Below are 57671 nucleotides of genomic sequence, written 5' to 3'. Positions count from 1 at the left end.
GGCCCATCTGCGCCACCTCAACCCCTTCCCCCGCAACCGTACAAACGCGACCCCCACACCCTCGCCCGCCCCTGGGCCCTGCCGGGCACACCGGGCCTCGAACACCGCATCGGCGGCATCGAAAAGCAGGACGGCACCGGCAACATCTCCTACGACCCCGCCAACCACGAACTCATGGTCCGCACCCGCCAGGCCAAGATCGACGGCATCGAGGTCCCCGACCTGGCCGTCGACGACCCGGACCAGGCCCGCACCCTCGTCATCGGCTGGGGCTCCACCTACGGACCCATCACCGCCGCCGTCCGCCGCCTGCGCGCCGAGGGCCTGCCCATCGCGCAGGCCCATCTGCGCCACCTCAACCCCTTCCCCCGCAACCTCGGCGAGGTGCTGAGGCATTACGACACCGTCGTCGTCCCCGAGATGAACCTCGGCCAGCTCGCCACCCTCATCCGCGCGAAGTACGTGGTCGACGCGCAGTCATACACCCAGGTCAACGGAATGCCGTTCAAAGCCGCGCAGCTCGCGGAGGCCCTCAAGGAGGCCATCAATGTCTGAGACGACGGCACGTACCCTGCTCTCCCTGGTGCCCAAGGCCGAGGCCAAGCAGTCCATGAAGGACTTCAAGTCCGACCAGGAAGTGCGCTGGTGCCCCGGCTGCGGCGACTACGCCGTCCTCGCCGCCGTCCAGGGCTTCATGCCCGAACTCGGCCTCGCCAAAGAGAACATCGTCTTCGTCTCCGGCATCGGCTGCTCCAGCCGCTTCCCCTACTACATGAACACCTACGGGATGCACTCCATCCACGGCCGCGCCCCCGCCATCGCCACCGGCCTCGCCACCTCGCGGCGCGATCTGAGCGTGTGGGTGGTCACCGGAGACGGCGACGCCCTCTCCATCGGCGGCAACCACCTCATCCACGCCCTGCGCCGCAACGTCAACCTCAAGATCCTCCTCTTCAACAACCGGATCTACGGACTCACCAAGGGCCAGTACTCACCCACCTCCGAGGTCGGCAAGATCACCAAGTCGACGCCGATGGGCTCCCTCGACGCACCCTTCAACCCCGTCTCCCTCGCACTCGGAGCCGAGGCCTCCTTCGTGGCCCGCACCATCGACTCCGACCGCAAGCACCTCACCGAGACCCTGCGCCAGGCCGCCGCGACCGCCCCGTCTACGACACACAGATGGCCGACCAGCTCGACACCGCGATCCACCAGCACGGCAAGGGCGACCTCAGCACCCTCCTCACCGGCAACGACACCTGGGCCGTCACCGGTTAGGGCCCGCGCGAGGGCAACCTGAATCAGTACGGGTGCCCGGCCGGGGAGTCTGCGCGGACCCCCGGCCGGGCACCCGTACTGATATGCCCATGGACCGTCTCGCGTACCGCGTCAAACGGCGGCTGCTCGGCAAACCGCTCACCACCGAGCGCATCGGCGAAGAGAAGCTCGACAACCGCACCGCGCTCGGGGTGCTGGCATCGGACTGCATCAGCTCCTCGGCGTACGGCTCCGAGGAGATGCTGCGGGTCCTGGTGCCCGTGGTCGGGGCGGCGGCGTTCAGTCTGCTGATGCCCGTGACCGGCGCGATCCTCTTCGTTCTGGTGCTTCTGACGCTCTGTTACAGCGATGTCGTCACCCTCTACACCCGGGCCGGCGGCTCGTACGTCGTGGCGCGCGAGAACTTCGGGCCGGACGTCGCGCAGATCGCGGCCGTGGCGCTGCTCGTCGACTACATCGTGACCGTCGCCGTCCAGGTGTCGGCCGGGACCAACGCGATCATCTCGCTGGCGCATCTGCTGGGCGGCGGCTGGACCGGGATGGACCACCTCCAACTGCCCGTCTCCGTCGGGGTGGTCCTCTTCCTCGCGTACGGGAACCTGCGCGGGGTGCGGGAGGCCGGGCGGCTGTTCGCGCTGCCCGCCTATCTGTTCATGGCGGCCGTCGGGCTGCTGCTCGCCGTCTCGGCCGTGCGCGGGCTCACCTCCGGGCTGCCGCGCGCCGATCTGCACGCGGCGGGCGCCATCCCGGTGGGCAGCGCGGGCAGCGGCTGGCTGTACGGGGCGTCGCTGTTCATGGTGCTGCGGGCGTTCGCCAACGGCGGCTCCTCGCTCACCGGTCTGGAAGCGATCTCGAACGGCATCTCGGCGTTCCGCGAGCCGCAGGGCCGCAACGCCCGCCGCACACTGATCGCGATGAGCTGCGTCCTCGGGGTGCTGGTGCTGGGCGTCTCGACGCTCGCGCACTTCACGCACGCCGTGCCGTACAGCGACGGGACCCCGACCGTCATCGCCCAGGAGGCCCACTTCGCGTTCGGCGGCGGGGCGCTGGGCACGGCCGGGCTCGTCTTCGTCCAGCTCGCGACCGCGTTGATCCTCTACACCGGCGCCAACACACCGTTCACCGGCTTTCCCTACCTGGCCAGCTTCGTGGCCGAGGACCGGTTCCTGCCACGGCAGTTGACCCGGCGCGGGCACCGGCTGGCGTTCTCCAACGGGATCCTCGCGCTGACCGTCGTCTCGCTGGCGCTGCTGCTCGTCACCCGCGCCAACGTCGACAAGCTGGTGGCGCTGTACGCGATCGGGGTGTTCACCGCCTTCACCATGGCCGGGGCCGGGCTCACCGCGTACCACCTGCGGCGGCGCGAGCGGCACCGGCGGCCGAAGGTCGCCGTCAACGGGCTCGCGGCCGTGGTGTCGGCGGCGGTGGTGCTGGTCTTCGCGGTCACCAAGTTCACCGAGGGCGCCTGGCTGGTGGTCGTGGTGTTCCCGCTGGGAGTGTGGGCGCTGACGCGGATCAACCGCGAGTACCGGCGCGAGGCCACGGCCCTCGGCACCCTCCAGGCACCGGGCGCCGATCTGCCGCACGGACGCCGCCATCGGGTGTTCGTGCTGGTGGAGACGCTGGACCTGGCGGCACTCAAGGCGCTGCGGTACGCGCACGAGCTGCGGCCCGACGAGATCCGGGCGGTCCACTTCGCGATCGACGAGGCGCACGCCCGCCGGCTCTCGGCGCAGTGGGAGGCGACGGCGGCGACCTCGGTGCCGCTGGAGCTGGTGGAGTGCCCGGACCGGCGGCTGCGGCACGCGATGAAGGAGCTCGCGGCCCGGACGACCGAGGACGGCCGGACCTGGCTGACGGTCCTGGTCCCCCACCGCACGTACACCGGTTTCCTCGGCAGGCTGCTGCACCGGGGCACCGGCGAGGCGATGGCCAAGGCGCTGGAGCAGCTGCCGTCGGTGGCGGTGACGGTGCTGCCGTTCGACGTGTCGCGGGCCCTGCGGTCGCTGGACGCGGGGCGCGAGCCGCAGCCGGACTAGGGGTTACGCCGACCTGGCGGCCTCGCGGGCCTCGTCGTAGGCGGCGCGGGCCTGCTCGACCTGCTCCATCCGTACGCCGGTCCACTCGGCGAGGGCCCGGACCCGCTCGGCGGCCTCGCGGCCGATCGGGGTGAGCGAATAGTCGACGCGCGGCGGGATGACCGGCTTGGCGTCGCGGAGCACGAAGCCGTCGCGCTCCAGCGTCTGGAGGGTCTGGGCCAGCATCTTCTCGCTGACCCGCCCGACGTGCCGGCGCAGCTCGCTGAACCGGTACGACCGCTCGCTCAGCGCGAGCAGGACGAGGACGCCCCAGCGGCTGGTCACATGCTCCAGGACGAGCCGGTGCGGACACATCGCCTCACGGAGGTCCTCGGTGGGCCGGGCACTGTGCTGGGTACTTACTACCATACCAGTACCTTACTTCAAAGTGGGTACTTACGAAAGGTTAGCGCCGACCGTACGGTGAGTGGCACAGGGTTCCGCACGGGAACCCGGATCCAAGGAGTCAGCAGCCATGAGCATCGTCGTCACCGGAGCCACCGGAGCCCTCGGCCGTCTCGTCGTCGACGAGCTGCTCGCCTCGGGGGTGCCCGCGAACGGGATAGCCGCCGTCGTACGGAACAAGGAGAAGGCCGCCGCTCTCGCCGAGCGCGGTGTGGAGCTGCGGGTGGCCGACTACAGCGCGCCCGAGACCCTGGCCGGGGCCTTCCGCGCCGGTGACCGCGTCCTGCTGATCTCCGGCAGCGAGGTCGGGCAGCGGGTGGCACAGCACGCCGCCGTGGTCGCGGCCGCGAAGGACGCCGGGGTGGCGCAGCTCGCGTACACCGGCATCCTCGGCGGGCCCGAGGCCGACTTCCGCCTCGCGGACGAGCACAAGGCCACCGAGCGGCTGATCCTCGAATCGGGGCTGCCGTACACCTTCCTGCGCAACGGCTGGTACACCGAGAACTACACCGCCCACCTGGAGCCGGTGCTCGCACACGGGGCGGTCGTGTCCAACGCGGGCGAGGGCCGGGTGGCCTCGGCCGCCCGCGCGGACTACGCGGCTGCCGCGGCGGCGGTGCTGACCGGCGAGGGCCACCTGGGCCGGACGTACGAGCTGAGCGGCGACGTGGCGTGGTCGTTCGCGGAGTACGCGGCGGAGGTCGCGCGGGCGACCGGCAAGGAGATCGCGTACCAGGCCGTCGCGCCCGAGGTGCACCTCGGCATCCTCACGGGCGCGGGGATCCCGGTGCCGTTCGCCGAGATCCTCGTCGACGTGGACCTGGCGATCGGGCGGGGCAGGCTCGCGGCCACGTCCGGCGAGCTGTCGCGGCTGATCGGGCGGCCGACGACGCCGATCGCGCAGACGATCGCCGCGGCCGTCGCCTGACGCGAGCGGAATGGACCACCCCGCCGTCAGTACCGTTTTCGGATATCGGGCATGACAGGGGTGGTTGCCTGGCGCTACCTTCGACTCGTCGACGCGCGCGCAGGGAGGGCCAGTGGCCGAGGAACCGAGAACCACTGCCGGTACCGGGACCGGGACCGGTGAGCAGCGGACAGGGCTGCTCTACGGTGTCGGTGCCTACGGGATGTGGGGTCTTGTCCCCCTCTTCTGGCCGCTCCTGAAGCCGGCCGGTGCGATCGAGATCCTGGCCCACCGGATGGTGTGGTCCCTCGTCTTCGTCGGCGCCGCGCTGCTCGTACTGCGCCGCTGGGCATGGATCGGCGAGCTCCTGCGCCAGCCGCGCCGGCTCGCGCTCATAGGCCTCGCCGCCGCCGTGATCACGGTCAACTGGGGCGTCTACATCTGGTCGGTGAACTCCGGCCACGTCGTCGAGGCGTCGCTCGGCTACTTCATCAATCCGCTGGTCACCATCGCGATGGGCGTGCTGCTGCTCAAGGAGCGGCTGCGGCCGGTGCAGTGGGCGGCGGTGGCGATCGGCGCGCTGGCGGTCGTCGTCCTGGCGGTCGGGGCCGGCCGGCCCCCGTGGATCTCGCTCACCCTCGCCCTGACGTTCGCCACGTACGGGCTGGTGAAGAAGAAGGTGAACCTCGGCGGGCTGGAGTCGCTGGCCGCCGAGACGGCGATGCAGTTCCTGCCGGCGCTGGGGTATCTGGTGTGGCTGGGGTCGAGCGGGGAGGCGACGTTCGGGTCCCACGGCGCCGGGCACGGGGCGCTGCTCGCGGCGACCGGGATCGTCACGGCGGCGCCGCTGGTCTGCTTCGGGGCGGCCGCGATCCGCGTTCCGCTGTCGACGCTGGGGCTGCTGCAGTACCTGGCGCCGGTGTTCCAGTTCGGCCTGGGCATCGTGTACTTCCACGAGGCGATGCCGGCGGAGCGGTGGGCGGGCTTCTCGCTGGTGTGGCTGGCGCTGACGCTGCTGACGTGGGACGCGTTGCGGGCGGCTCGGCGGGGGAGGGTGGCGCTGGCGGCGGCGTCCCGTGCGATGGAGCGGGAACTGCGCGGCCAGCCCCCACCGGAGCCGCAGATCAAGACCACCCCCGGAGGGTTCAGGGAAGGGGCGGGGTGGGGGGAGCCCACTTCCGGCCAATGTCCGCTCACCGAACACCCGTGACCGGAATACGTTCTTGACGGTGAGTGAAACTCTCCCTGAACATCAGGCTCGCGTTTCCGTCCCATCCCCCAGCGGAACACGGAGCCCCCACATGCGCACCAGAACCACCCTCGCCACAGGCGCCGCAGCCACCGCCGTGGCCCTCGGCCTCGCCCTCGGCGCACCCGCCGTCCAGGCCGCCGACCAGGCAACCGCACAGGCCGCCGCCCCGGCAACCGCCGCCGCCCCCGACATACCCGTCGCCAACGTCAAGGCCCACCTCGCCCAGCTCCAGCAGATAGCCAACGCCAACGGCGGCAACCGCGCCCACGGCCGGGCCGGCTACAAGGCCTCGCTGGACTACGTGAAGGGCAAGCTGGACGCGGCCGGGTACACCACCTCCGTCCAGCAGTTCACCTCCTCCGGCGCCACCGGCTACAACCTGATCGCCGACTGGCCCGGCGGCGACACCTCGCAGACCGTGATGACCGGCGCGCACCTCGACTCGGTCACCTCGGGCCCCGGCATCAACGACAACGGCTCCGGCACGGCCGGTGTCCTGGAGACCGCGCTCGCCGTCTCCCGCGCCCAGCTCAAGCCCGACAAGCACCTGCGGTTCGGCTGGTTCGGCGCCGAGGAGCTGGGCCTGGTCGGCTCGAAGGCCTACGTCAACAGCCTGTCGACGGCCGACCGCGGCAAGATCTCCGCGTATCTGAACTTCGACATGATCGGCTCGCCCAACCCGGGCTACTTCGTCTACGACGACGATCCGGCCCTGGAGAAGGTCTTCAAGGACTACTTCGCGACCCTCTCCATACCCACCGAGATCGAGACGGAGGGCGACGGCCGCTCCGACCACGCGCCGTTCAAGAACGCCGGCATACGCGTCGGCGGTCTCTTCTCCGGCGCCGACTACACCAAGACCTCGGCCCAGGCCCAGAAGTGGGGCGGCACGGCGGGCCGCGCGTTCGACGCCTGCTACCACTCCTCCTGCGACACCAGCACGAACATCGACGACACCGCGCTCGACCACAACAGCGACGCCATCGCGTACGCGCTGTGGCAGCTGTCCGCCGGGACCACCACCCCGCCCACCGGTGACGCCTTCGAGAACACCACCGACGTCACCATCCCGGACTCCCCCGGCGCGGCCGTGACCTCGTCGGTCTCGGTGACCGGGCGGACGGGCAACGCGCCCTCCGCGCTCAAGGTCGGCGTGAACATCGTCCACACCTACAGCGGTGACCTCGTGGTCGATCTGATCGGCCCGAGCGGCAAGGCGTACCGGCTGCACAACTCCTCGTCGGACTCCACCCCGAACATCAACACCACGTACACCGTCAACGCCTCCACCGAGACCGCGAACGGGACGTGGAAGCTGAAGGTGCAGGACAAGGGGCCGCAGGACACCGGGTACATCAACAGTTGGAAGCTGACCTTCTGACGACCCCCGCAATGAGCATGCGCGTGCATATACTGCACGCGCATGCTTTTTTCCGGAGGGGATCACGGTCATGGCCCGCAACTTCCTATTCCTGCTCGGCAGTACGCGCCCCGGCGGCAACACCGAGGAACTGGCGAGACTGGCCGCCGAGCAGCTGCCGAGCGACACCTCGCAGCGCTGGCTGGACCTCTCGCGGCTGCGGCTGCCCGAGTTCGCCGACCGGCGCCACGACGGCGAGGGCCTGTACGCCGACCCGACCGGAGACGCGGCGACCCTGCTGGGGGCGACCCTGGAGGCCACCGACCTCGTCATCGCCTCGCCGCTCTACTGGTACAGCGTCTCGACCTCGGTCAAGCACTACCTCGACCACTGGTCGGGGTGGATGCGGGTGCCGGGCCTGGACTTCCGGCCGCGGATGGCCGGGCGCACCCTGTGGGGCGTGACGGCGCTCGCCGGCACCGACCAGACCGTGGCCGATCCGCTGGTGGGGACCCTGCGCCACACCGCCGCGTACATGGACATGCGGTGGGGCGGCGTCCTGCTCGGCTCGGCCAACCGGCCCGGCACGATCGGTCAGGACACCCGGGCGACGGTCCGCGCCAAGACCTTCTTCAGCTCGCAGCCGGTGCCCGCAACGCACGCATGACGTGCGCCACCAGGACGGCGATCCTGTCCGGGGCGTGGAACGGCCGCTTCAGCGCGTGCCGGTAGTACAGCGGCCCGTACAGCAGCTCCACGGCCAGCTCCAGATCGGCGTCCGGCGGCAGCTGGCCCTGCCGCTGCCCGGCGCGCAGCCGCTCGTGCACCAGCGCGACGCGCGGGCCGACCAGCTCCTCGTTGACGGCCTCGGCCAGCGCCTCGTCGTGGAGCAGCTCGGAGAGGATCCCGGTGTACGCGGGGCCGATCACCGGTGAGGTGAAGACCCGCATCACGCTGGTGACATGCGTCACCATGTCCGTGTCGACGTCCCCGGTGTCGGGCAGCGGCGAGGTGCTCACCACGGCCTCGATCACGGCCTCCAGGAGCACCGCGCCCTTCGTCGCCCACCAGCGGTAGATCGTCTTCTTGCTGACCCCCGCACGAGCGGCGATGCCCTCGATCGTGACGCGTCCATAGCCGTTTTCCGCGCAGAGGGCGAGCGCCGCGGAGAGGATCGCGCGGCGCGATCTCTCGCTCCGGCGCCGGGGGTTGGGGGCAGGACGTGGCGGCTCGGTCACGGGGCGAGTCTACGAGGACGGTCCGTAGCGTATTGACAGCGGAATGGTCTGCTCCAAGAATGTGCAGAGGAAACGGTACGTGTCGTGTCGAGCCGCCACGGGGGTCGGCTCGCACGACCGTTCCGTCCCTCTTCGCCGGACGCGGCCATGACCCCGGTCCGGGCCCCGGTCCGCCCGCCTCCCCGCACCCTCAGGCCGTGATGTCCTTCGCCGTGAAGCGCGCCCAGGCCGCCGAACCGAACACCGCCACGTACAGCGCCTGCAGCTCCAGGTTCTTCACCAGCTGGTCCCAGTAGACCGGCACCCGCAGCAGGTCCGCGAAGGACAGCCAGTAGTGCGGGAAGAGATACGGCTGTATCGCGTGCAGCTGGGGGATCTGGTCCAGGATCTGCACGGTGATCAGCAGGCCGACCGTCGCCGCCATCGCCGCGACACCGCTGCCGGTGAGGGTGGAGATGAACAGGCCGAGCGCGGCCACCCCGGTCAGCGACAGGGCCACCACCCCGGCGATCGCGAACGCGCGCAGCAGCCCGTCCGCGAACGATATCTGCGTACCGGAGATGGTCGTGACGTCGCCGAGCGGGAAGAGCAGCGCGCCCACGGCGAGCGCGGACGCCGCCACGACCAGGGTCGCGAGCAGGCAGAACGCGAGCGTCGACGCGTACTTGGCGAGCAGCAGCCTGGTCCGGCCCGCCGGGGCGACCAGGAGGTAGCGCAGGGTGCCGCTGTTGGCCTCGCCCGCTATCGCGTCGCCCGCGACCACGCCGATCGCCATCGGCAGGAAGACGGGCAGGGTCGCGGCGAGCCCCGCGAAGACGAGGAAGAGCCCGTTGTTGGTGATCTGCGAGATGAAGGCCGGGCCGTCACCGCCGCTGGGACCGGCCGTACCGCCGCCGCGCGTCTCGATCTTCACGGCGATGCCGATCAGGACCGGGACGGCCGCCAGCACCCCGAGCAGCGCGAGGGTGCGCCACCGCCGCACGACGGTGACCAGCTCGGACCGGAAGAGCCCGAACGCCCAGAGGGGGCTGGGCCGCCGGGACGCGGGGCCCGCGATGTCCGGGACGGCCCGGACGTCAGGAGCGTGGCCGTCAGGGACGTGGACGTCTGCGGCCCGGGCCGGCTCGGCCTCAGCCGCGGCCGACCCGGCCTCCGTTGCGTTCGCCTCAGCCCGCGACATCGAACCCCTCCCCCGTCAGCGCCACGAACGCGTCCTCCAGCGAGGCCCGTTCGACCCCGAAGGCCCTCACCCGTACGCCGCCGTGCACCAGCGCGGCGTTGAGCTCCGCCAGTTCCACGTCGTCCGGCGGGACCTCGCCCGTCACCCGGTCCCCGTCCACGGTCACGTCCGCCACCCCGCGCTCCTTGAGCAGCCGGGCCGCGTCGGCCGGGTCCGGGGTGGTGACGGCGAGCCGGCCCCGGTTGCCCGCCAGGAGCTCGGCCACCTCGCCCTGGACGACCAGCCGGCCCTGGGTCATCACCGCCGCGTGCGTACAGACCTGCTCGATCTCGTCCAGGAGGTGCGAGGAGAGGAAGACCGTGGTGCCGTCGGCGGCGAGCTCCCGCACCAGGGCGCGGATCTCCCGCATGCCCTGCGGGTCGAGGCCGTTGGTGGGCTCGTCCAGGACCAGCAGCTTGCGGGGCTGGAGCAGCGCGGACGCGAGGCCGAGCCGCTGCTTCATGCCCAGGGAGTACGCCCGCGCCTTCTTGCCGGACGCGGCGGCGAGCCCCACCCGGTCCAGGGCGTGGGCGACCCGGCTCGCCCGGGTGCGGGGGTCGGCGGTCGGGTCGGCCGAGTCGTACCGGACGAGGTTGTCGCGGCCGGACAGGAATCCGTACAGCGCGGGGCCCTCGATCAGGGCGCCCACCTGCGGCAGGACCGTGCGCCCAGCGCGGGGCATGGGGCTGCCGAGGACCCGGGCCGTGCCGGAGGTCGGCTCGATCAGGCCCATCAGCATGCGGATGGTGGTCGTCTTGCCCGAGCCGTTGGGGCCGAGGAAGCCGAAGATGCTGCCGCCGGGGACGGTGAGGTCCAGGCCGTCCACGGCCAGTTGGCCGCCTCGGTAGCGCTTGCTGAGACCGTGGGTCTCGATGACCGATGGAGAGTTCCCCACCCCGCCCCTTCCCTTGCCTGGCGCTTCGCCCCAGACCTCCGTTCGTCTGCGGACCGTGCTCCCGTATGCCCACACGGGTGGGGGAGCGAAGGGGGACCCTGGTCCCCGGGGCCCAACTCCCCGGAACCCGAGTCCCCCCTCACGCCCGCCGCTTCGGCTACTTCGCCGCGTTCGCCGCGTTCACCAGCGCGTCCTTGGTCACCGCGCCCACGAACACCTTGCCGTCGTCCGTCACCAGCGCGTTGACCAGGCGGGTCTTGTAGACCGTGCCCGAGCCGAACTTGCCCGTGACCTTGTCGCCCAGCGAGTTGAGGAACTTCTGGGCCTCCGGCGGGACATCGCCCTTGCCGCCCTTGCCGGAGTGCGCGGACGGGATGCCCTTACCTCCTGGAACGTCGAGGCGGGCGATGGAGTTCCAGCCCTTCCCGATGACGTCGAGGCCCTTGAACTCGCTGCCGGCGGAGCCCTTGAACCGCTTGTCGCCCCGGCCCTCGTGCGCCTTGCCGTCGTCCTGGGTGACCTTCGCCCCCTTGGGCGGGGTGAAGTCGAAGGTCGAGGCGGACGGCTTGCCGAAGTCGACCTTGGTGAAGCCCGCGTCGATCACGGCCTTGCCCCCGCCGGACGGCGCGAGGGTGAACTTCAGCGGCACCCCGTTCTTCGCGTCCACCGCGATCCGGATCGCACCGATGGTCGAACCGGACTGCTTCGGCTTGATCACCAGCTGGTAGGCGTCCCGGCCCGCCACATGGGACGTGCCGTCGACGGTCACCGAGGTGGTCGGGTCGACCGACTTCAGGGCCTGCTCGGCCAGCGCCTTGGGCGTGGTCGGCAGGGACTCCGGGGCCTTGCCCGAGGGGCCGTGGCCCTTGGCCGCGCCACCCCCGAGCTCCTTCTTGCCGTCGCCGGCCCGCTTCGAGTGGTACACCTCGTTCGAGGCGCTGTCGTACGCCCACACGTCGTCCCCGCTGTGGACGACGCTGTACTCCGACGCCTTGTCGAGCACCGACAGCTTCTGCTTGTCCGGGCCGTCGGCCGCGACCCGCAGGGTGTGCGAGCCGGAGGCGAGCTCCATCAGCTTGCTGTCGGGCGAGGCCGACGAGCCGCCCTTGCCCCCGCCGCCCTTGGGGGCGAAGGAGCCGAGGCCGCCGAAGGACGGAAGGCCCAGGTCCGTCTTGATCTTCACCGTGCCGGAGAGCTGCTGGGCGTCCGACGCGGCGATCTTCTCGATGAGCTGCTGTGCGCTGATCTTCGGCAGATCGGGGTCACCGGAAGCCGCGAGCGCCGGGACCAGCCCGATCGTCGCGGCCGCCACCCCCGCCACCCCGACCGGAACCAGATACCGCGCGGCCTTGCGGCGGCCCGCGACGAGGTCCCTGGCCTCCTCGGTGGTGTGTGCGCTGTCGTTCGGTGCCATGTGTGCCTTACCTCCGTGGTCGGCGGCGTCCGTCCGTAGTGCTGCGCTCTGTCCACCCCGCGCCGCCATTCTCACCCGAATTGGTCAGGAGTGGTGTTCTCAATCTGACCAAATCAGCCGCCGCCGGGCGTCACCCCTCGGGAGCAACCTCGTGTACCTCTCTGGGATGACTCGGGCCCTCGACACCTCCCCCGACCAGTAGGGGTTGTACGTCGCGTACCTGTCAGAATCATCAACTCCGTCGAGGCCAGGCGGGGTTGCCCCCGCGCCACGACCAACAGATCCGGCCGCCCGCGGGGTTGAGCGGCCTTCAGGCGCGGCCGGCGCGCCGACCGCGCACCGGCACGTACGCCGGGCAGCACCCCCACCGCCCGGCCACCCCGGCGGCGACGCCGGCACAGCACCCCACTGATTCCGGTTCGCCATTGTTTCGTCAGGTATGCGACTGTCTCCACAGCGTGACCAGACACTCAATAGTGTGACCTGGGTCACACTATTGACAGATCGGGTGTTCGAGTCGCTTTGGGCCGGAATCCGTACACCTGAGTGAGAGCAACCGGCACCACCAAAGGGGATCGCCATGCTCACCGTCCACCGCATCGCCGTCGGCGCGGCCGCCGGGACCGCCGTCCTCGCGCTGGCTGCCACGGGGTGCGGAAGCAGCAACAACAGCAGCAGCAAGACCGAGAAGCCGTCGACCGGCACGACGGCCCCCGCGACCCCGGACCCGGCCGCCCCCCACCCTCAGCGCCACCCAGGTCGACAAGGTCGGCACCGTCGTCACGGACAGCAAGGGGTACGTCCTGTACCGCTTCGACAAGGACACCGCGAAGCCGTCCCACTCGAACTGCCTGGCCGCCTGTGCCGCGATCTGGCCCCCGGCCCCCGCCACCGACGCGCTGACCGTCAAGGGCGTCGACAAGGCCCTGGTCGGCACGGTCGCCCGCCCGGACGGCACCACCCAGCTGACCCTCGCGGGCTGGCCGCTCTACCGGTACGCCAAGGACGACGAGCCCCGCGAGGCGTACGGACAGGGCGCCGGCGGCACCTGGTTCGCGATCACCCCGACCGGGGCGAAGGCCACCGCCGACACGGGCGGCGGCACAACCTCCGGCGGCACCACCACCCCGCCGAGCGGCTCCGGGTACTGATTCCGGGCACTACGGATTCGGGTACTGAAGAGGCGGGCGCCTAGCCCGCGCGGTGCACCACCGCGTCGCACAGCTCCTCCAGAGCCGCCTTCGCGTAGCACTCCGGCAGCGGGGCCAGCGTGGCGCGGGCCTCCTCCGCGTACCGCACGGTGTCCCTGCGGGCCTGTTCGAGCGCCGGGTGGACCCGCAGCCGGCGCAGCGCCTCGGCGTGCCGGGCGTCGTCCGTCAGGTCGCCGTCGAGCAGCGCGACGAGCTCCAGGTCGTCCGGGCGGCCGTACTGCGCCGCCTGCGCCCGCAGGTGCAGGACCGGCAGCGTGGGGATGCCCTCGCGCAGGTCGGTGCCGGGGGTCTTGCCGGACTCGTGCGAGTCGCTGGCGATGTCCAGCACGTCGTCGGCCAGCTGGAACGCGGTGCCGAGCCGCTCGCCGTACTGCGTGAGGATGTCCACGACCGACTCGTCGGCGCCGGACATCATCGCGCCGAACCGGCCGGAGACAGCCACCAGCGAGCCGGTCTTGCCCGCGAGCACGTCGAGGTAGTGGTCCACCGGGTCGCGGCCGTCGCGCGGGCCCGCGGTCTCCAGGATCTGGCCGGTGACCAGCCGTTCGAACGCCTCGGCCTGGATCCGTACGGCCTCCGGGCCCAGGTCGGCCAGTATGTGCGAGGCCCGGGCGAACAGGAAGTCGCCGGTGAGGACCGCGACCGAGTTGCCCCAGCGGACGTTGGCGCTGGGCACCCCGCGCCGCACCTCGGCCTCGTCCATGACGTCGTCGTGGTAGAGCGTCGCCAGATGCGTGAGCTCGACGACCACGGCCGAGGGCACGACACCCGGCGCGTAGGGGTCGCCGAACTGCGCGGCGAGCATCACGAGCAGCGGCCGGAAGCGTTTGCCGCCCGCGCGCACGAGGTGCTGCGCGGCCTCCGTGATGAAGGGGACCTCGCTCTTGGTGGCGTCGAGCAGGCCCGCCTCGACTGCCGCCAATCCGGTCTGGACATCGGCTTCAAGAGCCTGGTCCCGCACGCTCAGCCCGAACGGCCCGACGACGGTCACGAGGGGTACTCCTGTCTGCTGACGATCACACGGATTGTCGATGTGTCGCTGCCTTCACTCAAGTCAGCGTATCCGGTCGTTGTTCGATCACCGCTGGCGCCTTCCCGTCACCCCTCGCGCACAGCCCGATACACCCCGGTATGTTCGTGATCAGCTCATACCATCAGGAATGGACCTTTTGTCGGAGACAATCACCGACACCGTGACCGGCCCCGGCGCCGAGGGGTGGCTGACCATGCGGATCCGCACCGACTTCCCGTACGAGACCACGCGCGCGGACGTTCAGATTCCGCTCCCGGACGGGACGCGGTTGTACGCCCGGATCTGGCGCCCGGTGACCGAGGAGCCGGTACCGGCGCTGCTTGAGTATCTGCCGCACCGGCTCACCGACTCGACCGCACCGCGCGATGGGCAGCGCCATCCCTGGTACGCGGGGCACGGCTACGCCTCCGTACGCGTCGATGTGCGCGGGCACGGCAACAGCGAGGGCCTGCCGGGCGACACGTACGACGAGCGGCGGCTCGCGGACGGGGTCGCGGTCCTCGACTGGCTCGCCGCGCGGCCCTGGTGCGACGGCGGGGTCGGCATGTTCGGGATCTCCTGGGGCGGCCTCACCTCACTCAGGATCGCGGCCCTCGCGCCCGGGCCGCTCAAGGCGGTCGTCGCGGTCTGCTCGTCGGACGACCGCTATGACAACGACGGGCACTACCTGGGAGGTTCCGTCCTCGCCGCGGGCATGCACGCCCGGGCGGCGACGACGCCGGCGTTCGCGGCCCGCCCGCCGGACCCCGCGTACGTGGGCGAGCGGTGGCGGGAGATGTGGCTGGCCCGGCTGGAGTCCATGGAGCCGTCCGTCCACACCTGGCTGGCGCACCAGATCCGCGACGACCACTGGGAGCGCGGCAGTGTCCGAGAGGACTACGGGGCGATCGGCGCCGCCGTGCTCGCGGTGGGCGGCTGGCACGACCCGCACCGGGACACCGTGCTGCGTCTGGTGGAGCGGCTGCCCGCCGACCGGGTGCGCGGGCTGATCGGGCCGTGGCCGCACCAGTACCCGGACCGGGGGCGCCCGCCCGGCCCGGCCGTCGGCTTCCTCCAGGAGACGCTGCGCTGGTGGGACCACTGGCTCAGGGGCCAGGACAGCGGGGTCATGGACGAGCCGCTGCTGCGCTCCTGGATCAGCGACTCGCACCGGCCCGCCACGGTGTACGAGGAGTTGCCCGGCCGCTGGGTCGGCGACCCGGCCTGGCCCTCACCCCATGTCACCCCGGTCCCGTACGCGCTGGGCGGCGACCCGGTCCGGGTCGACTCGCCGCAGCACACCGGCCTGGACGCGGGCCGCTTCCTGCCGTGCGGCGACGACGGCGACCTGCCGCCGGACCAGCGCGCCGAGGACGCGCACTCGGCGGCGTTCGACTTCGCGGTGCCGGACGAGGGGCCGCCGCTGGAGGTCCTGGGGCGCCCGGAGGTGACGCTGCGGCTGCGGATGGACGTGCCGTTCGGGCAGGCGGTCGCGCGGCTCTGCGACGTGGCGCCGGACGGCTCGTCCACGCTGGTCACCCGGGGCGTACTCAATCTGTCCGCGCGCGAGGGACAGGAGCGCGTGGACGCCTGGCCGCTGGGCGCCACCCAGGACGTGACGTTTCCCCTCAACGGCGCCGGCCACAGCTTCCCGCCGGGCCACCGGGTCCGCCTGGCGGTCTCCTCGGCGTACTGGCCGTGGATCTGGCCGCAGGCGGACTCGGTGGGCTTCACGCTCGTCCCCCAGGGCAGCTCGCTGAGCCTGCCGGTACGGGAGCGGACGGCCGACGCGATCGCCTTCGAGGAGCCGGAGCAGTCGGCGCCGCTGGGCGTGGTTCATCCCGAGCCGCTGGACGAGCCCCGGCCCCGGCGGCTGGTCGTCCGCGATGTCGCCAAGGGCGAGTGGCGCCTCGAAGTGGTCCCGCGCCACGGCGGTACACGGGTCTACCCCGACGGTCTGGAACTCACCGAGGACGCCCTGGAGACGTACACGATCGACGAGGCGGACCCGCAGTCCGCGCGCACCCGCGCGGACCGGACGATCCGGCTGCACCGGCCGGAGCTCGCCTGGGACGTCACCATCACCACCCGGTCCGAGATCGCCTGCGACGCGGCGGACTTCCTCACCTCGGACGAGGTGGTGTGCCGGGACGGCGGCGAGATCGTCTTCCACCGGACGTGGGAGAAGCGCATCCCCCGGACGGCGGGCTGACCCCGTCCCCGCCCCCTTCAGCCGCCCGCCGCCACCGACGCCGCGAGCCGGGGCGAGGCGTACTCCGTCCCGCACACGAACCGCATCACCGGCCCGAACGAGGAGGCGGCCGGCAGGCCCGTGAAGTACAGGCCGGGCACCGTCGAGCGGTACCCGGCGTCGAGCACCGGCGCGCCCCGCGAGGTGGCGAGCTGGGTGCGCAGACCCGGGCCGAGGTAGCCGAGGGCGGCCACGTCCATGCGGTAGCCGGTCGCCGCCATCACATGGTCGGCGGCCAGTTCGCGCTGGGCGCCGGTGCCGCCGCTGAGTGTCAGGACGGGGCGGCCCGACTCGACGCGCGCGCGGACCACCCGGCGGCCGTCGGTCACCGCGACCCGTCCGGTGAACCGGTCGCGCAGCCACCACGCGCCCAGCGGGCCGAGCACCCGGCGCACCAGGTGGTGCCGGGCGGGCGCGGGCAGATGGCGGAAGTGGGTGGCGTGGTACGAGAAGGCGTACAGCGACCAGGCGCGGCCGAACGGCGAGCCGGGGCTGAGCCGGGGCTGCCGGTCGGGGGCGGCACCGAAGCGGACGGCCCCGGTCCGGCGCGCCACGATCCGTACGCTCGCGCCCGCCTCCGCCATCAGCACCGCGCTCTCGACGGCCGACTGGCCCGCGCCCACGACCAGCACCTCGCGCCCGGCGAAGCGGGTCAGGTCGGTGTGCTGCGAGGCGTGCGAGACGGGGCCGGTGGCGGACGGGCCGTCGGGGACGGCGGCCGCCAGCTCGCGCGGCATCCGGGCCAGCCCGGCGAGCCCGGTCGCGACCACCACCGCGCGCGCCTCGAACGTCTCGCCGGAGTCCAGCTTCAGCGCGAAGTGGCCCGCCCCGGTGCGGTCCACCGAGACCACCCGTACGTCCTCCAGGTCCGGCAGCAGCTTCCGCGCGAACCACTGCCCGTACGCCGCGAAGTCCTCGACCGGGATGAGGTCCCAGTCCGACTCGTAGCGCCGGGTCCCGGTGTCGGCGCAGAAGTCGACCAGGGTGTGGCCGGGTTGGGGCGCGTCGAGGCTGGACGCGGCAGGGGTCGACTTGAGGACCATGCCCGCGGGCATGTGCGCGCGCCAGCTCACCATGGGCGAGCCGAAGACGCGGACCGGGAGGCCGCGTCCGCGCAGATGCGCGGCGGTGGACAGACCGTAGGGCCCCGCCCCGATGACAGCTACCGGACGAATCACGTGAAGGTCCCCTCCCCAGGGTGGTGCGCACGGGCGCGGGTCGCGCCCGCTCCGCTCTCGCCGCTCGGCTACTCGGCGATCGCGCGGCGGGAGCTCCGCCACAGCTGGTACAGGTGCTCGGCCCCCGGCCGTACGAAGCGGGCGAGCATGGTGAAGAACGGCCTCGGGTCGTCCCGGGCGAGCCACGCCAGCTCGGTGCCACGGGGGCGCGCGGGCGCGTGCGGGGTGGTGTAGCCGCTGCGCCGGTAGGCCAGCAGCGCGGGCAGGTCGATGTTCTCGACGACATAGCGCCGCCCGGCCCGCTGCTCGCCCTCGGGGACCGCCCGCCCGGTGAGGTGCAGATGCTGGGCGCGGACCACGTCGATGCCCGCCGCGCTCTCGAAGAGGCGGAACTGGGCGCCCATCCTCGGGTTGAAGTCGAGCATCTTGTACCGGCCGTCGCGCCGGTCGAAGCGCAGATCGAGGTCGGCGATCCCGCTGAACCCGATCCGCTTGACGAACTGCTCGACCAGCAGCGCCAGTTCCGGGTTGTCGACGACGTACGCGGTGGCGGTCATCCCCGCGTGCGGCGGCCAGGAGCGGACCTTGACCCCGGTGAACATCGCCAGCGGCGCCGCGTTCTCGTCGAAGTAGGCGTGGACGATCCAGTCCTCGGCCTCCTCGCGCGGAAGGTACTCCTGGAGGATCACGCCCGGCCGCTCACCCCACCCGCGGGCGAGGGCGAGCAGGTGCGCGGCGCTCCGCACCCGGGTGGTGCCGTGCACCGCGGGCCGCTCGCGCCGCACGAACGCCTCGCGGTTCTTGGCGACCAGCGGGAAGCGGGCGTGTCGCGCGAAGTCCTCGACGTCCTCATAGGTGTCGGGGAAGGCGGACGCGGGCGAGGGCACGCCGTGCTCGACGCACAGCTCGTGCAGCCCGCGCTTGCTGGCGAGCCTGCGGGGTAACTCCGGCTCCACTGACGGGAAGAGGAACGGCCCGTCGAGCTCCTTGCGGTGCTCGGCGATCAGCACCGCCGCCTCGTCGTCGGTCGGCACCAGCACGGCCGGGCGGCCGATCCGCCGCCCGATCCGCAGCAGCCCCTCGACCAGGGCGTCCGGGTCCTCGCGGCCGGTGGTGGGCCAGGCGAAGGCGCGGCGCAGATAGCGCGAGTGCGCGGCGGGCGTCCAGCGGTCCTCGGTGATCGCGTACATCGGCACTCCGAGCCTGCCGAGGCTGCGGATGGCGCCGACGCCGCCGTGGTGCAGCGGATAGCTCCCGATCTTCACGATCAGTGCGGGCACGGTCCGGTCGGCCGTGAACAGCGTGTTCCTGCTCGACACCAGTCCCCCCTCAGGACGCACGGCCCCCTCGCCGTGTTCGTGTCCCGGCAAGGACGGTAAGGGCGGAATCACCCCTTCCGGAGGCGGAGTTTCCGGACATTGCGAACTCTTTAGACACTGCCTACGCAACCATCGCCGACGTAACGTGTCCTCCACACCCGTGGAAAGCGAGGCAGGCACAGATGTCCGAGCAGAGCCCGCTCGACCTGGCCGAGGGCGACCCCTTCGGCCCGCACAACCTTCCGTACGGCGTCTTCTCCACGCCCGACGCGCCCGATCACCGCCGCGTCGGCGTCCGCATCGGCGACCACGTCCTGGACGCGGGGGCCGCCGCGCACGCGCTCGGCTCCCCGTACGCGGCGCTGCTCGCACGGCCCACGCTGAACCCGCTGCTCGCGGCCGGGCGCACGGCGTGGCGCGATGTGCGGCGGGCCCTGACGGCGTGGGTGACGATCCCCGCCCACCGGCCCGACATAGAGCCGCTGCTGCACCCGCTGGACATGGTCACCCTGCATCTGCCGTACGAGGTCTCCGACTACGTCGACTTCTACGCGAGCGAGCACCACGCCACCAACGTGGGCCGGATCTTCCGGCCGGACGGGGACGCGCTCACCCCCAACTGGAAACACCTGCCGATCGGTTACCACGGCCGGTCCGGCACGATCGTGGTCTCCGGTACGGACGTGGCGCGCCCGCACGGGCAGCGCAAGGCGCCCACCGACCCGGCGCCGGTGTTCGGCCCCTCGGTGAAGCTGGACATCGAGGCCGAGGTGGGCTTCGTGGTGGGCACCCCCTCACCGCTGGGGAAGCCGGTGGACCTGGCCTCCTTCGAGGACCACGTCTTCGGCCTCTTCCTGCTGAACGACTGGTCGGCGCGGGACATCCAGGCGTGGGAGTACGTGCCGCTCGGCCCGTTCCTGGGCAAGTCCTTCGCCACGTCCGTCTCCGCGTGGGTCACGCCTCTTGAGGCACTGACGGCGGCCCGGGTGGCCCCGCCCGCGCGGGACTTCCCGCTGCTGCCCTACCTCGACGACGCGGAGGCCGAGGTGCCGGGCGGCTTCGACATCCACATCTCGGTCGCCCTCAACGGGCAGCTGGTCGCCGAGCCGCCGTTCGCCGGCATGTACTGGACCGCCGCCCAGCAGCTCGCCCATATGACGGTCAACGGCGCCTCGCTGCGCACGGGCGATGTCTACGGCTCGGGGACGGTGAGCGGTCCCGAGCGCGACCAGCGCGGCTCGTTCCTGGAGCTGACCTGGAACGGCACGGAGCCGATGGAACTGCCCACCGGCAAGCGCACGTTCCTGGAGGACGGCGACGTCGTCACGATGACGGCGTGGGCCCCGGGCCCGGACGGGGTCCGGGTGGGGCTCGGCGAGGTCACCGGCCGGATCGTGGAGTCCTAGCGGGGCGCGCGAGGGGCGTCATTGGCGCCCCTCGCACGGGGGGCGGGGCGCCGGTGGCGCCCCCGGCTACTCCTGCTCCCCCAGTACCTCCAGCACACCCTCCCCGTACGTCGCCAGCTTCTTCTCGCCCACTCCGGCGATCGTGCCCAGCTCCTCCACCGAGCCGGGACGGGCGACGGCGATCTCCCGCAGGGTCGCGTCGTGGAAGATCACATACGCCGGGACGCCCTGCTCACGGGCCTGCGCGGCCCGCCAGGCGCGCAGCGCCTCGAAGAGCGGGGCCGCCTCCTCCGGGAAGTCGGCCGGGGCCGCCTTCGCCTTGGCCGCACCCCGTGCGCGGGGCGCGCGCTCCGGCTTCGCCGGTTCCGAGCGCATCCTGACCTCGCGCTCGCGCGCGAGGACCGCCCCGCTCGTCTCGGTCAGGACCAGCGTCCCGTACTCACCCTCCACCGCCAGCAGGCCCTGGGCGAGCAACTGCCGCACCACGCCCCGCCACTGCGCCTCGGAGAGCTCCTCGCCGATGCCGAACACCGACAGCCCGTCGTGGTCGAACTGGATGACCTTCGCCGTCTTGCGGCCGAGCAGGATGTCGATGATCTGGCCCGCGCCGAACTTCTGGCGCCGCTCCCGCTCCAGCCGCACGACGGTGGACAGCACCTTCTGGGCGGCCACCGTGCCGTCCCAGGTCTCGGGCGGGGTCAGACAGGTGTCGCAGTTGCCGCAGTGGTCGGCCGTGGCGTCCTGGCCGAAGTAGCCGAGGAGCTGGGCGCGGCGGCACCCGGCCGTCTCGCAGAGCGCCAGCATCGAGTCCAGGTGCGCGGCCGCCCGGCGCCGGAACGCCTCGTCGCCCTCGCCGCTCTGGATGAGCTTGCGCTGCTGGACCACGTCCTGCAGGCCGTACGCCATCCACGCGGTGGACGGCAGGCCGTCGCGGCCCGCGCGGCCCGTCTCCTGGTAGTAGCCCTCGACCGACTTGGGCAGGTCCAGATGGGCCACGAACCGCACGTCCGGCTTGTCGATGCCCATGCCGAACGCGATGGTCGCCACCACGACCAGGCCGTCCTCCCGAAGGAAGCGGGACTGGTGCCGCGCACGCGTGCCCGCGTCGAGACCCGCGTGGTACGGCACGGCCGCCACACCGTTGTCGCTCAGATACTGCGCGGTCTTCTCCACCGAGGCGCGCGAGAGGCAGTAGACGATGCCCGCGTCCCCGTCGTGCTCGTCCTTCAAGAAGGTCAGGAGCTGCTTCTTGGGGTCGTTCTTCGGCACGATCCGGTACTGGATGTTCGGCCGGTCGAAGCTCGCCTCGAAGTGGCGTGCCTTCGGCATCACCAGCCGGTCGGTGATCTCCTTGTGGGTGACCCGCGTCGCCGTGGCCGTCAGGGCGATCCGCGGCACGTCCGGCCAGCGCTCCCCCAGCATCGACAGCGCCAGGTAGTCCGGGCGGAAGTCGTGGCCCCACTGCGCCACGCAGTGCGCCTCGTCGATGGCGAAGACCGAGATCTTGGCCCGGGAGAGCAGATCGAGCGTGGCCTCCACGCGCAGCCGCTCGGGGGCCAGATAGAGCAGGTCCAGCTCGCCTGCCAGGAGCTCCGCCTCCACCGTGCGGCGCTCGTCGAAGTCCTGCGTGGAGTTGATGAACCCGGCGCGCACGCCGAGCGCCCGCAGCGCGTCCACCTGGTCCTGCATCAGGGCGATGAGGGGCGAGACCACGACTCCCGTACCCGGTCTGACCAGGGCCGGGATCTGGTAGCAGAGCGACTTTCCGGCACCCGTCGGCATGAGCACCACGGCGTCCCCGCCGGCCACCACGTGCTCGATGACCGCGCCCTGGTCGCCGCGGAAGCTCTCGTAGCCGAAGACGCGGTTCAGCGTGCCCAGCGCCTCGCTCTCGACCGCTGCTCCGACCGCCGTCCCGGCCATCGGCTCGTCCACCACCTCGACCGCCCCTTCCGTCCCGTTCATCCCGCCGTCCCCCACCGTCGTCCCGTTAACTCCGCCACCCCTGCCACGATAGGGGCCCGGGCGGACACGCCCTGCCGCAGCCGGGCCAGATCTGGCCATCACCGCAGGTCAGGTGGGCTGAAAAGTTATCCACAGGCCCCGATCGGGGCAGCACGGAGCCCCGGCACGAGCTGGCGTGCCGGGGCTCCTGCACCTCCCAGGGGCGCGGGGAACCGCGCGACCAGCCGCAACGAACCCGCAGCCGAAAACGCACCCCCCAAAGCGCGGCGCTACCTCACGAACACCCCGGCCTGACCGGCCAGATCCAGGAAGTACTGCGGCGCCACACCGAGCACCAGCGTCACGGCGACGCCCACGCCGATCGCCGTCATCGTCAGCGGCGAGGGAACCGCCACGGTCGGCCCGTCCGCCTTCGGCTCGCTGAAGAACATCAGCACGATCACCCGGATGTAGAAGAACGCGGCGATCGCCGAAGAGATCACACCGACCACGACCAGCGAACCCGCGCCCCCCTCCGCCGCCGCCTTGAACACCGCGAACTTCCCGGTGAAGCCGGAGGTCAGCGGAATGCCGGCGAAGGCGAGCAGGAAGACCGCGAACACCGCCGCCACCAGGGGCGAACGGCGGCCGAGCCCGGCCCACTTGGACAGGTGCGTCGCCTCCCCGCCCGCGTCGCGCACCAGCGTGACGACCGCGAACGCCCCGATCGTCACGAACGAGTACGCCCCGAGGTAGAACAGCACCGACGAGATGCCGTCCGCGTTGGTCGCGATCACACCGGCGAGGATGAACCCCGCGTGCGCGATCGACGAGTACGCGAGGAGCCGCTTGATGTCGGTCTGGGTGATCGCCACGATCGCGCCGCCGAGCATCGTGACGATGGCGACGCCCCACATCACCGGACGCCAGTCCCAGCGCATCCCGGGCAGCACCACGTACAGCAGCCGCAGCAGCGCGCCGAAGGCCGCGACCTTGGTGGCGGCCGCCATGAAACCGGTGACCGGGGTGGGCGCGCCCTGGTAGACGTCCGGCGTCCACATGTGGAACGGCACCGCACCGACCTTGAACAGCAGGCCCATCAAGATCATCGCGCCGCCGATCAGCAGCAGCGCGTCGTTGCCCATCGTGCCCGCGAGCGCCGGGTCCACGGTCTGGACCGTGCCGTCGACGACGTCCGCGATCGTCGCGTACTGCACGGAACCCGCGTACCCGTACAGGAGCGCGATGCCGAAGAGCAGGAACGCCGACGAGAAGGCGCCCAGCAGGAAGTACTTCACCGCCGCTTCCTGCGACATCAGCCGCTTGCGGCGGGCCAGCGCGCAGAGCAGGTAGAGCGGCAGGGAGAAGACCTCAAGGGCCACGAAGAGCGTCAGCAGGTCGTTGGCCGCCGGGAACACCAGCATCCCGGAGATCGCGAAGAGCGCCAGCGGGAAGACCTCGGTGGTCGCGAAACCGGCCTTGACCGCGGCCTTCTCGCTGTCGCTGCCCGGTACGGACGCGGCCTGGGCGGCGAAGGAGTCGACCCGGTTGCCGTGCGTCTCGGGGTCGAGGCGGCGCTCGGCGAAGGTGAAGATCGCGACGATCGAGGCGAGGAGAATGGTGCCCTGGAGGAAGAGCGCGGGACCGTCGACGGCCACCGCGCCCATCGCCGCGATATGCGCCTTCGTCGTGCCGTACCCCCCGGCGGCGAGCCCGACGACCGCGGCGAAGGCGGCGGCGAGCGCGACGACGGAGAGGAACACCTGGGCGTAGTAACGGCTCTTGCGCGGGACGAACGCCTCGACCAGCACGCCCACCACCGCCGCGCCGACCACGATCAGCATGGGGGACAGCTGCGCGTACTCGATGTGCGGCGCGGGGATCTTGTCGACCTTGCCGTCGGCCGCCGTCGTCCACAGGCTGTGGACAGCTGCTGCTGTGCTCACTGGGCCGCCTCCACCACGGGCTCGGGGTCCTTCTTGTGTACGTCGGACATGGTGTGCTGCACCGCCGGGTTGACGATGTCGGTCAGCGGCTTCGGGTAGACGCCCAGGAAGACCAGGAGCGCGATCAGCGGGGCGACCACCAGGAGTTCGCGGACCTTGAGGTCCGGCATGCCCTGCACCTCGGCCTTGACCGGTCCGGTCATCGTCCGCTGGTAGAGCACCAGCACGTACAGCGCCGCCAGCACGATGCCGAGCGTGGCGATCACGCCGATCGCCGGGTAGCGGCTGAACGTGCCCACGAGGACCAGGAACTCACTGACGAAGGGCGCGAGTCCCGGCAGCGACAGGGTCGCCAGACCACCCACCAGGAAGGTGCCCGCCAGCACGGGGGCCACCTTCTGCACCCCGCCGTAGTCCGCGATCAGACGCGAGCCGCGGCGCGAGATCAGGAAGCCGGCCACCAGCATCAGCGCGGCCGTCGAGATCCCGTGGTTGACCATGTACAGCGTGGCGCCGGACTGGCCCTGGGTGGTCATCGCGAAGATGCCCATGACGATGAAGCCGAAGTGCGAGATCGACGCGTACGCCACCAGGCGCTTGATGTCGCGCTGGCCGACCGCGAGCAGCGCCCCGTAGATGATGCTGATCACCGCGAGGACCAGGATCACCGGCGTGGCCCACTTGGAGGCCTCCGGGAAGAGCTGGAGGCAGAAGCGGAGCATCGCGAAGGTGCCGACCTTGTCGACCACCGCGGTGATCAGCACCGCGACCGGGGCCGTGGCCTCGCCCATCGCGTTGGGCAGCCAGGTGTGCAGCGGCCACAGCGGCGCCTTCACCGCGAAGGCGAAGAAGAAGCCGAGGAACAGCAGCCGCTCGGTGTTGGTCGCCATGTCCAGCGAGCCGTTGGCGCGGGCCGCCGCGATCTCGTCGAGCGAGAACGTTCCGGCGACGTCGTAGAGGCCGATCACCGCGGCGAGCATGATCAGCCCGCCGACCAGGTTGTAGAGCAGGAACTTGACCGCCGCGTACGACCGTTGGGTGGCCGCCGCCTCGTCCCCGTGCTCATGGGCGCGGTCGCCGAAGCCGCCGATGAGGAAGTACATCGGGATCAGCATGGCTTCGAACAGGATGTAGAAGAGGAAGACGTCGGTGGCCTCGAAGGAGAGGATCACCATCGCCTCGACGGCGAGGATCAGGGCGAAGAAGCCCTGGGTCGGCCGCCATCGATAGTTCTCAGTCTCCTTGGGGCCTCCCCCGCTCGAACGAAGTTGAGAGCTTGAGGAAGGGTCGGCGTCGTGCCAGCCCGCCGCGATGACGAACGGGATCAGCAGCGCGGTGAGCGCGATCAGCGCCACCCCGATGCCGTCCACGCCCAGTTCGTAGCGGACTCCGAAGTCCTTGATCCAGGCGTGCGACTCGGTGAGTTGGTACCGGTCTCCGCCGGGCTCGAACCGTACGAGCTGGACGGCGCCCAGGACCAGCGTGCCCAGCGAGACCAGCAGCGCCAGCCACTTGGCCGCCGTGCGCCGCTCGGCCGGCACGGCGGCGGTGGCGACCGCGCCGATCGCCGGGAGCGCCGCCGTCGCGGTAAGGAGGGGGAACGACATGCCTTACACCGCCCTCATCAGCAGGGTGGCGGCGATGAGCACCGCCGCACCTCCGAACATCGAGACCGCGTACGAACGGGCGAAGCCGTTCTGCAGCTTGCGCAGTCGGCCGGAGAGCCCGCCGAACCCCGCCGCGGTGCCGTTGACCACTCCGTCGACCAGGGTGTGGTCGACGTACACCAGCGAGCGGGTGAGGTGCTCGCCGCCGCGGACCAGGACCACGTGGTTGAAGTCGTCCTGGAGGAGGTCGCGGCGGGCGGCCCGGGTGAGCAGCGAGCCGCGCGGGGCGACGGCCGGGACCGGCCTGCGTCCGTACTGCGCCCAGGCGAGACCGACGCCGACCAGCAGCACCGCGACGGTGGACGCGGTGACCACACCCTCGCTCACCGGCGAGTCGCCGTGCGAGAAGCTGGTGACCGGCTCCAGCCACTTCACGAACGACTCGTTGATGCTGAACAGCCCGCCCGCGAGGACCGAGCCGAAGGCCAGCACGATCATCGGGATCGTCATGGTGCTCGGCGACTCGTGCGGGTGCACCTCGTCCTCGTTCCAGCGCTTCTCGCCGAAGAACGTCATCAGCATCACGCGCGTCATGTAGTACGCCGTGATGGCCGCGCCCAGCAGGGTGACCGCGCCGAGGATCCAGCCCTCGGTGCCGCCCTTGGCGAAGGCCGCCTCGATGATCTTGTCCTTGGACCAGAAGCCGGACAGGCCCGGGAAGCCGATGATGGCGAGGTAGCCGAGGCCGAAGGTGACGAAGGTGACCGGCATGTACTTACGGAGGCCGCCGTAGCGGCGCATGTCGACCTCGTCGTTCATCCCGTGCATCACGGAGCCCGCGCCGAGGAAGAGGCCGGCCTTGAAGAATCCGTGGGTGACCAGGTGCATGATCGCGAAGGCGTAGCCGATGGGGCCGAGGCCGGTGGCGAGGATCATGTAGCCGATCTGCGACATGGTCGAGCCCGCCAGGGCCTTCTTGATGTCGTCCTTGGCGCAACCGACGATCGCACCGAAGAGGAGCGTGACCGCGCCCACGATCACCACGACCGTCTGTACGTCCGGCACCGCGTTGAAGATCACGCCGGAGCGGGTGATCAGATAGACGCCGGCGGTCACCATCGTCGCCGCGTGGATCAGGGCCGAGACCGGGGTCGGGCCCTCCATCGCGTCCCCGAGCCAGGACTGCAGCGGCACCTGGGCCGACTTGCCGCAGGCGGCGAGCAGCAGCATCAGGCCGATGGCGGTGTTGCGGCCGTCGCCGGTCTCGCCGACCTCGTTGAAGACGGTCGAGAAGGCGAACGAGCCCCAGGTGGTGAACATGACCATGATGGCGATGGACAGGCCCATGTCGCCGACCCGGTTGACCAGGAACGCCTTCTTGGCCGCCGTCGCCGCGCTCGGCTTGTGCTGCCAGAAGCCGATGAGCAGGTAGGACGCCAGACCGACGCCCTCCCAGCCGACGTACAGGAGCAGGTAGTTGTCGGCGAGGACCAGGAGCAGCATCGCCGCGAGGAACAGGTTGAGATAGCCGAAGAAGCGGCGGCGGTTCTCGTCGTGCTCCATGTAGCCGATCGAGTAGATGTGGATCAGCGTGCCCACACCGGTGATCAGCAGGATGAAGGTCATCGACAGCTGGTCGAGCTGGAAGCCGACGTCGGCCTGGAAGCCCTCCACCGGGACCCAGCTGAACAGGTGCTTGTGCACCGCCCGGCTGTCGGTCGAACGGCCGAGCATGTCGGCGAAGAGCGCCACACCGAGGCCGAAGGACACGGCCGCGAGCAGGGTGCCCAGCCAGTGTCCGACGGCGTCGAGCCGCCGCCCGCCGCACAGCAGGACGGCCGCTCCGAGCAGAGGCGCCGCGATGAGCAGCGCAATCAGGTTCTCCACGATTCAGCGACCCCTCAGAGCTTCATCAGGCTGGCGTCGTCGACCGAGGCCGAGTGGCGGGAACGGAAGAGCGACACGATGATCGCGAGCCCGACGACGACTTCCGCCGCGGCGACGACCATCGTGAAGAAGGCGATGATCTGGCCGTCGAGGTTGCCGTGCATCCGGGAGAAGACCACGAACGCGAGGTTGCAGGCGTTGAGCATCAGCTCGACGCACATGAAGACCACGATCGCGTTCCGCCTGATGAGCACGCCGGCCGCGCCGATGGTGAACAACAGGGCGGACAGGTACAGGTAGTTGACGGGGTTCACTTCGCGGCCTCCTCTTCACGGCCGAGCCGCTCGGCGGAGCGCTGCTCCAGCGCCTTCAGGTCGGACAGCGCCTCGCTGGACACGTCCCGGATCTGGTCCCGGCCGCGCAGCGTCTGGTTGACGGTGAGCTCGGACGGGGTGCCGTCGGGCAGCAGGCCCGCGATGTCCACCGCGTTGTGCCGGGCGTAGACACCCGGGGCCGGCAGGGGCGGCAGGTGCTTGCCCTCGCGCACGCGCTGCTCGGAGAGCTCGCGCTGGGTCTTGGCGCGCTCGGTGCGCTCGCGGTGCGTGAGCACCATCGCGCCGACCGCCGAGGTGATCAGCAGGGCGCCGGTGATCTCGAAGGCGAACACGTACTTGGTGAAGATGAGGGCGGCCAGGCCCTCCACATTGCCCCCCGCGTTGGCCTGCTTCAGTCCGTCGAAGTGCTTCAGGGAGGCGTTGGAGATGCCCGCGATGAGGAGCACCCCGAAGCCGACCCCGCAGACCGCGGCCCAGACGCGCTGGCCCTTGATGGTCTCCTTCAGCGAGTCGGCCGCGGTGACACCGACCAGCATCACCACGAAGAGGAAGAGCATCATGATCGCGCCGGTGTAGACGACGACCTGGACGATGCCCAGGAAGTACGCCCCGTTGGCGAGGTAGAAGACCGCCAGGATGATCATGGTCCCGGCCAGGCACAGCGCACTGTGCACGGCCTTCTTCATCAGTACGGTGCACAGCGCGCCGATGACGGCGACGGTGCCGAGCACCCAGAACTGGAACGCCTCCCCGGTGGAGGTCGTCGTGGCGGAGACGGCGAGCTGCATCATCACGCGTCCACCTCCTCGGGCTGCTCCCCGGCGGCGGGCTGCTCGGCGGCGGGCGGCTGCTCGCCCCTGGAGACGGCCACCTGGCGGACCGTGCCGGGCGCGGCCTCGGTGACCAGCCCCCGGTAGTAGTCGCCCTCCGTCATGCCCGGGTGGATCGCGTGCGGCGAGTCGACCATGCCCTCTTCGAGCCCGGCGAGCAGCTGCTCCTTGGTGTAGATCAGGTTGGCGCGGCTGCTGTCGGCCAGTTCGAACTCGTTGGTCATCGTCAGCGCGCGCGTGGGGCACGCCTCGATGCACAGCCCGCACAGGATGCAGCGGGCGTAGTTGATCTGGTAGACGATTCCGTACCGCTCGCCCGGCGAGTAGCGCTCCTCGTCCTTGTTGTCCGCGCCTTCCACATAGATCGCGTCGGCCGGGCAGGCCCAGGCGCACAGCTCGCAGCCGATGCACTTCTCCAGGCCGTCCGGGTGCCGGTTGAGCTGGTGGCGCCCGTGGAAGCGGGGGGCCGTGGTCTTTGGCTGTTCCGGATACTGCTCGGTCAGCCGCTTCTTGAACATGGCCTTGAAGGTCACGCCGAAGCCGGCCACCGGGTTCAGGAACTTGCCCTCGGACGAAGCCCCGGGCTCGCCCGAAGTCTCCGCCGGTTCCGATGACTTAGACACCCTCGCCCTCCCTTCCCTCACGGTCACTCTCAGTATCGGACCCACCACTGACAATCAACTCCCGCTCATGGCGCGGGCGTCGGCGCGGCACGGGCGCGACGGTCTGGCCGGGCAGCGGTGGCACCGGGAATCCGCCCGCCATCGGGTCGAACGCGGGTGGCTCGGCCTCGGCCGCCGACTCCTCCTGGCGGCCCCGGAAGACGTCCGCGACCAGCGAGATCAGCAGGACCGCGACGACCGCGCCCCCGACGTACAGCACGATCTTGGAGAAGTCGTGGCCGTCGTTGCGGAGCGCCCGCACGGTCGCCACCAGCATCAGCCAGACGACCGAGACCGGGATGAGGACCTTCCAGCCGAGCTTCATCAGCTGGTCGTAGCGGACGCGGGGCAGCGTGCCGCGCAGCCAGATGAAGAAGAACAGCAGCAGCTGGACCTTGATGACGAACCAGAGCATCGGCCACCAGCCGTGGTTGGCGCCCTCCCAGAAGGTGGACACGGGCCACGGGGCCCGCCAGCCGCCCAGGAAGAGGGTGGTCGACACCGCCGAGACGGTGACCATGTTGACGTACTCGGCCAGCATGAACAGCGCGAACTTGATCGACGAGTACTCGGTGTTGAAGCCGCCGACGAGGTCGCCCTCGGACTCGGGCATGTCGAAGGGGGCGCGGTTGGTCTCGCCCACCATGGTGACGACGTAGATGATGAAGGAGACCGGCAGCAGCACGATGTACCAGCGGTCGTGCTGCTGGGCGACGATCTCCGAGGTCGACATCGACCCCGAGTAGAGGAAGACCGAGGCGAACGCCGCGCCCATCGCGATCTCGTACGAGATCATCTGCGCGCACGAGCGGAGCCCGCCGAGCAGCGGGTACGTCGACCCGGAGGACCAGCCCGCGAGGACGATCCCGTAGATGCCGACCGAGGCGCACGCGAGGACGTAGAGCATCGCGATCGGCAGGTCGGTGAGCTGCATCGTGGTGCGGTGGCCGAAGATCGAGACCTCGTTGCCGGACGGCCCGAAGGGGATCACGGCGATCGCCATGAAGGCGGGGATCGCGGCGACGATCGGGGCCAGGACGTAGACCACCTTGTCGGCCCGCTTGACGACCAGGTCCTCCTTCAGCATCAGCTTGATGCCGTCGGCGAGGGACTGGAGCATCCCCCAGGGGCCGTGCCGGTTGGGCCCGATGCGCAGCTGCATCCAGGCGACGACCTTGCGCTCCCAGACGATCGAGAACAGCACGGTCACCATCAGGAACGCGAAGCAGAACACGGCCTTGAGGGCGATGAGCCACCAGGGGTCGCGGCCGAACAGGGAGAGGTCCTCGGCCGCGAGGAAGGTCGGGGTCACGCTCGCACCTCCGGTACGTGGACGGCGGCGCCCGGAGCCGCGGGGCGGACGGGGAAGTCGGTCACGGCTGCACCTCCGGTGCGGCGGTGGCGGCGGCCTGCGCCGCCGGGCCGATACGGACGAGCCGGCCGGGGACGGCGCCGGTGTCCGCGAACACTCCGCCGCCGGTCGAGTCGAGCGGCAGCCACACCACCCGGTCGGGCATCTCGGTGACCTTCAGCGGCAGCCGGACCGCGCCCGCGGGGCCGCTCACCTCAAGGAGGTCGCCCTCCTTGACGCCGGTCTCGGCCGCGGTGGCCGCCGAGAGCCGGGCGAGGGCCGCGTGCCGGGTCCCGGCCAGCGCCTCGTCGCCCTCCTGGAGGCTGCCCTGGTCGAGCAGCAGCCGGTGGCCGGCGAGGACCGCCTCGCCCTCGCCGGGCCGGGGCAGGCTCTGCGCGGTCTCCAGCGGCTCGGTGGCGCGCGGCCCGTCCCAGTGGCCCAGGCGCTGCAACTCCGCGCGCGCGGCGCGGTTGTCCGGCAGCGCCAGGTGGACGTCCATGGCGTCCGCCAGCATGTGCAGCACGCGCGCGTCGGCGGGCGCCAGGCGCCGGGTCATCTGCTCGGGCTTCAGCGCCGCCTCGAACATCCGCGCACGGCCCTCCCAGTTGAGGAAGAAGCCGGACTTCTCGGCGACGGCCGCGACCGGGAAGACCACGTCCGCCCGCTCGGTGACCTCGCTCGGCCGCAGTTCCAGGGAGACCACGAAGGCCCCGGCCAGCGCCTCACGCGCGCGTGCCGGGTCCGGCAGGTCGGCCGGGTCGACACCCGCGACCAGCAGCGCGCCCAGCTCGCCGGTGGCGGCCGCCTCGACGATCTGGCCGGTGTCCCGCCCGAAGCGGTGCGGCAGTTCCCGTACGCCCCAGGCGGCGGCGACCTCCTCACGCGCGCGTGGATCGGTGGCCGGGCGTCCGCCGGGCAGCAGCGCCGCCAGGGCGCCCGCCTCGATCGCACCCCGCTCGCCGGCCCGGCGCGGGATCCACACCAGCTCGGCGCCGGTCGCGGCGGCGGCCCGTACGGCCGCGGTCAGCGCGCCCGGAACGGCCGCCAGCCGCTCGCCGACCACCAGGACGGAGCCGGTGGCCCGCAGCGCGTCGGCGGCGGCCGAGCCCTCGCCGTCCAGGCCGACCCCGCCCGCCAGCGCGTCGAGCCACTCGGTCTCGGTGCCGGGCGCGGCGGGCAGCAGCGTGCCGCCCGCCTTCTCCAGACCGCGCGTCAGATGCGTGGCCAGCGAGAAGGTGCGCTGGCCGTGCTTGCGCCAGGCCTTGCGCAGCCGCAGGAAGACGCCGGGCGCCTCCTCCTCCGCCTCGAACCCGACGAGCAGCACCGCGGGCGCCTTCTCCAGGGAGGCGTACGTGACGCCCTCCCCCGTGAGATGGCCGCGCCCGGCGACCCTCGCCGCCAGGAAGTCGGCCTCCTCGGCCGAGTGCACGCGCGCGCGGAAGTCGACGTCGTTGGTGTCGAGCGCGATCCGGGCGAACTTGGCGTACGCGTAGGCGTCCTCGACGGTCAGCCGTCCGCCGGTGAGCACCCCGGCCCGGCCCCGGGCCGCCGTGAGCCCGGCCGCGGCCGCCTCCAGCGCCTCGGGCCAGGAGGCCGGCTCCAGCTCACCGGCCGCGTTGCGCACCAGCGGGTGGGTGAGACGGTCCGGCTTCTGTGCGTACCGGAAGCCGAACCGGCCCTTGTCGCACAGCCATTCCTCGTTGACCTCGGGGTCGTTGGCGGCCATGCGGCGCATGACCTTGCCGCGCCGGTGGTCGGTGCGGGTGGCGCAGCCGCCCGCGCAGTGCTCGCACACCGACGGCGAGGAGACCAGGTCGAAGGGGCGGGAGCGGAACCGGTACGCCGCCGAGGTCAGCGCGCCGACCGGGCAGATCTGGATGGTGTTGCCGGAGAAGTACGACTCGAACGGGTCGCCCTCGCCGGTGCCGACCTGCTGGAGCGCGCCCCGCTCCAGGAGCTCGATCATCGGGTCGCCCGCGATCTGCTCGGAGAAGCGGGTGCACCGCGCGCACAGCACGCACCGCTCGCGGTCGAGCAGCACCTGTGTCGAGATGGGCACCGGCTTCTCGTAGGTGCGCTTGTGGCCCTCGAAGCGGGTGTCGGGGTCACCGACCTGCATGGCCTGGTTCTGCAGCGGGCACTCGCCGCCCTTGTCGCAGACCGGGCAGTCCAGCGGGTGGTTGATGAGCAGCAGCTCCATCACCCCGCGCTGGGACTTCTCGGCCACCGGCGAGGTCAGCTGCGACTTGACCACCATGCCGTCGGTGCAGGTGATGGTGCAGGAAGCCATCGGCTTGCGCTGGCCCTCCACCTCCACGATGCACTGGCGGCAGGCACCGACCGGGTCGAGCAGCGGGTGGTCGCAGAACCGGGGGATCTCGATGCCGAGCTGCTCGGCGGCCCGGATCACCAACGTGCCCTTGGGGACGCTGATCTCGACGCCGTCGATGGTCAGCGAGACCAGGTCCTGCGGCGGCACCGCCGCCTCTCCGCCGCCGGAGGGAGCGCCAGTCGTCACCGTCATGCGTTCACCTCCGTGGTGCGGTGCGGGCTGTCGGCCCACAGGGTCGACTTGGCCGGGTCGAAGGGGCAGCCCCGGCCCGTGATGTGCTGCTCGTACTCCGCGCGGAAGTACTTGAGCGAGGAGAAGATGGGCGCGGCGGCGCCGTCGCCGAGCGCGCAGAACGACTTGCCGTTGATGTTGTCGGCGATGTCGTTGAGCTTGTCGAGGTCGCCCATGGCGCCCTTGCCGGCCTCGATGTCGCGGAGCAACTGGACGAGCCAGTACGTTCCTTCGCGGCAGGGCGTGCACTTGCCGCAGGACTCGTGGGCGTAGAACTCGGTCCAGCGGGTCACCGCCCGCACCACGCAGGTGGTCTCGTCGAAGCACTGGAGCGCCTTGGTGCCCAGCATCGAGCCGGCGGCGCCGACGCCCTCGTAGTCCAGCGGGACGTCGAGGTGCTCGTCGGTGAACATCGGGGTCGAGGAGCCGCCCGGGGTCCAGAACTTGAGCCGGTGGCCCGGGCGCATCCCGCCGCTCATGTCGAGCAGCTGGCGCAGCGTGATGCCGAGCGGGGCCTCGAACTGGCCCGGGTTGGCGACGTGCCCGCTGAGCGAATAGAGCGTGAAGCCGGGCGACTTCTCGCTTCCCATCGAGGTGAACCAGTCTTTTCCGCGAGTGAGGATCGCGGGAACGCTGGCGATGGACTCGACGTTGTTGACAACAGTGGGGCACGCGTAGAGACCGGCGACCGCAGGGAAGGGGGGACGCAGCCGGGGCTGACCGCGACGGCCTTCCAAGGAGTCCAGCAGGGCGGTCTCCTCACCGCAGATGTACGCGCCCGCGCCCGCGTGCACGGTGAGTTCGAGGTCGAGACCACTGCCGAGGATGTCCTTGCCGAGGTAGCCGGCCGCGTAGGCCTCCCGCACGGCCTCGTGCAGCCTCCGCAGTACGGGGACGACCTCCCCGCGCAGATAGATGAACGCGTGCGACGACCTGATCGCGTAACAGGCGATCACGATGCCCTCGATGAGGCTATGCGGGTTGGCGAAGAGGAGCGGGATGTCCTTGCAGGTTCCGGGCTCCGACTCGTCGGCGTTGACAACTAGATAGTGCGGTTTGCCATCGCCCTGCGGGATGAACTGCCACTTCATGCCCGTGGGGAAGCCCGCGCCGCCCCGGCCGCGCAGCCCGGAGTCCTTCACGTACGCGATGAGGTCGTCCGGCGACATGGCCAGGGCCTTGCGCAGCCCCTCATAGCCGTCGTGCCGACGGTAGGTCTCCAGGGTCCAGGAATCGGGCTGGTCCCAGAAGGCCGACAGAACGGGTGCCAGCAGCTTCTCTGGGCTGCTTCCGTTCCCGTTCCCACTCAGTTCGGCTGCCAAGGTCATCACTCCCCCTCCTCGTCGACCGGGCCCGCCGGGTGCGCGGGGTCGGACGCAGAGGTCTGCTGCGGTGCGTCGTGCGAGCTCAGGTGTGCGGAGCCGGGCTGGGCCTCGTCGCGGGTGGCCTCGTCCCGGGGGCCCTCGCCGTGAGGGCCCTCGCCGTGAGGGCCTTCGCCACGGGGGTGGACCACGCGCGGGTGCGGGGTCTCGCCCTTCGCCAGGCGCAGGCCGACCAGGGAGGCCGGGCCCGCGCCGCCGCTCGCCGCGACGGCGCCGGGGCGCTCGTCGGGGAAGCCGGCCAGGATCCGGGCGGTCTCCTTGTAGGTGCACAGCGGGGCCCCGCGAGTGGGCTCCACCGGCCTGCCCGCGCGCAGGTCGTCGACCAGGCGCCTGGCCGACTCGGGGGTCTGGTTGTCGAAGAACTCCCAGTTGACCATCACCACGGGCGCGAAGTCGCAGGCGGCGTTGCACTCGATGTGTTCGAGCGTCACCTTGCCGTCGGGGGTGGTCTCGTCGTTGCCGACCCCGAGGTGGCGCTTGAGCTCGTCGAAGATGGCGTCGCCGCCCATCACCGCGCACAGGGTGTTGGTGCAGACGCCCACCTGGTAGTCGCCCGAGGGCTTGCGCCGGTACATCGTGTAGAAGGTGGCGACGGCGGTCACCTCGGCGGTCGTGAGGCCCAGCGTCTCGGCGCAGAAGCGCATCCCGGTGCGCGAGACATGGCCCTCCTCCGACTGCACGAGGTGCAGCAGCGGCAGCAGCGCGGAGCGGCTGTCCGGGTAGCGGGCGACGACCTCCTTGGCGTCGGCTTCGAGCCGGGCCCGGACGTCGGCCGGGAAATCGGGCGCGGGCAACTGGGGCATGCCCAGGCTCGTCGGCGTGGTCTCGGTCACCGGTCGACGCCTCCCATCACGGGGTCGATGGACGCGACGGCGACGATGACGTCGGCGACCTGGCCGCCCTCGCACATCGCCGCCATGGCCTGGAGATTGGTGAAGGACGGGTCACGGAAGTGGACCCGGTAGGGGCGGGTGCCTCCGTCGCTCACGACGTGCACCCCGAGCTCGCCCTTGGGCGACTCGACGGCCGCGTAGGCCTGTCCGACGGGGACCCGGAAGCCCTCGGTCACCAGCTTGAAGTGGTGGATCAGGGACTCCATGGAGGTGCCCATGATCTTCTTGATGTGGTCGAGGGAGTTGCCGAGTCCGTCCGGACCGAGCGCGAGCTGCGCGGGCCAGGCGATCTTCTTGTCGGCGACCATGACCGGGCCGGGCTCCAGCCGGTCCAGGCACTGCTCGACGATCCTGAGCGACTGCCGCATCTCCTCCAGGCGCACCAGGAAGCGGCCGTAGGAGTCGCAGCTGTCGGCGGTGGGGACCTCGAAGTCGTAGGTCTCGTAGCCGCAGTACGGGTCGGTCCTGCGCAGGTCGTGCGGCAGACCGGCGGAGCGCAGGATCGGTCCGGTCGCGCCGAGCGCCATACAGCCGGTCAGGTCGAGGTACCCGACGTCCTGCATCCGGGCCTTGAAGATCGGGTTGCCGGTGGCGAGCTTGTCGTACTCCGGCAGGTTCTTCTTCATCGTCTTCACGAACTCGCGGAGCTGGTCCACCGCGCCCGGGGGCAGGTCCTGGGCGAGCCCGCCGGGGCGGACGAAGGCGTGGTTCATCCGCAGACCGGTGATCAGCTCGAAGACGTCGAGGATGAGTTCGCGGTCGCGGAAGCCGTAGATCATGATCGTGGTGGCGCCGAGCTCCATGCCGCCGGTGGCGATGCAGACCAGGTGCGAGGAGAGCCGGTTGAGCTCCATCAGCAGGACCCGGATGACCGAGGCGCGGTCGGGGATCTGGTCGGTGATGCCGAGCAGCTTCTCCACGCCCAGGCAGTACGCCGTCTCGTTGAAGAACGGCGTCAGATAGTCCATGCGCGTGACGAAGGTGGTGCCCTGCGTCCAGGTGCGGAACTCGAGGTTCTTCTCGATGCCGGTGTGCAGATAGCCGATGCCGCAGCGGGCCTCGGTGACCGTCTCGCCGTCGATCTCCAGGATGAGGCGGAGTACGCCGTGCGTGGAGGGGTGCTGGGGGCCCATGTTGACGACGATGCGCTCGTCGTCGGCGCGGGCGGCGGTGCGGGCGATCTCGTCCCAGTCGCCGCCGGTGACCGTATAGACGGTCCCCTCGGTCGTCTCCCTCGCGGAGGAGTGTGAAGTGGACATCAGGTGTACGACCTCCGCTGGTCCGGAGCCGGGATCTGGGCGCCCTTGTACTCGACGGGGATGCCGCCGAGGGGGTAGTCCTTGCGCTGCGGGAAGCCCTGCCAGTCGTCCGGCATCATGATCCGGGTGAGGGCGGGGTGGCCGTCGAAGACCAGGCCGAAGAAGTCGTAGGTCTCGCGCTCGTGCCAGTCGTTGGTCGGATAGACGCCGACCAGGGACGGCAGATGCGGGTCGCTGTCCGGGGCGGTGACCTCCAGACGGATCAGCCGGCCGTGGGTGAGCGAGCGCAGATGGTAGACGGCGTGCAGCTCGCGGCCCTTGTCGCCCGGGAAGTGGACGCCGCTGACGCCCGTACAGAGCTCGAAGCGCAGGGCCGGGTCGTCGCGCAGGGTGCGGGCCACCAGGACGAGGTGCTCGCGCGCGATGTGGAAGGTGAGCTCGTCGCGGTCGACGACCGTCTTCTCGATGGCGTTCTCGGGGAGCAGGTCCTGCTCCTCCAGGGCGCCTTCGAGTTCGTCGGCCACCTCGTCGAACCAGCCGCCGTAGGGGCGGGAGGAGGCGCCGGGCAGGGTGACGGTGCGCACCAGGCCGCCGTAGCCGCTGGTGTCGCCGCCGTTGGCGGCGCCGAACATGCCCTTGCGGACGCCGATGACGTCGCCGGTGTCGTCGCGCTGGGCGGGCAGGCCGCCGTTCTCCGGCGCCTCGGGAGTACGGTCGTCGCTCACCGCAGCAGCCCCTTCATCTCGATGGTGGGCAGCGCCTTGAGGGCGGCCTCCTCCGCCTCGCGGGCGGCTTCCTCCGCGTTCACCCCGAGCTTGGAGCCCTGGATCTTCTGGTGGAGCTTGAGGATCGCGTCGATCAGCATCTCGGGCCGGGGCGGGCAACCGGGCAAATAGATGTCGACCGGCACAATGTGGTCGACGCCCTGCACAATGGCGTAATTATTGAACATTCCGCCCGAGGATGCGCAAACCCCCATGGAGATGACCCACTTGGGGTTGGGCATCTGGTCGTAGACCTGCCGCAGGACCGGCGCCATCTTCTGGCTGACCCGGCCGGCCACGATCATCAGGTCCGCCTGGCGCGGTGAGCCGCGGAAGACCTCCATGCCGAAGCGGGCCAGGTCGTAACGGCCGGCGCCGGTCGTCATCATCTCGATGGCGCAGCAGGCCAGACCGAAGGTGGCGGGGAAGACGGACGCCTTGCGCACCCAGCCCGCGGCCTGTTCGACGGTGGTCAGCAGAAAGCCGCTCGGCAGTTTCTCTTCGAGTCCCATAGGTGCCCCTCAGCCCCTCAGTCCCATTCCAGGCCGCCGCGCCGCCACACATACGCGTAGGCGACGAACACGGTGAGCACGAAGAGCAGCATCTCCACGAGCCCGAAAACCCCCAGGGCGTCGAAGGTGACGGCCCAGGGGTAGAGGAAGACGATCTCGATGTCGAAGACGATGAAGAGCATCGCCGTCAGGTAGTACTTGATGGGGAAGCGGCCGCCTCCGGCCGGCGTGGGAGTCGGTTCGATGCCGCACTCGTACGCCTCAAGTTTCGCCCGGTTGTACCGCTTTGGGCCGATAAGCGTGGCCATGACCACGGAGAAGATCGCAAACCCAGCCCCTAGGGCGCCGAGCACGAGGATGGGCGCGTAGGCATTCACGCTCCTCGCTCCTTCCAGTCGTCCTTGACCGTTGGACCGCACACGGGCACCGCTGCCACCCCCTCGCCACGCGAAGATCGCGCACATGTGAGGCAGTTCACAAGCCCGACTGCACCGCATCCTATGCCCGGCGGTCTGTGATCTGCGACACGGGGTACGCCAACGGCTTTGTGATCTCCACCACCTGACGAAGGATCATGAAGTCGGATGAGCAGTGATCTTCACACCCGAAGCGGCCGAGTGATCACAAGGCGTAGCATCTACTCCTGTTACCGCTGGTCGCAAGGGGTGCGGCACTATCAAGACATGGGCCTTACAGGCAAATTGGCGATGGACTCGTTCGAGTGGTAAAGGGCCGCGGCTCACTCGTGCGGGTGAGAGCTTCGCCAAGGGGTGGACCTGTGCGCGCGTTCACGAACTCCGGACCGGTCCGGAAGCGAACCGGACGTGATCCGGATCGGCTCGAAGTGATCACGAGCCGGGCGCGGGGCCCTTGCCGGCCGGCCACTCCCCCGCCCCGCTGATCACGGCCCGGTCACGGGACGGCCGACAGCGGGATACGAAGTGACCTGCGTCACACGAATCCGTCACGGATTAAACCGGGCTTGGCCAACGGTGTGAACGGATGGTAGGCGACGGGCAATTCGGACTATTTATAAAAACCACATGATCACAGCCCTGATCGCGCATGCCCGGATTGCCCGTTACGGCGTCAATAAGGGCGCGGAGGAAGCGGATTCGTCCGTTCCGACCGCAACTGTGGCGCAGCACACGTTTCTTGAAGGGAACCGTGAACCCCTGATAGCGGTTGTCCTCATGTCCCACACCGCTCACATACCCAGCCACCGGAAGCCCCGCCGCAGCGCCTCCAAGCTCGCGCTCCGTGCCGGAGTTGCCGGTGGCGTCCTCAGCACCATCGCGGTGGCAGGCGCCGCCGGTTCGGCCACTGCCGCCGAGCCGGTGACCGAGACCATCGAGATGCCCACGCTCACGACCGGGCTCGCGAGCACCGCCGCCGCTTCCGCCGAGGCCACCCAGCGGGTCGCCGCCGACCTCCAGCTGAAGGCCCAGCAGAACGCGGCCGCCTCCAGCGCCGCCAAGGTCGCCAAGAAGGCCAAGGCCGACGCGGACGCCAAGGCGGAGGAAGAGAAGAAGGCCAAGGCCGAAGCCGAGGCCAAGGCGAAGGAGGAGGCCGCCGAGCGCGCCTCCCGCTCCTCCACGCGCACCAAGCTGAGCTCGACCGGTGGCAGCAGCACCGTCACCTCGTCCTCCCCCGCCACGGGTTCCGCCGCCACCATCGTGAACTTCGCGCTGGCGCAGGTCGGCAAGGCGTACGTGTCGGGTGCCACGGGCTCCAGCGCGTACGACTGCTCGGGCCTCGTGCAGGCCGCGTACCGCCAGGTGGGCATCGACCTGCCGCGCGTCTCCCAGGACCAGTCGGCCACCGGCCGCCAGGTCTCGCTGTCCAACCTCCAGGCCGGCGACATCCTCTACTGGGGCGGCTCGGGCTCCGCGTACCACGTGGCCATCTACGTCGGCGGCGGCAAGTTCGTCGGCGCGCAGAACTCCTCGACCGGTGTGGTCGAGCGCAGCATGGACTGGGACCGGCCGACCGGCGCGGTCCGCGTCCTCTAGTCGCGGCGCTCACAGGCATACGAGAGGGCCGGCGCTCCCCGAGAGGGGGCACCGGCCCTTTCGGCCGTGCAGGGGGCCTTCTCAGGCCTTGGGGGCCACCTTCGAGAGGCCGTTGATGATGCGGTCCATCGCGTCGCCGCCCCTGGGGTCGGTGAGGTTCGCGAGCATCTTCAGGGTGAACTTCATCAGCATCGGGTGGGTCAGGCCCCGCTGGGTCGCGATCTTCATGACCTTCGGGTTGCCGATGAGCTTCACGAAGGCGCGGCCCAGCGTGTAGTAACCGCCGTAGGTGTCCTTGAGGATCTTCGGGTAGTTGTGCAGCGCCAGCTCGCGCTGGGCCGGGGTCGCGCGGGCGTGCGCCTGGACGATGACGTCCGCGGCGATCTGCCCCGACTCCATGGCGTACGCGATGCCCTCGCCGTTGAACGGGTTGACCAGGCCGCCCGCGTCGCCCACCAGCAACAGGCCCTTGGTGTAGTGCGGCTGGCGGTTGAAGGCCATGGGGAGGGCGGCGCCGCGGATGGGGCCGGTCATGTTCTCCTCCGTGTAGCCCCAGTCGGCGGGCATGGAGGCGCACCAGGCCTTCAGGACCTCGCGCCAGTCGAGCTCCTTGAAGGAGGCGGAGGTGTTGAGGACGCCGAGGCCGACGTTGGAGGTGCCGTCGCCCATGCCGAAGATCCAGCCGTAGCCGGGCAGGAGGCGGTCCTCGCCCGGGCCGCGCCGGTCCCACAGCTCCAGCCAGGACTCCAGGTAGTCGTCGTCGTGGCGGGGCGAGTGGAAGTACGTCCGTACGGCCACGCCCATCGGGCGGTCCTCGCGGCGGTGCAGGCCCATCGCGAGGGAGAGCCGGGTGGAGTTGCCGTCGGCGGCGACGACGAGCGGCGCGTGGAAGGTGACTTCCCGCTTGTCCTCGCCGAGCTTGGCGTGGACGCCGGTGATCCGGCCCGTACGGTCGTCGATGATGGGCGCACCCACGTTGCAGCGCTCGTGGAGGCGGGCGCCGGCCTTCTGGGCCTGGCGGGCCAGCTGCTCGTCGAAGTCGTCGCGCTTGCGGACGAGTCCGTAGTCGGGGTAGCTGGCGAGCTCGGGCCAGTCCAGCTGGAGCCGGACGCCGCCGCCGATGATGCGCAGGCCCTTGTTCCGCAGCCAGCCGGCCTCTTCGGAGATGTCGATGCCCATCGACACGAGCTGCTTGGTGGCGCGCGGGGTCAGCCCGTCGCCGCAGACCTTCTCGCGCGGGAAGGCGGTCTTCTCCAGCAGCAGTACGTCGAGTCCGGCCTTGGCCAGGTAGTACGCGGTGGTCGACCCGGCGGGGCCGGCCCCGACGACGATCACATCCGCGGTGTGTTCGGAGAGGGGCTCGGTCACAGCGGGTTCTCCCGAAGACTCGATTTTGCATGCCGGAAAGCACAGGACATGTGCAGTCTATGGGTGGCTGTTGATCGTTATCGCGAAGGGTTGCCCACGCCATGAGCTCCACTGAGGAGAAGTCCCTGCCCGTCGTACGGCTGCGCGTGCCGACCGAGGAGGACGCGTACGCCTGGCACGAGGTGTTCGCCGATCCGGAGGTCATGGAGTTCCACGGGGGCGCGGCGGCGGAGCTGTCGGTGTACGAGGAGCTGACGGCGCGCCAGCGCAGGCACGATGCGGAGCGGGGGTTCTGTCTCTGGACCCTCCTTGGCGAGGACGACCGCGTCATCGGCTTCACGGGCGCGCAGCCGTGGCCCCACGCGTGGGGCCCGGTGGGGGAGGTCGAGATCGGGTGGGCTCGGCACCGCCCCGGCGAGCCTCGCTGCCGTCGCTGTCGCCGCCGCCGTCCCCGCCCCGGCACCCGCCTCCCTCGGCCGCCTCGCCTTCGCCGGACACCCCCTAGGTAGGGTGGTGGGCGCACCAGCACATCGTGAAGTGGAACAAGGAGCAGACGTGAGCGAGCCGGCGTCCACCGCCCTGCAGCAGGAGATCGCCCGGGATCTCCAGGTCGCCGAGACCTTCGAGGCCGAGCGGGAGATCGAGCGGCGGGTGGCCTTCCTCGCCGAGCGGCTCACCTCCACCGGTCTGCGCTCCCTCGTGCTCGGCATCAGCGGCGGCGTCGACTCCACCACCACCGGCCGTCTGTGCCAGCTCGCCGTCGAGCGGGCCCGGGCCGCCGGGCACGAGGCGCGCTTCTACGCGATGCGGCTGCCGTACGGAGTCCAGGCCGACGAGCACGACGCCCAGCTCGCGCTCTCCTTCATCCAGGCCGACCATGTGCTGACCGTGGATATCAAGCCCGCGAGCGACGCCGCCATCGAGGCCGCGCTGGCCGCCGACGTGAGCTTCCGCGACGCCCACCACCAGGACTTCGTGCACGGCAACATCAAGGCGCGCCAGCGCATGATCGCGCAGTACGCGGTGGCCGGCGCGCACGACGGCCTGGTCGTCGGCACCGACCACGCCGCCGAGGCGGTCTCCGGCTTCTTCACCAAGTTCGGCGACGGCGCCGCCGACCTGGTCCCGCTGACCGGCCTGACCAAGCGCCGGGTGCGTGCCGTCGCGGACGCGCTGGGCGCACCCGCCGAGCTGGTGTGGAAGACCCCGACGGCCGACCTGGAGACCCTCGACCCGGGCAAGGCCGACGAGGACGCGCTCGGGGTCACGTACGACGACATCGACGACTTCCTGGAGGGCAAGCCGGTCGATGAGCGGGCCTCCGAGACGATCGTCCGCCGCTACCGCCTGACCGAGCACAAGCGCCAGCTGCCCGTCGCCCCGTAACGGCGTCGCCTGCGTCCTGTAGAGGGCGCGGCCCCGGGAGTGCTCTCAGGCGTTCCCGGGGCCTTTTGTCTTCCGGTTTGTCTTGCTGCTCGGCTTTCTGTTTTGTCTTCCTGCGCGCTGTCAGTGGCCGTGTCAGGCGCGTGTCAGATCGGTGACAGGCCCGGCCGCGAGGCTCAAGCCCATGAAGAGTTCGGCAAGCGCAGTTTCGGCAAGCGCAGTTTCGGCAAGCGCAGTTTCAGCAATCGCGGTCTCCGGGCTGCGCAAGGCATATGGCGACAAGGCCGTGCTCGACGGTATCGACTTCGAGGTCGCCGCGGGATCGGTCTTCTCCCTGCTCGGCCCCAACGGCGCGGGCAAGACGACGACGGTGAACGTCCTGACGACGTTGATGAAGGCCGACGCCGGGACGGTGCGCGTCGCCGGGCACGACGTGGCGACCGCGACCAGGGAGGTGCGCGCCGCCATCGGTGTGACCGGTCAGTTCGCCGCGGTGGACGAGCTGCTGTCGGGCCGCGAGAACCTGCGGCTGATGGCGGACCTGAGGCGCGTGCGCTCCGGTGGCCGGCTGGTCACGAGTCTCCTTGAGCGGTTCGACCTGATGGAGTCGGCGGACAAGCTGGCGGCGACGTACTCGGGAGGTATGCGCCGGAAGCTGGACCTGGCGATGACGCTCGTCGGCAACCCGCGGATCATCTTCCTCGACGAGCCGACCACGGGTCTCGACCCGCGCAGCAGGCGCACGATGTGGGCCATCGTCCGGGAGCTGGTGGCCGAGGGCACCACCATCTTCCTCACCACCCAGTACCTCGACGAAGCCGACCAGCTCGCCGACCGGGTCGCGGTGCTCCACCAGGGCCGGCTGGTCGCCCAGGGCACCCCCGAGGAGCTCAAGCGCCAGATCCCCGGTACCCACGTCCGGCTGCGGTTCGCGGACCTCGACGAACTCGACGTGGCGGCAAGGGTCCTGGCCGGATCCACGCGCGACGACGAGGAGCTGACCCTGCGGGTGCCCAGCGACGGTGAGTCGAGGTCGCTGCGGGTGCTGCTCGACCGGCTCGACGAGCACATGCTCAACGCCGCGGAGTTCTCCGTGCACACACCGGACCTCGACGACGTCTTCCTCGCCCTGACCGAGAACACGAGCACGAAGGTGGCCGCACGATGAGTACGCTCCCGACGCCGATGGCCGATGCGGCGATCATGGTGCGCCGCAATCTGAAGCACAACCTGCGGAACCCGACCACGGTGTTCAACGCGGTCCTGTTCCCGCTCGTGATGATGCTGATGTTCGTCAAGGTGTTCGGTGGCGCGTTCGACGTCGGCGGCGACTACGTCGACTACGCGACACCGGGTCTGCTCGTGATGGCCATCAGCTACGGTCTCGGGGCCACCGCGACGGCTGTGAACGACGACATGACCAAGGGCATCATCAACCGGTTCAAGACCATGGACGTCTCCCGGGGTTCCGTGCTGACCGGACACGTCGTCGTCACCATGCTGCGCTGCCTGGTGGCCTGCGCGGCCATCGTCGGACTGGCCTTCGCGATGGGGTACGACCCGGGCGCGAGCGCCCTCGACTGGCTCGGCGCGATCGGGCTGATCGTGCTGCTCAGCTTCGCGGCCGGCTGGCTCACCGTCGCTCTGGGGCTGGCCGCCAAGACCGCGGAGTCGGCGGGACTGGCCGCCGTGCCGTTGATCATGTTGCCGTTCCTGAGCAGCGCCTTCGTGCCCTCGGACACGATGGGGGCGGGGGTGCGGCAGTTCGCGGAGTACCAGCCCTTCACCCCGATCATCGAGACACTGCGCGGGCTGCTGGAGGGCGACCCGTCGAGTGGTGACGCGCTCGCGGCCCTCGCCTGGTGCGTCGGGTTCGCCGTCGTCGGGTACGGGTGGGCGGTCTCCACGTTCAAGAAGCGAGCGTGACCTCGACCAGCTCGGACCAGCCGGTCCGCGCCCCCTCCTCGGCCGCCTCGGCGAACTCCGCGTCGCCGAGGCGGTGGCGCGCCGCCCGCTCGATCCGGGCCGCGTCCGGGTGGGAGTGGTCCGGCAGTCCTCGTACGGCCGTGCTCGCCGCGAGCAGCCGCGCGGCCTGCGCGTGCGCGCCGCGGCGCAGCGCCAGGTCCGCGACCCCGACGAGCACCCGGGCGATCACCGGTGCGTGTCCCGTCTCGGACGCCGCCTCGCAGGCCGCGGCGCGCAGCGTCCGGGCCTCGCCGAGGTCGTCGGCGAGGTAGCCGAGCAGGTCCTGCGCCACCGCGCGGATGACCGCCTCCTCCGCGTCGTCGCCCAACAGGGCTTTCGCCACGTCCAGTTGCCTGTGCGCCTCCCGGGCATCGCCGTCCCAGCGGGCGAGTTGCGCCTTCGAGAGGGCGAGGACGGCCAGCGCACCCGGCCAGGTGACCCGCTCCGCGTACCGCTGCGCCTCGGCCAGAGTGGCCGCGCACGCGTCCTTGTCGCCGATCAGCCAGTACAGCTGCGCCTGCCGCGACCGTATGGCGATGATGTCCTCGGTGGAACCGAGCTCGGTGACGACCGCGATCGCCTCCTCGTAGTACGCGCACGCACCGGCGAAGTCGCCGCGCATGGCGAGCCGGTCCGCCAGCTCGGTCAGGGCGAAGTGGATCCCGAACCGCTCGCCGAGCACCCGGAACTCGGCGAGCGCCCTCTCCAGGTACGCGTCCGCCTCCTTGCCGTCCGGCCCGCCCTGGCCGAGTACGGTCCGCATCTTGCCCAGGAGCAGCCTGGCGTGCGCCCGCGCCCAGGGGTCCTCGTCGTCGAGCAGCGGTTCGAACGCGGACAGGAACGCGTCGGGCGTCCGCAGCATGCGCTCCAGCGGGGTGACGAACCCCAGCAGTGGGTGGCGGGACCGGCTGTGCAGGCTGCGGCGGCTGAACTCGTACGCCTTGTGGATCCACTCCGCGGCCTGGTGCTCGTCGCCCGGCCCGGACGTCACGAAGTTCACGAGCAGCGCGTACACCGTGGCCCGGACCTCGTCGGTCACCTCGCCGGGTACCTCGGTGGCCGCGGTGAGGTGCTCCATGCCCTCGGTCCGGTGCCCGCTGAGCCACCAGTACCAGCCCGCGGCCGCCGCCAGCCGCATCGCCGCCTGCGCCTCGCCCGCCGCGAGCGCGCCGCGCACCGCCGCAGCGATGTTGTCGTGCTCGGCCTCAAGGGTGGCCAGCCACTCCAGCTGCTGGGCGCGCCGCAGCTGCGGCTCCGCGGTCTCGGCGAGCTCGGTGAAACAGGCCAGGTGCGCGTGGCGCGCCCGCTCCGATTCCCCCGCCTCCGCCAGCCGCTGTCCGGCGTACTCCTTGATCGTGCCGATCATGCGGTAGCGCGGGGCGCCGTCGCCCTCGGCGCGCAGCAGCGACTTCTCGGTCAGCGCGGTGAGCAGTTCGAGTACGTGCTCCCGCTCGACCGTGCCGTCCGCCCCGTCCGCGCAGACCCGTTCGGCCGCTTCCAGGCCCGCCCCGCCGGAGAACACCGACAGCCTGCGCAGGACCGTCCGCTCGGCCTCGGTGAGCAGCTCCCAGCTCCAGTCGACCACCGCGCGCAGCGTCTTGTGCCGGGGCAGCGCGGTGCGGCTGCCACTGGTCAGCAGACGGAACCGGTCGTCGAGCCGGTTGGCCAGCTGATCGACGGACATCGTGCGCAGTCTCGCCGCGGCCAGTTCGATCGCCAGCGGCATCCCGTCCAGGGCCCGGCAGACGCGCACCATCGTCGCCAAGGTGCGGGCGTCGACCGGGAGATCCCGGCGCACCGCCCCGGCCCGGTCCCGCAGCAGCTGGACGGCGGGGAAGGACACGATCTCGCCCGGGTCCGCGTCCTCCTCCGGCAGGGCCAGCGGCTCGACCGGCCACAGCGCCTCCCCGGTGATACCGAGCGGTTCCCTGCTGGTCGCCAGGATTCGCAGCCGCCGGCACTCCCCGAGCAGCCGGTGGGCGAACACCGCCGCGGCCTCGATCACGTGCTCGCAGTTGTCCAGGACCAGCAGCGCCTCCCGCTCGCGGATCGCGGCGACGAGCCGGTCCGTCAGCTCCGCGTTGGGGGCCCCGCCCAGCAGGGCGTCCCGCAGACCGAGCCCGGCGAGCGCCGACTGCGCCACCTCGCCGTCCGTGCCGATGGCGGCGAGCTCCACCAGCCAGACCCCGTCCGGCAGATCGCCGAGCAGGGTGCGCGCGGTCTCCGTGGCCAGCCTGGTCTTGCCGGAGCCGCCCGGACCGGTGACGGTGGTGAGCCGGTGCTCGGACAGGAGCGCGCGGACCGCGGCCACATCGGCGCCCCGGCCGACGAAGCTGGTCAGCTCGGCGCGCAGATTGGTCTTGTGGGTCTCCTCGCGCCGCCCCAACTCGCCCCGCAGCAGCGCGACGTGCAACGCGGCCAGCTCGGGCGAGGGATCCACGCCCAGTGCGTCGGCCAGGGCCTCCCGAGCGCGCTGGTACACCAGCAGCGCCTCGCTGTCGCGACCGGCCGCGACGAGGGCGCGCATCAGGGCGGCGACGAGCCGCTCCCGTACCGGGTGCGCGGCCACCAGGTCGCTCAGCTCGGTGACCAGCTCCGCACCGCGCCCGAGGGCCACCTCCGCGTCGACCCGCTCCTCGGTGGCGCTCAGGCGCAACCCGTCGAGCCGGACGACCGCGGCCTCGAACGCGGCGCTGTCCGTCAGACCGACGTCCTGCATGGCCGCGCCGCGCCACAGATCGAGGGCCTCGCGCAGGAGGCGCACCCGCCGGGATGCGTCCCCGGTACGGGCCTGGCCCGCGATGACGAGGCGTTCGAAACGTACGGCGTCGACGGCGTCGGGCTCCACCGCCAGCCGGTAGCCGTCCGGCTGCCCCGCGATCGCCCCGTCCGGCAGCGCCTTCCGCAGCCGGGAGACCAGGCGCTGCAAGGCGTTCGTCGCGTCGGCGGGCGGGTGTTCGCCCCAGATCCAGTCGATGAGCGGCGCCTTGGGGACCGCGTGCCCCGGCTTGAGCGCGAGGGCGACCAGCAGCCCGCGCAGCCGCGCGCCGGGCACGTCGACCAGGCCGCCGTCGTCCGTGCGCACCTCGAATGGACCCAGCATCCCGATCTGCACCCGCTGATTTTGGCACGGGAGTTCGGCGGGCGTTCCGTCGCTGACCCGCACCTCGGGTGCCCGAGGGGGCGCCGGGGCCACGGCCCGGCTGTCAGGGACGTACCAAGTACGCTGACGGAGTGACGACGCACAAGAGGGTCGACGTGAGCGTCGACGCGATGATCGATGACCTCCGGACACTCGTCGAAGTCGAGTCTCCCTCGCGCGAACTCGACGCCTTGGCGGCATCGGCCACCACTGTCGCCGCTGTCATCGAGAGTCGCCTCGGCGGGAAGGCCGTCCTCGTCGAGAGCGAGGCCGGGCCGCACGTCCACTGGTCGGGCGGTGGCGATCCCCGCGTCCTCGTCCTCGGCCACCATGACACGGTGTTCCCGCTCGGTACGCTCGAACGCCGCCCGTTCCGTGTGGCGGACGGGCGGGCGACCGGCCCCGGTGTCTTCGACATGCTCGGCGGTCTGGTGCAGGCGATTCACGGGCTGGCGGCGCTCGACGACCTGTCGGGCGTCGAGATCCTGGTGACCGCCGACGAGGAGGTCGGCTCCCGCTCCTCCCGGGCGCTGATCGAGGAACGGGCCCTCGCGTGCGGCGCCGTACTCGTCTTCGAGGGCGCCGCCGACGGCGGAGGCCTCAAGACCGGCCGCAAGGGCTGCGGCTCCTTCCGGGTCTCGATCTCGGGCCGGGCCTCGCACGCCGGACTTGAGCCCGAGGCGGGGGTCAACGCCCTGGTCGAGGCGGCACACCAGGTCCTGGACATCGCGGCGCTCGGCCGCCCGGAGATCGGCACGACGGTCACCCCGACCGTCGCGTCGGCGGGCACCCTGGACAACGTCGTCCCCGCCCGAGCGACCGTCGTCGTCGACGTCCGGGTCGAGTCGGCCGAGGAGAAGGAACGCGTCGAGTCGGCGTTCGCGGCTCTGACTCCGCACCTCGGCGAGGCGGAGATCGTGGTGGAGGGAGCCGTCGGCCGGCCCCCGATGCCCGAGTCGGCGTCGGCCGAGCTCTTCGCGGTGGCGAGGAGGCTGCGGCCCGACCTCGAAGGTGTGGCGGTCGGCGGCGGCAGCGACGGCAACTTCACGGCCGCGCTGGGAGTGCCGACGCTCGACGGCCTGGGAGCGGTCGGAGGCGGCGCCCACGCCGACCACGAGTACGTGGTGGTCGAGACGATGGCCGAGCGGGCAAGCCTCGTCACGGGACTGGTGACGGCGATCCGGAACGCCTAGGGAGGGTCAGGGCCGAGAGGCCAGGCCACGCCAACAGGCCTGGGCGTGGGGCCGCTTGGCTGCCCAGGAGAGAACCCGTACGGTCCGTCGGTGAAGTTGTCCTCACTCGGACCGGGACCCGGACCCGCAGCGCGCGGTGGCTGGCCGGATCGGCGTTGCACCGGTTTGTGACCAGCCACTAGAGTCCGTGAGGTGACTGCCGGGTCGGCCTTGGGCCATACACGAGTGGGGTTCCCGGCCTCGGCGTGAGCGCGAGGCGGGCAAGAAGTCCGCCCCTTTTCTCCGCGTCTTCGCATCCGGCGCCCGCGTACGGCGCCGCATACCGGCGAATCCCCAGGATTCGCAGCCTCGCCAAAGACCCGGAGAAACCTCACCGATGTCGCACGACCAGTACCACCCGCACCACCCGCACGCCTCCGAACCGTCGGTGGTCGCCGTGCAGCTGAACCACACCGCCGTATACGCCAGCGACCGGTATCTGTCGGCCGAGTTCATCGCCGCGATCCTGGGGTTGCGGGTCGGCGCTCCGTTCGGGCCGTTCCTGCCCGTCGACCTCGGCAACGGTGTGACCCTCGACTACTACGAGAAGAGGGACGAGCCGATCCAGACCCAGCACTACGCGTTCCTCGTGCCCGACGAGCACTTCCCTGCCATGATCGCGCGTCTGGAGACGGTCGGGGTCACGTACTACGCCGACCCCGACCACACCGACCCCGGCCGGATCAACCACCTCTTCGGCGGCCGGGGCGCCTACTTCAAGGACCCGGACGGACACAACATGGAGATCATGACCCGCCCGTACACACGCCCCTGACCGCGCGCCCGGCCGTCTCACGGACCGGCACGACGAAAGACAGGAGGTCCCCCGCCAGCATGGACCGTGTGGATAGTGCGGACAGTATGGACATCGAGATCGACGCGGACCTTGTGCGGTCCCTGCTGCGCGCGCAGGAGGCGCCGGCCAACCCGGTGCGCGGTGTTCCCCTCGCACCGTTCGCCCCGCATCTCGACAGGGCGTACGGGCCGCTGCCGTTCGGCAGCGGCCCGTAGGCGGTCCCGGTCCGGGCCGCCGGTCCTCAGATGCCCCGCGCGCCGTCGATCCGCTCACGCAGCAGATCGGCGTGGCCGTTGTGGCGGGCGTACTCCTCGATCATGTGGATGAGCACCCAGCGCAGCGAGACCCTGCCGCGCCAGGAGTCGTCGCCCTCGAGGTCGAGGTGCGGAGCCCGCTCGGCGAAGTCATCGGCGTACGCGACCTCGGCCCGCCAGGCCTGCCACGCGTCCGCGATCGCCGCCGGCTCGGACACGGCGCCGTCGAAGTCCCCGTCGGGGGCCTCGGTGCAGGAGTAGAGGGGCGGAGCGTCCTGTCCGGCCAGCACCTGGCGGAACCAGTGGCGCTCGACATCCGTGAGGTGGCGGACCAGGCCGAGCAGGGACAGCGTGGACGGTTCCACGGCGCGGGCCGACAGTTCCGCTTCCACACCGGCGCACTTGAGCTCCAAGGTCGCGCGCTGATCGCCGAGGAAGGCGAGGAGCATACGCCGTTCCTCACCGGTCGCAGGTCCACTGAACCGGCGCTCGGGTCCGTCTCCGACGAACTCTTCGGCTCTTCTGGTCGAGGTAGTCATGGTCGTGATCATTTCCCCCACTATGGTTTCTTGACCCTCACACCGTGTCAGACGCTGGACTCGGAGACATCATGTTCACCATCGGAGACTTCGCCCGGCACGGTCGCGTCTCGGTCCGGATGCTGCGTCACTACGACGCGACCGGACTGCTGCGGCCCGCCCATGTCGACCCCGCCAGCGGCTACCGGTACTACACGGCCGCCCAACTGGCCCGCCTCAACCGCGTGATCGCGCTCAAGGACCTCGGTTTCACCCTTCAGCAGGTCCAGGAGATCCTGGACGAGAAGGTCACCACCGAGGAACTGCGCGGCATGCTGCGGCTGCGGCAGGCCGAGCTGGAGGCCGCGATGGCCGCCGCCGCGGCGCGCCTGGTGCAGGTCGAGGCGAGGCTCCGGTCGATCGAGAGCGAGGGGCACATGCCCACACAAGACGTTGTCGTCAAGAGCGTCCCGGCGGTCCGGGTGGCGGAGCTGACGGCGACCGCCGCGAGCTTCGGGCCGCAGGACATCAGCCCGGTCATCGGGCCGCTCTACGACGAGTTGTTCCGGCGCCTGGGCGAGGCCGGCATCACGCCGACGGGCCCCGGTATCGCCTACTACGAGGACGAGCCGGTGGGTGACGGCAGGATCCGCGTCCACGCGGCCGTCCAGGTCGTCGCCGCACCCCTCCAGGACGGTGCGTTCCGGGTGCTCGACCTTCCACCCGTCCAGGCGGCGACGATCGTGCACCGCGGCTCGATGGACGCGGTGCTGCCCACCGCCCAGACCCTGGCCCACTGGATCGACGGCAACGGCTACCGGTCGGCCGGTTACCCCCGGGAGATCAACCTGGAGTGCCCGGACAACCGCGACGAGTGGGTGACCGAGTTGCAGACACCGATCACCGGGCCGTGACGGGGGAGGGCCGACCGCGCTCCCCGGAACCCCCTTGAGAAGCTGTCGTGCGTTGGGGAGTCTGTGGGCATGGAGTTCTTCTGCTACCACCGCGATCGGCCCGGTTCCCTGCCCTTGCGCGGCCAACTGCTCGAAGCCCACTGGTCCTACATGGACGGGTTCGAGAAGGAGCTGATCGCGCGCGGGCCCACGTTCGCCGAGGACGGTGAGACACCCAGCGGCAGCATGCACATCGTCGATCTGCCGAACCCCGCCGCCGCCCGCGCGTTCGCCTTCGAGGAGCCCAACTACCAGGCCGGTGCGTACCGGGACGTGCTGGTGCGGCGCTGGCGCAACCTGCTGGGCCGCACCATGTGGGACTTCCCCGGCGGCCGGACCGACGGCAACCGGTACCTGGTGCTCGGCCTGGGCTCGGGGGAGCCCGGCGACCTCGTGGTGCCGTCGGACCGCGACGACCTGATCGCGTACGGGCCGTTGCTGTCCGACGACGGTGCCACCTGGGTGGGAACGGTGGCGCTGGTCCGGGCTCCGGACGCGGCCACCGCGCGGGCCGTCCTGACGGCGGACCGGTATGCCGACATCGAGGTCCACGACTGGGAGTTCGGCGGACGGCGGTAGAGAGGGGAGCGTGGTGCCCCTGAGGGGCGGGTTCCCGCTCGGTGTCAGTCGACGGTGAAGGAGTGCGTGGCACCGAGCGAGCCCGCGACCTCGATGTCCACCACCAGCCGGGGGTGAGTGGCCACCACGGTGACCGTGGGATCCGCGCGGACGACGCGGTGGGCGGCGACATCGACGGTGACGCGCACGCTGTCCTGCGTCTGGGACGGGTCCGCCAGGGCGCAGCTCCAGCCCTTCGGCGTCCGGCCCCATACGGCGGTGGTCGGCCCGGACGTCCGGAGGCCGTCGACGGCGCCCGGGGCGAAGAACACCGCCGCCGTGAGGTGCGCGTCGAGGCGGATCGCCTGGGTGTGCTCCGAGTTGGCGAGCACCGTCCACCGCCCGGTCGCACGGCGTGTCTCGGTGGCGGTGGCACCCGGCAGCACGGCGTAGGCATAGCTCGCACCGGCCGGGCGGACCCCGTGAGCGACCACGATCTTCTGGTAGCGGCGGGTGTACGGGGTGGAGGTCCCATGGGTGTTGGCGCCGGTGTCGATGCCCAGCCAGGTGCCGGTACGGTCCTCGCGCAGCAGCGTCAGCGGCTTGTCGGCGTGGCCGTCGAGGAGCACATAGCCCCCGGTGCCGTCCAGGTGCAGCCAGCGCGCGTGGCGGACGACCGTGGGGCGGCCGAGCGGCGAGGTGTCGGGGCGGCCGTCGATCAGCAGGCCGGGGGTGCCGTCCTCGCCCAGACCGCGGTTCTCGATCGCCGTACGTACCGGGGCGCCGGAGGTGTCGGTGATGGCGGCGCCCAGGCAGACCACCGCGTCGGGGGTGAGGAACCAGGACTTCTTGGCGGACAGGGTGCCGTCCTGGGATACGAAGTCCAGCGCCTGGACACCGTACCGGTCGTCGAAGCGCGCTCCGCCCGCGAAGGTGCGTGTGGTGCGCGGCGGTTCGGTCAGCAGAGGTGGGGGCGCGGCGTCCTTGGTTGTGGTGCCGGGCAGGAGTGTGGCGTCGACGGTGGGCCAGTAGGCGTCGCTGTACTGGCCCTGCCGGCCGGGCAGGAAGGTGTAGAGCACGCCGTCGCCGGTGTACCAGCCGTGCAGGTTCATGCCGTTGATGGCCTCGTAGCGGCAGATCCGGGAGGAGCCCGTGCCGAGCGAGGCCGACCAGCGCTCGGTGGTGTGCACCATCCGGTCCATCTGCGGGAACGTGCGGTGCAGGGCCGTCGCGCCCGACCGTGCCCGTACGGCGGGCAGTTGCTCGGCGAACTCGACCTCGGGCACCCCGACGGGCTGGAGGCCGCCCGAGAACCGGCCGACATCGGAGACGTCCAGGTAGGGCGCCCAGGTGCCCTCGGCGATCCAGCGCGCCGCGAGCCGGGACAGCCGCCTGCGGGTTTCGCCCGTCGCCGTCCTCGCCAGCAGCACCGCGGCCGCGATGAACTGGTGGCCCGCGTCGTGCCCGGTCTCGCCCTGCCGGGACAGCATCCGGCCCCGTACCGTCTCCATCATCGACCCGGCGAACAGGAAGGGCGCGTGCACATCGGTGACGACCTGCTCGAACTTCTCCCGCACAGCGGGTGCGAGGCCGACGGCGGTGTCGTGCGTGACGTAGGTCAGCCCGGCGATCGCGCTCAGCAGGACCAGCCCGTAGTGGCCGGGGTAGGGCACCACGTCGTGCTGGATGAAGGACCCGTCGGTGTGGTAGCCGTCGCCCTTGGTGGTGCGCAGCGTCAGGTCCGAGGCGCCGCCGCCCGCGGTGTCGGTGACGGCCGCGATGCCGGCGGCGACGCGGGTGGCATCGTCGGCCAGCGCGCCCGACACCACGGTGATCAGGGCCTTGTCCGCACGGTTGGCGCCTGTCTCCACGGTGGCGTTGGAGGTACGGCGGTTGGGGTCGGCGACGAAGCGCAGCACGGGGCGCAGCACGCGTTCCCGGCCGGCTGCGGGCAGCCGGTCGCCGAGCGCCACCACGGTCTGGAGCAGCCAGTACGGCACGCCTATCTCGTACGAGTACCAGTTGCCCAGCTCGGCGGTGTTCTCGTTGTACTGGGTGCGGTAGAGGGTGTCGAGGGCGGTGACGAGACGGTCGGGCGTCTCCGGCCGGGTGGAGAGCGCGGATCCGGGTGTGGCCCAGTCCACCGCGATGGTCCGCAACCGGTAGTACATGGTGGGGAAGTAGGTACTGCCCGGCCCCACCGGCAGGTCGGGCCAGAGCTGGTCGCCGGTGACGGTCATGGCCGCGTCGTAGCCGGTCGCGACCTCGTCGAGCGCGGCCACCGCGCGAGCGCGCCGGGGTGAGACGCGGTTGCCGCCGATCTGGAGCTCGCGGTAGGCGGCCACGATCCTCGTGTGGTCCGTGGAGCCCAGCGGGGCCGTAGCGCCGGGTCCGGCAGCCTGGAGCGGGATCGCGGCGGCCACCGCGGCGGTCGCTCCGTACCTCAACACGTCTCGGCGATCGAGCGGCATCGCTTGTCCTTCCGTCGGATCCCACATCGCAGAAAGCCGCAGTTCATATAGATGAACCGAGCCTATATACGGGAACGTTGGAGCGAGGGCAAGGTAGCTCCGGCGCGGAGGTCGAGTCAACGGTCCGCACGGCCTCCACCGGCTTTACCGCCCAGGTGTGGAGCCGGAGGAGGGCCGACTGTGCGGCGCGTGGCGGTCCAGCCGCTCGTCGTGACGCCGGGACGGTAGCGGGCGAGGAACATGTCCACGCCGCCGGTGATGAGCCGTTGGGTGAGGTCGGCGTCGGGTGCCGAGCCGGCCGAGCCGTACGCGATGTGCGGCATCAGTACCAGACCGGAGAGCTGGATCGCCGCCAACTCGATGTCGTCGATGGCGAGTTCGCCGCGTTCCACGAGTGAGGCGAGCGCGGCGCGGACGATCAGGTGGAAGCGCTCGGGGCCCTGCTCCTGCCAGGTGCGGCCCAGCTCGGGCAGGCGCGGCATGGAGCCCATGACGGCGTTGTGCAGGGCGAGCACCTCGGGGGTGGCATGGCCGGCCACCCATGCCTCGCAGATCGCGACGAGGTCGGCGCGTACATCCGTGGAGGAGCCGAGGCGTTCCTCGACCAGCCGGGTCGACTCCGCGAGCGCGGCGTCCAGGAGATCGCCGACGATCGCGGTGAAGAGGGCTTCCTTGCTGCCGAAGTGGTTGTAGACGGTGACCTTGGCGACGCCCGCCTCGGCGGCGATGGTGTCCATGCCCACGCCGTAGCCGTCCCGCAGGAACGCATCGGTGGCGGCCCGCACGATCGCCCTGCGCTTGGCCGCCGCCCGGTCGCCCGAGGGGATGCGCTTGGGGGGCTGTTCGCTTGCGCGCACTGTCGCCGTCTCCTTCTCTCGCCGTGGGCCGCAGTCTAGCCGCGGCTGAACCATCCCGTTGAGTTCAGTTCAACTGAACCGTTGAGTACATCTGAACTGTACTGTATGGTTCAGATCATGCAGAGGCCGCGCACCGCCGGCCCCGCCCCGGAGAGGACTTCGCCGCCATGGACACGACCGCTTGGGTCGCAGGCTTCCGTTCCGCCGTGCTCAGCCCGCACGAGATCATCAAGATCAGTCCGTCGCGCGGCTTCCACGACCAGACGCTGCGTCAGATCCTGCACCTCGACGGCGGCGGTGAGGCCGTAAGGGTGCGGCTCAGCAACGAGTACGGCAAGGAGCCGCTGGTCATAGCGGCCGCTCGGCTCGCGATCCGGGCCGAGCGCGGCGACGCGGTCGATCCCTCCGCCGACACCGCCCTGCTCCCCGGGACCGACAGGCCGCTGCGCTTCGGCGGTGCGGCCGAGGTGACCGTGCCGGTCGGCGAGGTGGTCCAGAGCGACCCCGTCGAGTTGGCGGTGAGCGCGGGCACCGACCTCGTACTGAGCCTCTATCTGCCCGAGGACACCGGGTTGGCGACGTTCGCCCACACCCCGTCGCAGAGCGCCTACGCGGTCTCCGGCAACCATGTCTCGGCGGCTGTGCTGGACGGCGCCGAGGAGGCGGACGGACGCTACTACGTCACCGGTGTCGACGTCCTCGCTCCCCAGGGCACCGCGATCGCCGTGGCGTTCGGCGACTCCTGGCTGGAGGGCACCGGTACCTCGACCGGCACCAACCGGCGCTTCCCGAACCAGCTCAACCGCCGGCTCGGCCGGGGCTGGGTGGTCAACCAGGGCATCGGCGGCAACCGGCTGCTGACCGACGAGGTCGGCCCGCACGGTCTGGCCCGCTTCGACCGCGATGTGCTCGGCGTGCCCGGCGCCACCCATGTGATCTTCCACTTCGGCCTCAACGACCTCGGCCTGCCGGGTATGTCCGGCGAGCCGCCGGCCACCGCCGAGGACCTGATCGAGGGCTACACCACGCTCGCCGGGAGGGCCCGCAGCGCGGGGCTGACCACGATCGGCATGACCATGGGTCCGTACGCGGGAACCGTCTACCCCGGCGTCGACAGCCCCGAGGGCCGGGTGATCCGCCGTCAGGTCAACGACTGGCTGCGCACCTCGACCGTGTTCGACGCGGTCGTCGACATCGCGGCCGCAGTCCAGGACCCGGACGCCCCGGACTTCATCCGGCCCGACCTGGACAGCGGCGACCACCTCCATCTGAACGACGAGGGTGCCCGGGAGATGGCGGAGGCGGTCGACCTCGCCCTCCTGGAGCTGTGACGGCGCACACCGTGAAGGACCGCGAAATTCGGTCACCGGGGAACCCGGCCGTTGGCGATAATCGAGCCTGTGAAGGGGGAGGGTGTGCGCGTCTTCGCCGGCGGTGGACCGGTGCGGCGGCACACCGCTGCACGGGGGGAGAACGCATGGGATGGTCACGGGAGTCGGCGGACACCGTATCGGAGGAGGACAGATTCGACTGGTTCCGCGAAAGGGTGTCCAGCGGCCTGATGCCCGTCGCGATCGCCGCGGAGCGCCCGTCCGGCTTCCGCGCCGAGATCTCGCAACTGGAGCTCGGTGTGGTGCAACTGTCGACGTTCACCTTCTCGCCGGTGTCCTCGCACCGGAACCGGGCACATGTACGCCAGGGCGACCCCGAGCAGTACCAGCTGGCACTGGTGACACAAGGGACCTTCAGGACCGCCCAGTTGGGGAACGAGTCGCTGGTCACCGGTGGACTGGTACTGACGGAC

Annotated in this window: 47 protein-coding genes and 4 pseudogenes (2 of these 51 cut by a window edge); 23 read left to right on the top strand and 28 right to left on the bottom strand. The window is 71.0% G+C overall.

Annotation, left to right across the window (positions count from 1 at the left end):
* From A8W25_RS19155 to A8W25_RS19145, 4 genes and pseudogenes are all read left to right on the top strand, one after another.
* Positions 1-37, top strand: a pseudogene (locus tag A8W25_RS19155) (2-oxoacid:acceptor oxidoreductase subunit alpha); its annotated part reaches 1721 nt to the left of the window's first position; the annotation flags it as partial.
* A pseudogene (locus A8W25_RS33525) lies at positions 37-555 on the top strand (2-oxoglutarate ferredoxin oxidoreductase subunit alpha); the annotation flags it as partial. The pseudogenes A8W25_RS19155 and A8W25_RS33525, both read left to right, overlap by 1 nt.
* Positions 548-1278, top strand: a pseudogene (locus A8W25_RS19150) (2-oxoacid:ferredoxin oxidoreductase subunit beta). The pseudogenes A8W25_RS33525 and A8W25_RS19150, both read left to right, overlap by 8 nt.
* 83 nt (positions 1279-1361) lie before the next feature.
* A complete protein-coding gene (locus A8W25_RS19145) occupies positions 1362-3317 on the top strand; it encodes an APC family permease (protein ID WP_067163074.1) in 1956 nt (651 codons plus the stop codon).
* Between the two features lie 3 nt (positions 3318-3320).
* On the opposite strand, the gene A8W25_RS19140 is transcribed toward A8W25_RS19145, so the two are convergent.
* Positions 3321-3725, bottom strand: coding sequence for a winged helix-turn-helix transcriptional regulator (locus A8W25_RS19140; RefSeq protein WP_067163072.1), 405 nt, complete (start codon positions 3723-3725; stop codon positions 3321-3323).
* Between the two features lie 106 nt (positions 3726-3831).
* Here A8W25_RS19140 and A8W25_RS19135 point away from each other — a divergent pair, with 106 nt between their 5' ends.
* The 4 genes from A8W25_RS19135 (at position 3832) to A8W25_RS19120 (ending at position 7947) form a co-directional block, all read left to right on the top strand.
* Positions 3832-4689, top strand: a complete 858-nt coding sequence (locus A8W25_RS19135) for an NAD(P)H-binding protein (protein WP_067163070.1) — start codon at positions 3832-3834, stop codon at positions 4687-4689.
* Between the two features lie 202 nt (positions 4690-4891).
* Positions 4892-5878 carry an EamA family transporter RarD gene (gene rarD, locus A8W25_RS19130; protein ID WP_079126288.1) on the top strand — a complete coding sequence of 329 codons (987 nt, stop codon included), beginning with the start codon at positions 4892-4894 and terminating at the stop codon, positions 5876-5878.
* 91 nt (positions 5879-5969) lie between these two features.
* Complete coding sequence (locus A8W25_RS19125; RefSeq protein WP_067163068.1) at positions 5970-7301, top strand: M28 family metallopeptidase; 1332 nt, start codon at positions 5970-5972, stop codon at positions 7299-7301.
* 70 nt (positions 7302-7371) lie between these two features.
* Positions 7372-7947 (top strand): flavodoxin family protein, encoded by a 576-nt coding sequence (locus A8W25_RS19120; RefSeq protein ID WP_067163067.1) that lies wholly within the window; start codon positions 7372-7374, stop codon positions 7945-7947.
* Here the strand turns inward: A8W25_RS19120 and A8W25_RS19115 are convergent.
* The 4 genes from A8W25_RS19115 to A8W25_RS19100 all read right to left on the bottom strand — a co-directional run bounded on the left by A8W25_RS19115 (position 7913) and on the right by A8W25_RS19100 (position 12046).
* Positions 7913-8518, bottom strand: a complete 606-nt coding sequence (locus tag A8W25_RS19115) for a TetR/AcrR family transcriptional regulator (protein ID WP_067163065.1) — start codon at positions 8516-8518, stop codon at positions 7913-7915. The two genes, A8W25_RS19120 and A8W25_RS19115, sit on opposite strands and share 35 nt — an antisense overlap.
* 190 nt (positions 8519-8708) lie before the next feature.
* Complete coding sequence (locus tag A8W25_RS19110; protein WP_079126178.1) at positions 8709-9698, bottom strand: ABC transporter permease; 990 nt, start codon at positions 9696-9698, stop codon at positions 8709-8711.
* Positions 9685-10632 (bottom strand): ABC transporter ATP-binding protein, encoded by a 948-nt coding sequence (locus A8W25_RS19105; RefSeq protein ID WP_067163063.1) that lies wholly within the window; start codon positions 10630-10632, stop codon positions 9685-9687. The genes A8W25_RS19110 and A8W25_RS19105 overlap by 14 nt, the downstream gene beginning before the upstream one ends.
* A 157-nt stretch (positions 10633-10789) precedes the next feature.
* On the bottom strand, positions 10790-12046 hold the full coding sequence (locus tag A8W25_RS19100) for a LolA family protein (RefSeq protein WP_067163062.1): 1257 nt from the start codon (positions 12044-12046) through the stop codon (positions 10790-10792).
* Between the two features lie 503 nt (positions 12047-12549).
* Between A8W25_RS19100 and A8W25_RS35765 the strand changes: the two genes are divergently transcribed.
* Positions 12550-13197, top strand: coding sequence for a hypothetical protein (locus A8W25_RS35765; RefSeq protein ID WP_420708505.1), 648 nt, complete (start codon positions 12550-12552; stop codon positions 13195-13197).
* A gap of 40 nt (positions 13198-13237) precedes the next feature.
* Here the strand turns inward: A8W25_RS35765 and A8W25_RS19095 are convergent, their stop codons facing one another.
* Positions 13238-14248, bottom strand: coding sequence for a polyprenyl synthetase family protein (locus A8W25_RS19095; RefSeq protein ID WP_067163060.1), 1011 nt, complete (start codon positions 14246-14248; stop codon positions 13238-13240).
* 235 nt (positions 14249-14483) lie between these two features.
* Between A8W25_RS19095 and A8W25_RS19090 the strand changes: the two genes are divergently transcribed.
* Positions 14484-16481 (top strand): CocE/NonD family hydrolase, encoded by a 1998-nt coding sequence (locus tag A8W25_RS19090; RefSeq protein WP_067164227.1) that lies wholly within the window; start codon positions 14484-14486, stop codon positions 16479-16481.
* A 17-nt stretch (positions 16482-16498) separates the two neighbouring features.
* On the opposite strand, the gene A8W25_RS19085 is transcribed toward A8W25_RS19090, so the two are convergent.
* Together A8W25_RS19085 and A8W25_RS19080 are read right to left on the bottom strand one after the other, a co-directional pair.
* A complete protein-coding gene (locus A8W25_RS19085; RefSeq protein WP_067163058.1) occupies positions 16499-17698 on the bottom strand; it encodes an FAD-dependent oxidoreductase in 1200 nt (399 codons plus the stop codon).
* A 68-nt stretch (positions 17699-17766) separates the two neighbouring features.
* Positions 17767-19017, bottom strand: coding sequence for an ATP-grasp domain-containing protein (locus A8W25_RS19080; RefSeq protein WP_067163056.1), 1251 nt, complete (start codon positions 19015-19017; stop codon positions 17767-17769).
* 182 nt (positions 19018-19199) lie between these two features.
* On the opposite strand from A8W25_RS19080, the gene fahA reads away from it, so the two are divergent.
* Positions 19200-20423 carry a fumarylacetoacetase gene (gene fahA / locus A8W25_RS19075; RefSeq protein ID WP_067163055.1) on the top strand — a complete coding sequence of 408 codons (1224 nt, stop codon included), beginning with the start codon at positions 19200-19202 and terminating at the stop codon, positions 20421-20423.
* Between the two features lie 66 nt (positions 20424-20489).
* On the opposite strand, the gene recQ is transcribed toward fahA, so the two are convergent.
* The 15 genes from recQ to A8W25_RS19000 form a co-directional block, all read right to left on the bottom strand.
* A complete protein-coding gene (recQ, locus tag A8W25_RS19070; protein ID WP_079126177.1) occupies positions 20490-22388 on the bottom strand; it encodes a DNA helicase RecQ in 1899 nt (632 codons plus the stop codon).
* Between the two features lie 269 nt (positions 22389-22657).
* Complete coding sequence (gene nuoN / locus A8W25_RS19065; protein WP_067163053.1) at positions 22658-24313, bottom strand: NADH-quinone oxidoreductase subunit NuoN; 1656 nt, start codon at positions 24311-24313, stop codon at positions 22658-22660.
* Positions 24310-25920, bottom strand: coding sequence for an NADH-quinone oxidoreductase subunit M (locus A8W25_RS19060; RefSeq protein ID WP_067163051.1), 1611 nt, complete (start codon positions 25918-25920; stop codon positions 24310-24312). Before A8W25_RS19060 ends, nuoN begins: the two co-directional genes overlap by 4 nt.
* Before the next feature lie 3 nt (positions 25921-25923).
* A complete protein-coding gene (gene nuoL, locus A8W25_RS19055; RefSeq protein ID WP_067163049.1) occupies positions 25924-27807 on the bottom strand; it encodes an NADH-quinone oxidoreductase subunit L in 1884 nt (627 codons plus the stop codon).
* A 14-nt stretch (positions 27808-27821) separates the two neighbouring features.
* Positions 27822-28121, bottom strand: coding sequence for an NADH-quinone oxidoreductase subunit NuoK (gene nuoK / locus A8W25_RS19050; protein ID WP_067163047.1), 300 nt, complete (start codon positions 28119-28121; stop codon positions 27822-27824).
* Complete coding sequence (locus tag A8W25_RS19045) at positions 28118-28930, bottom strand: NADH-quinone oxidoreductase subunit J (RefSeq protein WP_067164224.1); 813 nt, start codon at positions 28928-28930, stop codon at positions 28118-28120. Before A8W25_RS19045 ends, nuoK begins: the two co-directional genes overlap by 4 nt.
* Positions 28931-28932: 2 nt before the next feature.
* On the bottom strand, positions 28933-29595 hold the full coding sequence (nuoI, locus tag A8W25_RS19040) for an NADH-quinone oxidoreductase subunit NuoI (protein ID WP_067163045.1): 663 nt from the start codon (positions 29593-29595) through the stop codon (positions 28933-28935).
* Entirely contained in the window at positions 29588-30946 is a 1359-nt protein-coding gene (gene nuoH, locus A8W25_RS19035; protein WP_067163043.1) for an NADH-quinone oxidoreductase subunit NuoH, read from the bottom strand. The genes nuoI and nuoH overlap by 8 nt, the downstream gene beginning before the upstream one ends.
* Positions 30947-31007: 61 nt before the next feature.
* Complete coding sequence (locus A8W25_RS19030) at positions 31008-33509, bottom strand: NADH-quinone oxidoreductase subunit G (protein WP_067163041.1); 2502 nt, start codon at positions 33507-33509, stop codon at positions 31008-31010.
* Positions 33506-34876, bottom strand: a complete 1371-nt coding sequence (gene nuoF, locus A8W25_RS19025) for an NADH-quinone oxidoreductase subunit NuoF (RefSeq protein WP_067163040.1) — start codon at positions 34874-34876, stop codon at positions 33506-33508. Before nuoF ends, A8W25_RS19030 begins: the two co-directional genes overlap by 4 nt.
* Complete coding sequence (gene nuoE / locus A8W25_RS19020) at positions 34876-35733, bottom strand: NADH-quinone oxidoreductase subunit NuoE (protein WP_067164222.1); 858 nt, start codon at positions 35731-35733, stop codon at positions 34876-34878. Before nuoE ends, nuoF begins: the two co-directional genes overlap by 1 nt.
* Before the next feature lie 26 nt (positions 35734-35759).
* Entirely contained in the window at positions 35760-37082 is a 1323-nt protein-coding gene (locus tag A8W25_RS19015) for an NADH-quinone oxidoreductase subunit D (RefSeq protein ID WP_067163037.1), read from the bottom strand.
* A complete protein-coding gene (locus A8W25_RS19010; RefSeq protein WP_067163035.1) occupies positions 37082-37807 on the bottom strand; it encodes an NADH-quinone oxidoreductase subunit C in 726 nt (241 codons plus the stop codon). The genes A8W25_RS19015 and A8W25_RS19010 overlap by 1 nt, the downstream gene beginning before the upstream one ends.
* Entirely contained in the window at positions 37804-38358 is a 555-nt protein-coding gene (locus tag A8W25_RS19005; protein ID WP_067163033.1) for a NuoB/complex I 20 kDa subunit family protein, read from the bottom strand. Before A8W25_RS19005 ends, A8W25_RS19010 begins: the two co-directional genes overlap by 4 nt.
* 17 nt (positions 38359-38375) lie before the next feature.
* The gene (locus A8W25_RS19000) at positions 38376-38735 is read right to left on the bottom strand and encodes an NADH-quinone oxidoreductase subunit A (RefSeq protein WP_007383963.1); all 360 of its coding nucleotides are present in this window, start codon (positions 38733-38735) and stop codon (positions 38376-38378) included.
* A gap of 816 nt (positions 38736-39551) precedes the next feature.
* On the opposite strand from A8W25_RS19000, the gene A8W25_RS18995 reads away from it, so the two are divergent.
* Complete coding sequence (locus tag A8W25_RS18995) at positions 39552-40370, top strand: C40 family peptidase (protein WP_067163032.1); 819 nt, start codon at positions 39552-39554, stop codon at positions 40368-40370.
* Between the two features lie 81 nt (positions 40371-40451).
* Here the strand turns inward: A8W25_RS18995 and A8W25_RS18990 are convergent, their stop codons facing one another.
* Entirely contained in the window at positions 40452-41738 is a 1287-nt protein-coding gene (locus A8W25_RS18990; protein WP_067163030.1) for a geranylgeranyl reductase family protein, read from the bottom strand.
* Positions 41739-41839: 101 nt separating this feature from the next.
* On the opposite strand from A8W25_RS18990, the pseudogene A8W25_RS18985 reads away from it, so the two are divergent.
* The 4 genes and pseudogenes from A8W25_RS18985 to A8W25_RS18970 all read left to right on the top strand — a co-directional run.
* Positions 41840-42136, top strand: a pseudogene (locus A8W25_RS18985) (GNAT family N-acetyltransferase); the annotation flags it as partial.
* 157 nt (positions 42137-42293) lie between these two features.
* Positions 42294-43124: an ammonia-dependent NAD(+) synthetase gene (nadE, locus tag A8W25_RS18980; RefSeq protein ID WP_067163028.1), complete on the top strand. Its 831-nt coding sequence runs from the start codon at positions 42294-42296 to the stop codon at positions 43122-43124.
* Between the two features lie 181 nt (positions 43125-43305).
* Entirely contained in the window at positions 43306-44289 is a 984-nt protein-coding gene (locus A8W25_RS18975) for an ATP-binding cassette domain-containing protein (RefSeq protein ID WP_067163026.1), read from the top strand.
* Positions 44286-45047 carry an ABC transporter permease gene (locus tag A8W25_RS18970; protein WP_067163024.1) on the top strand — a complete coding sequence of 254 codons (762 nt, stop codon included), beginning with the start codon at positions 44286-44288 and terminating at the stop codon, positions 45045-45047. The genes A8W25_RS18975 and A8W25_RS18970 overlap by 4 nt, the downstream gene beginning before the upstream one ends.
* Here the strand turns inward: A8W25_RS18970 and A8W25_RS18965 are convergent.
* Complete coding sequence (locus A8W25_RS18965; protein WP_067163022.1) at positions 45031-48201, bottom strand: BTAD domain-containing putative transcriptional regulator; 3171 nt, start codon at positions 48199-48201, stop codon at positions 45031-45033. The genes A8W25_RS18970 and A8W25_RS18965 overlap by 17 nt on opposite strands.
* Positions 48202-48359: 158 nt before the next feature.
* Between A8W25_RS18965 and A8W25_RS18960 the strand changes: the two genes are divergently transcribed.
* The 3 genes from A8W25_RS18960 to A8W25_RS34050 all read left to right on the top strand — a co-directional run bounded on the left by A8W25_RS18960 (position 48360) and on the right by A8W25_RS34050 (position 50471).
* Positions 48360-49421 carry a M20 family metallopeptidase gene (locus A8W25_RS18960; protein ID WP_079126286.1) on the top strand — a complete coding sequence of 354 codons (1062 nt, stop codon included), beginning with the start codon at positions 48360-48362 and terminating at the stop codon, positions 49419-49421.
* A gap of 376 nt (positions 49422-49797) precedes the next feature.
* Positions 49798-50235 (top strand): VOC family protein, encoded by a 438-nt coding sequence (locus A8W25_RS18955; protein WP_067163019.1) that lies wholly within the window; start codon positions 49798-49800, stop codon positions 50233-50235.
* A 59-nt stretch (positions 50236-50294) separates the two neighbouring features.
* Complete coding sequence (locus tag A8W25_RS34050; RefSeq protein WP_158942615.1) at positions 50295-50471, top strand: hypothetical protein; 177 nt, start codon at positions 50295-50297, stop codon at positions 50469-50471.
* Between the two features lie 26 nt (positions 50472-50497).
* On the opposite strand, the gene A8W25_RS18950 is transcribed toward A8W25_RS34050, so the two are convergent.
* Complete coding sequence (locus A8W25_RS18950) at positions 50498-51049, bottom strand: DinB family protein (RefSeq protein WP_067164221.1); 552 nt, start codon at positions 51047-51049, stop codon at positions 50498-50500.
* Positions 51050-51120: 71 nt separating this feature from the next.
* On the opposite strand from A8W25_RS18950, the gene A8W25_RS18945 reads away from it, so the two are divergent.
* Entirely contained in the window at positions 51121-51942 is an 822-nt protein-coding gene (locus A8W25_RS18945) for a MerR family transcriptional regulator (protein ID WP_067163017.1), read from the top strand.
* Between the two features lie 69 nt (positions 51943-52011).
* Positions 52012-52560, top strand: coding sequence for a YciI family protein (locus A8W25_RS18940; protein ID WP_067163015.1), 549 nt, complete (start codon positions 52012-52014; stop codon positions 52558-52560).
* 44 nt (positions 52561-52604) lie between these two features.
* Here A8W25_RS18940 and A8W25_RS18935 read toward each other — a convergent pair whose 3' ends face one another.
* Together A8W25_RS18935 and A8W25_RS18930 are read right to left on the bottom strand one after the other, a co-directional pair.
* Positions 52605-55010, bottom strand: a complete 2406-nt coding sequence (locus A8W25_RS18935) for a polysaccharide lyase 8 family protein (RefSeq protein WP_199831779.1) — start codon at positions 55008-55010, stop codon at positions 52605-52607.
* 116 nt (positions 55011-55126) lie between these two features.
* Positions 55127-55867 (bottom strand): TetR/AcrR family transcriptional regulator, encoded by a 741-nt coding sequence (locus tag A8W25_RS18930; RefSeq protein ID WP_067163011.1) that lies wholly within the window; start codon positions 55865-55867, stop codon positions 55127-55129.
* Between the two features lie 167 nt (positions 55868-56034).
* On the opposite strand from A8W25_RS18930, the gene A8W25_RS18925 reads away from it, so the two are divergent.
* On the top strand, positions 56035-57198 hold the full coding sequence (locus A8W25_RS18925) for an SGNH/GDSL hydrolase family protein (protein ID WP_067163010.1): 1164 nt from the start codon (positions 56035-56037) through the stop codon (positions 57196-57198).
* Between the two features lie 146 nt (positions 57199-57344).
* Positions 57345-57671, top strand: partial view of a helix-turn-helix domain-containing protein gene (locus A8W25_RS18920; RefSeq protein ID WP_067163008.1) — the 5' end (the start) only. Its footprint extends 720 nt past the window's final position; only the first 327 of its 1047 coding nucleotides appear in the window; its start codon is at positions 57345-57347; its stop codon lies beyond the right edge, outside the window.

It is taken from the genome of Streptomyces sp. ERV7 (assembly GCF_001653515.1).
Taxonomy (GTDB): Bacteria; Actinomycetota; Actinomycetes; order Streptomycetales; family Streptomycetaceae; genus Streptomyces.
Note: the sequence above shows the minus strand (reverse complement) of the source record. Positions and strands in the feature narration are given on the sequence as shown.

Coding starts and splice junctions, on each gene's coding strand:
- A8W25_RS19145 (WP_067163074.1), top strand. CDS start 1,362: ATGCCCATGGACCGTCTCGCGTACCGCGTCAAACGGCGGCTGCTCGGC.
- A8W25_RS19140 (WP_067163072.1), bottom strand. CDS start 3,725: ATGGTAGTAAGTACCCAGCACAGTGCCCGGCCCACCGAGGACCTCCGT.
- A8W25_RS19135 (WP_067163070.1), top strand. CDS start 3,832: ATGAGCATCGTCGTCACCGGAGCCACCGGAGCCCTCGGCCGTCTCGTC.
- rarD (WP_079126288.1), top strand. CDS start 4,892: ATGTGGGGTCTTGTCCCCCTCTTCTGGCCGCTCCTGAAGCCGGCCGGT.
- A8W25_RS19125 (WP_067163068.1), top strand. CDS start 5,970: ATGCGCACCAGAACCACCCTCGCCACAGGCGCCGCAGCCACCGCCGTG.
- A8W25_RS19120 (WP_067163067.1), top strand. CDS start 7,372: ATGGCCCGCAACTTCCTATTCCTGCTCGGCAGTACGCGCCCCGGCGGC.
- A8W25_RS19110 (WP_079126178.1), bottom strand. CDS start 9,698: ATGTCGCGGGCTGAGGCGAACGCAACGGAGGCCGGGTCGGCCGCGGCT.
- A8W25_RS19100 (WP_067163062.1), bottom strand. CDS start 12,046: ATGGCACCGAACGACAGCGCACACACCACCGAGGAGGCCAGGGACCTC.
- A8W25_RS19090 (WP_067164227.1), top strand. CDS start 14,484: ATGCGGATCCGCACCGACTTCCCGTACGAGACCACGCGCGCGGACGTT.
- fahA (WP_067163055.1), top strand. CDS start 19,200: ATGTCCGAGCAGAGCCCGCTCGACCTGGCCGAGGGCGACCCCTTCGGC.
- recQ (WP_079126177.1), bottom strand. CDS start 22,388: ATGAACGGGACGGAAGGGGCGGTCGAGGTGGTGGACGAGCCGATGGCC.
- A8W25_RS19060 (WP_067163051.1), bottom strand. CDS start 25,920: ATGTCGTTCCCCCTCCTTACCGCGACGGCGGCGCTCCCGGCGATCGGC.
- A8W25_RS19045 (WP_067164224.1), bottom strand. CDS start 28,930: ATGCAGCTCGCCGTCTCCGCCACGACGACCTCCACCGGGGAGGCGTTC.
- A8W25_RS19030 (WP_067163041.1), bottom strand. CDS start 33,509: ATGACGGTGACGACTGGCGCTCCCTCCGGCGGCGGAGAGGCGGCGGTG.
- nuoF (WP_067163040.1), bottom strand. CDS start 34,876: ATGACCTTGGCAGCCGAACTGAGTGGGAACGGGAACGGAAGCAGCCCA.
- nuoE (WP_067164222.1), bottom strand. CDS start 35,733: ATGCCCCAGTTGCCCGCGCCCGATTTCCCGGCCGACGTCCGGGCCCGG.
- A8W25_RS19015 (WP_067163037.1), bottom strand. CDS start 37,082: ATGTCCACTTCACACTCCTCCGCGAGGGAGACGACCGAGGGGACCGTC.
- A8W25_RS19005 (WP_067163033.1), bottom strand. CDS start 38,358: ATGGGACTCGAAGAGAAACTGCCGAGCGGCTTTCTGCTGACCACCGTC.
- A8W25_RS18995 (WP_067163032.1), top strand. CDS start 39,552: ATGTCCCACACCGCTCACATACCCAGCCACCGGAAGCCCCGCCGCAGC.
- A8W25_RS18975 (WP_067163026.1), top strand. CDS start 43,306: ATGAAGAGTTCGGCAAGCGCAGTTTCGGCAAGCGCAGTTTCGGCAAGC.
- A8W25_RS18970 (WP_067163024.1), top strand. CDS start 44,286: ATGAGTACGCTCCCGACGCCGATGGCCGATGCGGCGATCATGGTGCGC.
- A8W25_RS18960 (WP_079126286.1), top strand. CDS start 48,360: ATGATCGATGACCTCCGGACACTCGTCGAAGTCGAGTCTCCCTCGCGC.
- A8W25_RS18955 (WP_067163019.1), top strand. CDS start 49,798: ATGTCGCACGACCAGTACCACCCGCACCACCCGCACGCCTCCGAACCG.
- A8W25_RS34050 (WP_158942615.1), top strand. CDS start 50,295: ATGGACCGTGTGGATAGTGCGGACAGTATGGACATCGAGATCGACGCG.
- A8W25_RS18950 (WP_067164221.1), bottom strand. CDS start 51,049: ATGACTACCTCGACCAGAAGAGCCGAAGAGTTCGTCGGAGACGGACCC.
- A8W25_RS18945 (WP_067163017.1), top strand. CDS start 51,121: ATGTTCACCATCGGAGACTTCGCCCGGCACGGTCGCGTCTCGGTCCGG.
- A8W25_RS18940 (WP_067163015.1), top strand. CDS start 52,012: ATGGAGTTCTTCTGCTACCACCGCGATCGGCCCGGTTCCCTGCCCTTG.
- A8W25_RS18935 (WP_199831779.1), bottom strand. CDS start 55,010: ATGCCGCTCGATCGCCGAGACGTGTTGAGGTACGGAGCGACCGCCGCG.
- A8W25_RS18925 (WP_067163010.1), top strand. CDS start 56,035: ATGGACACGACCGCTTGGGTCGCAGGCTTCCGTTCCGCCGTGCTCAGC.